Here is a 57,671-nt window from a genome sequence, read left to right on the forward strand (position 1 = left end):
GCGAAGCAGGCTATCAGCCGGAAATTGCCTATTTTGAAACATTCCACGAAATGAAGATGATTGTAGACCTCATGTACGAAGGCGGCATGGCCAAGATGCGCTATTCCATCAGTGATACGGCAGAATACGGCGATTACACGGCTGGTCCGCGGGTCATCAGCGACGCATCGAAACAGGCAATGAAAGACGTACTGCACGATATCCAGGACGGGACCTTTGCCAAAGACTGGCTCCTGGAAAACAAGGCTGCCGGCCGGGCCCATTTCCTGGCGATGCGCCGCCAGCACGCCGAACATCCTATTGAAGAAGTCGGTGCCAAACTGCGCAAGATGATGTCCTGGCTCCAGAGCAATGACCAGAATGACTAAGTAAAGTCCGTTTATCGCAGGCCGTCCGTCGTTCATCGAAAGGCGGATGGCTGCTTCGATGAACGAACTACGATGAACGATACTAAGAGGTGATGATGATGAAAATGACAGGCGCACAGGCGGTGTTAGCCTGCTTGAAGAAAGAGGGTGTCCCCGTCGTATTCGGCTATCCCGGCGGAGCTATCCTTCCCCTGTATGATGCCATGTACCAGGACGGGTTCCGCCATATCCTGACCAGTCACGAACAAGGAGCTGTTCATGCTGCCGACGGCTATGCCCGGGTGACAGGCCGGCCCGGTGTCTGCATCGCTACGTCCGGGCCGGGTATCTGCAACATGGTCACGGGTATTGCGACGGCCAATATGGATTCCATTCCGATGGTCATCATCAGCGGACAGGTATCGGCCAGTCTCATTGGCCGCGATGCCTTTCAGGAGGCCGATATATCGGGCATTACGTCACCCATTACCAAACACAATTACCTCGTCAAGGACGGCCGGCAGATTCCCCGCGTCCTGAAAGAAGCTTTTTATATAGCTTCTACAGGCCGGCCGGGTCCGGTTCTGGTCGACATTACTAAAGATGCCCTGGAGGAAGAAATCGATTTCATCTATCCTGAACGGGTGTCGCTGCCAGGGTACCGGCTGGAACCGGCCGGACAGGCTTATGACATCGACCGGGCTGTCAGCGCTATCCAGCAGAGTAAACGGCCCCTGCTGCTCATCGGCGGCGGTGTCATTTTGTCGGGGACGACCGATGCGCTGCGGCAGTTCATCGGGGAAACGCAGATACCGGTCGTGACAACCCTCATGGGAAAGGGTGCTGTGCCGGACAGCTATGACCTTCATCTCGGCATGGGCGGCATGCATGGATCGTATGCATCCAACATGGCCATCACCGGATGCGACCTGCTCATCGCCATGGGTGTGCGCTTTGATGAACGGCTGACCAGCCGGGCTGATACCTTTGCTCCGGGAGCACAAATCATCCAGTTCGACATCGACGACGTGGAAATCGGCAAAATCATCGACGTCGATCTGGCCGTAAAAGGGGATCTGCGCTGGTCTTTGCCTCTTGTGGCAGAAAAGATCAGGGAGTCGTCCTTTGATTATCAGGCCGCCTATGCTCCCTGGCGGGATCACGTCCGGTCGATGAAACAGGCTCATCCCTTTGCCGTGGCGCCGAGACCGGACTATATTTCTCCCCAGGCTATCTTTGAAACCATCCGGGCACTGACACGGCCGGAGGATACGATTGCCGTTACCGACGTGGGGCAGCATCAGATGTGGGCAGCCCAGTTTTTTAATACGGAGCAGCCCCGCCATTTCCTTTCGTCGGGCGGACTGGGTACGATGGGATACGGACTGCCGGCGGCCATGGGAGCCAAAGTCGCCTGTCCGGACAAGACGGTCCTCGTCTTTTCCGGCGATGGGAGCATCCTCATGAACTGCCAGGAACTGGCTACCTTGTCCCAGTATGGCATTGCCGTCAAAGTCATCGTGCTCCACAATGATACCCTGGGCATGATCGTCCAGCTCCAGGATTTCTTTTACGACAAGCATTATACACAGTGCACGCTGAACAGCCGCAAGAATCTGTCCATGCTGGCCGAATCGATGGGCGTCCGGGGCTATCACATCGAACGGGATGATGACCTCTTTCCCGTGCTCCGGGAGGCCCTTGCCTATGAAGGGACGGCTCTCATCGACATTGCGATATCCAAAGAGGAACGGGTCTATCCGACCGTTCCCGGCGGCAAAGCGCTCTGTGACATGATACTGGGAGGTGAAGCAGGGTGAGGACACAGCATCTTGCTATACTATGCGATAATAAACCGGGCGTCCTGACCCATATTGCCGGACTGATCAGCCGCAAGGCCATCAATATCGAATCCCTGACGGCAGGGTACACGGAAGAACGGGATGTGACCCGCTTCAATATCGTCATCAGCATCGAAGACGATAAAGAATTGAAGCAGACCATGAGCCAGCTGGCAAAACTCATCGACATCATCAAAATCGTCAACCTCGATGAGGAACCCTTTATCAGCTATGAACTGGCGATGATCAAAGTGCGCTACGATTCTCCCAAGACGAGGGAAGAACTGTCGGGACTGGCCGATTTGTTTCACGCCAAAGTCGTCGATGTCAACCTGAATTCCCTCATTCTCCGCGTGACCGGCCGGGAAGATCACGTCGATGCCCTCATCAAGGTGCTTTCGCCGTACAATGTACTGGAAATTGTGCGCACCGGGACGATTTCCCTGTCCCGGGGGCTCGTGCCGGTCAAGGAGATGTAGGGCGCAGGATATCTTCATCGCGCAGACTGGTTGCAGCGTATAGAGACAGACGGAGCTGCCACCTATGAGAGACTATTCATGGGTGGCAGCTCCGTTTATTTTTATCCTGTTTTTCCGTATCAGCGGTACATGTCGGGACGGCGCAGCTTGAGGAAGGGCCGTTCTTCCTTGGCCTTGCGGGCCAGACTCAGGTCGAGATCGCAGGCGATGAGCCGTTCCTGGTCGTCCCCTTTTGCCAGCAGATTGCCCCAGGGATCGATGATGAGGGACTGGCCGGCAAAGTCCATGTCCCCTTCTTTGCCGACGCGGTTGCACATGGCGACGAAGGTCTGGTTCTGATAGGCCTGGACGCGCATTTCCCATTCAAACATTTCCAGCGGTTCGGCTTTCGTATTGGCTGTCGGCACGATGACCAGATCGGCGCCCTGGGCGGCACAGGAGCGGATGCTTTCCGGCAGATGGCGGTCAAAGCAGATGACGATGCCGATTTTGCCGAAATCCGTCGTAAAGACCTGGAACCCTTCTTCTGACGGTGTATAATAATCACATTCATAGAACTGGGGCGCCTGGAAAATGTGGACCATCTTGGAAATGCCGGCGATGCGGCCCTGACGGTCGAGGAACAGGTTGGCATCATAGGGCTTTCCCTGTTGTTTCAAGTAGAAATTGGGCGAAATATACATGTCGTGTTCCCGGCATTTTTCCTGGATAGCCTGCACTTTCTGATCCGTATCTTCCATTAGATACCCGGTGGCATCCTGGTTTTCATACTGGGCAAAAAATGGAGAGAACTGTACTTCCGGAAAAAACAGCAGATTGCAGCCCGCCGCCTTATCGCAGAAATCCAGTGTTTTTGTGAAATTTTCTTCCATATCCTTCGACATGGACATCTGAGCCATTCCTAATCGCATGACCTTCATCCCCCTCTGATATACAATAACTGAATCTAATTCTAGTATACCATAGAACAGAAGGGAAACATATACTTTTTAAAGGGCAGGATGGTTTGCAGTTTGCAGAATATATAGTATATAATAGAAGAAAAAATAAAAGAAACATTTCAGGAGGATCAGTATTATGGCAGATAAAAAAATGTATGCATTGTTTAAGACCAACCGCGGGGAATTCACCGTAGAATTATTTCCCGACAAGGCCCCGATTACAGTCGCTAATTTCAAGAAGCTGGCCGACAGCAAGTTCTATGACGGCACCATATTCCATCGCATCATCGCCGATTTCATGATCCAGGGCGGCGATCCCCAGGGAACGGGATTTGGCGGTTCCGATGAAATGATTCCCGATGAATTCGGCCCGGGCCTCGACTTCAGCGAACCGGGTGTCCTGGCCATGGCCAATGCCGGCCCCAATACGGGCAGTTCCCAGTTCTTTGTGACCGTCGTTCCGACGCCGTGGCTCCAGAATCATCACTCCATTTTTGGCAAAGTAGTAGAAAACTACGATGTCGTAGAAGCCATCAGCAAGACGGCAACCGATTTCCGGGATAAACCCTTGGAAGACGTCGTCCTCGACACCATTGAAATCGTTGAAAAATAATCAGACAGACCGGGCCTATTATACCTATGTCGTACGCTGTGCTGACGGGTCGTACTATACAGGATGGACCTGTGACATCCAGCGCCGGATCGCCGCCCACAATAGCCGGGGCGGGGCAAAATACACCCGCAGCCGCCGGCCGGTGACCCTCGTCTGGAGCCAGGCCTTTGCATCGCAGCATGCGGCCATGCACTGGGAATGGGAAATCAAACAATGGCCACGCGCGAAGAAAATAGACCTGATTCAGACGCAGCAGAGACTGCCGGAAGAAGAATAGGGGATGGATTCGTGTGAAACGATGGAAAAAATGGATAACTACACTGGTACTGGGGACGTCACTGGTGACGCTGCCCGTTGGGATGGCGGCAGCTGCGTCTGCCGTGGAAACGGTACTCTATGGCGCCGCCGCAGCGGCCCTCATCAAGCAGCAGCTCGTCAAGATGGATACGCAGATGCAGCCGCAGATGCTGGCCCAGACCCAGGCCAAGACCGGTGTGGCAGATAATTATGAATATGAGCAGCGGCTGGACCGGATTGCCGACAACCTCGTCCGGACGGGGATGATCAAACGCAATTACGATGTCTATGCCAATCCCAGCAAGGATCTGAACGCCTTTGAAACGGTGGGCGGCGTCATTTCTGTCAATCAGGGCATGATGGATACGCTCAACGATGATGAACTGGCTTTCACCCTGTGCCATGAAATGCAGCACGGCGAACGCCATCACGCCATCAACGGCGTCATGAAGAGCATCGGCGTTTCCGTTGCCGTAGACCTTGCCTTTGGCGGCCATGCGGAAATGCTCGACGTACTCCTCGGCGGCATTGTGATCAATTACATCGACAATGAAATGGTAACCATGAATCAGGAAAAAGAAGCCGATGCCTATGGCTTTGAGGTCATGAAGAATACGCCCTACAACGTCGGCGGTGCCCCGTCGTCGATGCAGTTTGTCTATGAAAAATACGGCGACCTCTATCAGGAAGGGTTCAAACGGGTCATCAGCCCCAATAACCACCCACAGATGACGAAGCGCATTGAAAAGCTGGGCCGCCGCATGACGCGCTGGTCGGGCAATCACGTCCAGGTAGGGGGAGACATGGTCTACGTCAATGCCCAGCCCGTGGTCAGTCCCGCTCCGTACGGTGACTATTCGCGGCGCCGCCGTGCTTTCCTCGTTGCCGGGAACCTGTCACGCGTGACCCACACCATCTATGGGGAAGCGCAGGATGACAAGAAAATCCGGACGACTCCCGTTGCCTCTGGCAAGGTCAAAGGCATGGACCTGACAGGCAACGACTGGCAGATCCTCCAGAATGGCAACGAAATTTCCGTCCAGGGACAGCACATCATGGATTGTGCTCCCGGCGATGACGGCGCGGCCATTGTCCATAACCTGAATCAGGCGCTGCGGGCCAAACCGGCCATGCTTTCCGACAAAGAAATCCAGAAACTGGACAAGAAATGGAAGAGCCAGTACGGTTACAAAGCGCCGGCTAAAAAGGATAAGGCCAGGACAGAGAAAACAGAAGGACATAGCTGATTTATCCGATAGGGGTGAATTTTTTCAGGGACGCCGTATCATTGCGGCGCCTCTTTTTCTCCCTGTCCGGCCGTATGTTGTAAGATAGATAGAAATGGTATATAATAAGTAATGATTAGCGATATCATTAAAAGGAGGCGGGATGATGCGCCATAAAAGTATACTGATTTTACTATTACTCTTATCGTTTACCCTGGGCTACGGCGTCCTGGCTACGACAGCCCGGCAGAATGCGCATCACGGGCTCATCGTGTCGCCGCCTCTGGAAAAAGCACAGAAAATATACGGTTCGTCCGGAGACCGGACCGATAGGGAAAAACCGGTTCTCCTGCGCCATTATTCGGAAGGAGCGCCGGCTCCGGTCCACCCCATCCTGCGCTGGACCCGTGTAGATGGAGCTGTCATGTACGATGTGCAGGTCCTGCGGCAGATGGAACCGGATGAAAAAACGGGAGACATCGCCTACGAACCGGTCATGCCGGAACAGCGGGCCTATACCAACGGCATCGAACTGGCCCTGCCGGATGATTTCCAGGACGACTGTTTCTACTATCGCGTCTATGGGCTGGATATGGAGGGACGCCGGGTCAGTGACTATTCATCAATTGAAAAAGTTCCCCTGGACCGGATGGCTCCCTTTGTAGAAAAGCCGGAGCTGTTGTCTGCGTATAATACGGGAAAGGGGTCAGTCCTGCTTTATCCCGTCTACGACTGGTTCCCCGTACCCGGAGCCAGCCAGTATGAAGTGGAAGTACTGGATTCAGCGCCGGAAAATCCCGGAGGCGTAGAACCGTCACAGCACCGCATCGACGTGTACCGGACCGATTCGGCTCAGAAATACGATCCCCGGCCGCGCTATGGGAATCATCCCTTTTACTGGCGGGTCCGGGCCCTCGATGAGCAGGGGGGCCCCATCGGCGTCTGGTCCGATGCCCAGCCGTTTTTGACCGATCCGGATACGCCCTATACGGTGGCCGTCCTGGGCGATAGCATCAGCCACGGTGGTGGCAGCGTCTCCTATTCGCCGGCTGACTGGGATTTCAGCTATCTGTCGTACCTCGATTTTCCTGCGGTCAACCTGGCCCAGAGCGGCGATACGAGTACCATGACCAAAGACCGGTTCGACGCCGATGTCCTGCCATTCAGGCCGAAATATCTCCTGATCCTCATGGGATCGAACAGCCTGCGCAACGGCCTGGGGGCGGATGTCGTCATTTCCGATATGGAAGAGGTGCGAAAAAAATCCCTGGAACACGGTATCCGTCCGGTATTCCTGACCGTGCCGCCTGTCAATCCCGACAATATCAAACGGACTTTTGACGATGAAACGGCGCCGGACTGGCAGTGGCAGATCGGCCGCGTCAACCGTTATATCCGTTCCCAGGTCCATATCGACATTACGCCGGGCATGTACGATAGCCAGGGGATGCTCCGGACGGAACTGGCCTTCGACGGCCTCCACCTGGATCCGGCAGGAAAGAAGCTCATGGCACAGGCAATCAACGCGGCCTGGCCGGACATCGAAAATCTGCCGGACAGTGCCTGGGATGAATGACGGGAACGATTTGTGATGCTTCCCGTGCTTATGGTATAATACGGAATGTGAGCTGAAAGAGTGATTCTGACAGCAAACATGATATCTATATGTCGTTCTTCACTGTAAAGGTGTCTGCACAGCAAAGGCGGAGTACATGTATGACAAGGGACCTCTGTGCTTTCGGCATGGAGGTTTTTTTCAGGTAATGCCATGAAACGAATACTAACGAAGATATTGACAATCTGCGCTCTGCCCCTGCTTCTGATAGCCTGCTGGCAGCTGGGAAGCATGGGGCACTGGTGGGGCTCATATATCGTCCCGCCGCCGGAACGGGTCTGGTCCAGCTGGCTGCAGCTGGCCGCGTCGGGGCAGCTGGCCCGCCATATCGGGGCGAGCCTGATGCGGGTCATGACGGGCTTTGCCATCGCAGCGGCCCTGGCCCTTCCCGGCGGAATCTGGCTGGGCCTGCATCCGGCGGCCCGCCGTGTCTGCCATTCCCTCCTGGAATTTCTGCGGAACGTGCCGCCCCTGGCCCTGCTGCCCATGCTCATCCTCTGGTTCGGCATTGGCGAGGCCAGTAAAATCATCATCGTCGTCCTGGCGACCTTTTTCCCCATATTCCTCAATACCCTCGACGGCATGTCCCACCCCGATGAACAGCTGCTGGAAATGGGCCGCGTCTATGGCCTGTCTTCCCGGGCTGTTTTCTGGCATATCCGCCTGCCTCAGGCCTTGCCTGCCATGTACACGGGACTGCGCATCGGCCTGGGCTACAGCTGGCGCTCCCTCATCGGGGCGGAAATGATTGCCGCCGCGGCAGGCCTGGGATATCTCATCCTCGACGGGGAAGAAATGGCCCGGCCTGATATCGTCGTGGCCGGCATCCTGACCCTGGGCGTCCTGGGAATCGCCGCTGATGCCCTCATGAGAGCCATAGGCCAGCGCTATCTCTGGACAGAAAGGAAGGAGCATCATGAGTGATATCCGCATGGAAGACCTGTCCCGCTTCTATACCCTGCCTGACGGCAAACGGGTAGCTGCCCTGAAAGGGTGCAGCCTGTCCATCCGGGACGGCTCGTTTACGGTCATCGTCGGAAAGAGCGGCTGCGGCAAGACGACACTCCTGCGCCTTCTGGCCGGACTGGAACGGCCGGACGAAGGGACCCTCGATTTTGGCGGCTCCCGCCCGCGGACCGGTGTCATGTTCCAGACGCCGCGCCTGCTCCCCTGGCTGACCGTAGAAGACAATGTGTGCATCTGGCGGCATGGCATGGGCGGATCGGCCGAGCTGGCCGGCCAGTATCTGAAGGCCTTCGGCCTCGATTCCTTCCGCAAAGCCTACCCGGATCAACTGTCCGGCGGCATGGCCCAGCGGGCTGCCCTGGTGCGTACCCTGTCGTGTCAGCCCCGGTTGCTCCTCATGGATGAACCCTTCGCGGCCCTGGACTATTTTACCCGGGAAAAACTGCAGGACGAGCTCATGGCCCAGTATGTGCGGCAGCCCATGACCATCGTATTCATCACTCATGACCTCGATGAAGCGGTGCGGCTGGGGCAGGACATCCTGGTCATGCACAAAGGCTGCTGTGGCGGACGCGTCACCAACGAAGAACCCTATCCCCGGCCATCTGTTGCCGGACGGATGGCACTGAAAACCGATATATTGCATATTCTTGAAGAAGAAAAGGAGACCCCCCTATGAAACGAAGCGTACAACTCGTACTGGCAGGCCTGGCTATTGTCGTAGCCATGGCAGGCCTTGCCGGCTGCGGCCAGGAAAAATCGGCCAATGCGGCAAAGAAACCGGAAACAATCAACATGACCTATGTCAAATCGCCCCTCAATATCCCGTCCATCATAGAAAAGAAAGATCAGGTATTTGAAAAAGCATTCAAGGACGACGGCATTACCATTACCTATTCCGACCTCGATGCCGGCCCGAAACAGACGGAAGCCCTGGCTGCCGGCAAAATCGACGTCTGCCATGCTCTGGGCGGAACCAGTGCCATCCTGGCCAGGGCCAACGGCATCGACCTGACGGTCGTCGGCGTCTACAGCCGGGCACCGGAAGCCTTTATGATCATGACCAAAGACCCGTCCATCCAGTCGGTCAAAGACCTGAAAGGCAAAAAAATTGCCGGCCCGAAGGGTACTATCCTGCACCAGCTCCTCCTGGCGGCCCTGGCTAAAGAAGGAATGAGCGCTGATGACGTCCAGTTCGTATCCATGGGCATCCCCCAGGCAGCGGCAGCCCTCAGCGGCGGCAGTGCCGATGCAGCCCTGCTGGCAGGTCCGGCGACACTGAAAATGAAAAACGACGGCGCCCGCATCCTGACGACGGGCAAAGGCCTCCTCGATGCCACCATCGTCATTGCCATGCGCAGCGACTTTATCAAACAGTACCCCGAAGTGGCAAAGAAATTCATGCAGACCCATGAAAAAGTCGTCAAAGACTACCTGGCAGATCCGCAGAAATACTACGGCACAGCCGCCGCGGAAACGGGCCTCACGGAAGACCAGGTACAGGCTATGGCTGGCTGGTACGATTTCAACCCGGCCATCACCGATGCTGACATAGAAGACCTTACGAAGACCCAGGATTTCCTCGTCGAAACAGGCATGCTGGAAAAAGACCGCAAGATAGACATCAAAGCTCTTTGCCAGTCTGTTCAGTAAAGAAATACATACTAAAAAGGGCTGTAATAAAATGTGATATGCTCCCCCTATGAGAGATAGTAAAAAAATAAAACTGTCATCATAGGGGGAGCATATCATTATGTAGCTTTTATACCAAGGTCCTTTTTCTTATCTCCAAAAATTCCCACAACATCTTGATACTATCCCCTCCCTTTCTTCATCGTGCAGTCATTTCATTTCTATGGTATAATGCATACATAGCATGCACGTTATGAACATAATTCAGAGGGATGCGCTGAGGTGGTGCATCTGTGATGGGAGTGTATCCATGGAAAAGAAAAAGATGGCGAAATTGGCTGGCGGCGTTGTCGTAGGGGCCGCAAAGGGCAGTGTGGGTATGGTACGGAATGTCCGCGGGCTGACCTACCGGCAGCGGGATTTTGATATGCTCATCGCCAGGCTGCGCGAACAATCTCTGGAGTATCAGGATATCCAGCATCTCATGGCGAAAAGCCAGTTGAAAGGGGAAACGAAGCGGGATATGATCCTCGATTCCATTGGACTGAGTCTGCCGAATTTCTGGCAGCGCCTGCTGGGCTGGAAGATTCCCGATGACCTGCAGCAGGCCTATGAGCTGGCCTATCCCGATAAGGCTGCCGATATGGATTTCCGCAGTGCCATAGAGAGCATGGATGAAAATCAGCTTGAAGGATTTGTAAACGGTCTGAAGGGAAAATTATTTGAAATACGCTATACGGACTATTTGAACGATGGACACCTGCCGGCAGGATGCCATGCCGAAATGGCCCAGTCGGCGACACAGCCCGGCTGGGATATAGCGATTTATAATAGTGATGGCAGCATCAATGACGTACTGCAGCTCAAAGCGACGGAATCGGCCCAGTATATAGAGAATGCTTTTGAACGTTATCCTCACATCGATATTGTCTCTACGGATGAAGTCTACAGTCAGGTAACGATGGGAGATATGTCGGCCCACCTGATCGACAGCGGTATTTCCAATGAAGAGCTGTCCCAGTATGTGCTGGAACACGTCGATGCGGCAGAGGCCGTGCAGAGCGACAGCCTGTTCCCGTCAGTCATCCCGTATATCCTCATTGCCTATTCCGTATCCCGGAAAGTGGAATTATCCGACTACCGGAAAGGAAATGAATTTGGCCGTCGGTCCGTCCTTTCCTACGTGTGCCATGCCCTTGGCGTAACGGCAGCGGTCTTTACCCATACGTGGTGGCTGGCTCCCGTCACGTCGGTATCATTGCGCCTGGCCAATCATTACGGAGAAAAGCGGTCCCTGGCGTACCAGTCGCTGAAACGGGCGGTCAACACGAATGAGACAGTACTCAAAAGGTACAGGGATTACAAAAAGCGGATATTGATAGAGTGGTAATTAGGACCCACGGCCGGGGACTTGTTTCCTGACGTGCCGCGGCGTCTGGCTTATTTACTATGCATCGCCGGCGGGACCATCATCTGCGTCGTCGTCGTCAGTCAGCGTAGCCCCGCTACGCCTCCCTCCATCCTCCTTGCATCTGACGGCCCCGCCGACGATGCCTGACGTAAAACGCCAGCCGTCGTGGCACTAGAGCTGATAATTTTAGTATAAAAAGCTGGTTTGACGAACTGGTTTCTTCATCAAACATCAAACTCCAAACTCCAAACTATCCCTTTCCGTCCCCGGTCGTGGGTCCTTTGTTGCTAAGTTTATATAGAAAAGCCGGTTCGACGAACTGTGTAATATGGCGTCCCTGTGAGGGGAAGCTGTCAGCTTTGCTGACTGAAGGGTCCTTTTATCATTTGAGTTCCAGTATCTGAGTCCGAAAACTATCCCTTTCCCACTAACCACTAACCACCAGCTCTTCCCCCACATATGGAAAATGGGCTGCCCTTTGAAGTTTCCTTCCTGGGGCAGCCCATTTTCTGGGAGTAGAGTATATGAGGTGGTTTTTACTTCTGTTTGATGAAGTCCGGTGTGGTCAGGTAGCGGTCGCCGTTATCGGGCAGGAAGGCTACGACAGTCTTGCCGGCATTTTCCGGACGGTTGGCAATCTGGGTAGCTGCATAGAGGGCGGCACCGCCGGAGATACCGATGAGCAGGCCTTCTTCCTGGGAGAAGGCCTGTGCTGTATCATAAGCCTGGTCGGTCGTGACGGTGAAGACTTCGTTGTAAATCTTGGTGTCCAGTGTTTCCGGTACGAAGTTGGCGCCGATGCCCTGGAGTTTGTGCGGGCCGGCATGGCCTTCGGACAGGAGCGGGGAATCAGCCGGTTCGACGGCTACAATCTGGACGGATGGTTTCTTTTCTTTGAGGTACTGACCTACGCCGGTAAGGGTACCGCCTGTGCCGACGCCGGCGATGAAGATATCGACCTGGCCGTCTGTGTCTTCATAGATTTCCGGGCCCGTCGTTTCTTTGTGGGCTTTCGGGTTTACCGGATTGGTAAACTGGCCGGGGATAAAGGAGTTGGGGATTTCTTTTGCCAGTTCGTTGGCTTTGTCGACCGTGCCCTGCATCCCTTTTTTGCCTTCCGTGAGGACTATTTCACCGCCGTAGGCTGCAATGAGGTTGCGCCGTTCGACGGACATGGTTTCCGGCATGGTGAAGATGGCGCGGTAGCCTTTGGCGGCGGCGACGGCTGCCAGGCCGATGCCCGTGTTGCCGCTGGTCGGTTCGATGATGACCGAACCTTCTTTGAGGATGCCTTTCTGTTCGGCATCTTCAATCATAGCTTTGGCGATACGGTCTTTGGCAGATCCGGCAGGGTTGAACATGTCCAGTTTGACCAGGACTTTTCCTTTGACGCCGGCTTTTTTATTGAAACGCTGTGGTTCTAAGAGCGGTGTATGACCTACTAATTCCAAAGAGCTTTTATAAATTTTTCCCATAATGACATCCCTCCACAAATTGGATAAAAATAGTATACATTGAGCGCGCGGCTGTATATGCGGATACCGTTTCCCCCGATGATGCAAAAATCCGCCGTCTCGTTCAGAGGCGGCGGACCGTGGTTCCACTCTGGTTGCAGTATAACTGCCACTCGGTACCGGTAACGGCGGCTGCCGGAACGGGATACTCATGGTTCCCCCGTTCTGCTCGCAAAGGCATTCGCTGCAATACGTGCCGGGCAGGCTTTCAGCCTATGGCCTGCGTTCTCTGACGACCGTTGTTACAGGTACTTGTTTTGCTCATCGCTATCTCAATGTTTACGATTATAGTACACTTTCCATTTTGATTTGTCAATAGGAAAAACAGAAAAAATACTAAAAAGGTAACTTTTTCTTTATGAACAGGTTTTTTGTGTATCCGTTCAACTGTATATATAAGTTACTATAGATGTGTGGTATAATAGGACTAATACCAAGGGAGGAAATATTATATGCTTGTCCAATTTTCCGTACGGGGCTGCCTGTCTTTTTCAGACACGGTGACACTGCGCCTCGTGCCTTCCGACCATGCGCGTATCAAAGGCACCCGGTATGAACCTTGTTTTCGTGCCGTGCCAGATTATAAAATCATGCGCTCTCTGCTGGTGTTCGGTCCCAGCGGCGCCGGCAAGACGAATCTGCTCATTGCCCTGCAGTTTTTGCTCGACAGCATCCTGACGGGGTGGACGCCAGCACTTTTGCCTTCGGGAAGCGGTCCCGTGTCCTTTTCCATCGTCCTGTACGATGAAGTCCATGACTATTCTTATGAATACAGTCTGTCCTATACGGCAGATGGCATCGGGGAGGAACGCCTTTCCATCGGCGGCACCTTGCAGTATGCCTACAACAGGGGAGTCCTCGAGTGGCACGGGCCGGGAAATGCGCCCCGTGTGAGCGGCGGTGAAGATATCCTGTCCCAGACGGCGCCTTTTTTGCCGGAAAGTGAAGGCCTGCGGCAGGCCGCGGCGGCAATCCACATTGTGCGGGAGCGGGATATGACGGTCTGGCAGCAGATGCCCATGCGCCTGTCCGAAGTAGAACAGACGTACTGGCAGGCAGAAGAAGGAGCCATCCTGTCCCTGCTGCAGCTCATCGACTCGTCTATCTGCCGCATTTCCTATACGGACAGCGGAGGTCTGTGCGAAGTCCTGCTGTGGCGCCGGGGTGAATCCCGTCCCTGCCGGCTTTCCGACGAAGCGGCGGGCGTGCGCAAGATGGCGGCTCTGGCAGCCGGCCTGGCACAGATGCGGCAGGGCAGTACGGTCATCATCGACGACCTGGATTCCTACTGGATGACGCCGGTCGTACAGCACCTCATCCGTGATTTCGTCCATCAGGAAGACAACCGGGGCCAGCTGCTGGGCGTGACCCATGACCTGCTGCTCCTGGATAATGACCTGTTCCATCCGGAACAGCTGTGGATAGCCCGGCGCGGCCTTCAGGGCAGAACGCAGATCTGGCCTATCAGCGCCTATCACCTGCGCTGTGAACGGCGCAGGCTGTATGATGCATACATTAAAGGAGAATTCAATACATACCCGTTTGAGGAGGCGGTACGATGAGTATACAGATGACCTATCTGGCTCACAGCGGGTTCGCTGTAGAGACAGCGACGAAAGTACTCGTATTTGATTATTATCAGGATGAACAGCGCGTCGTGCGCCGCTATGCCGACGGTGACAAGCCGTTGTGGTTTTTTGTCAGTCACTGGCACGGCGACCATTTCAACCGCCATATCATCGACTTTTCCCATAAAGCCCAGGCCTATATCGTCAACAAGGACGTGCCGTTCCGGCAGGCCCCGCAGGACAAACTGTATTCCATGGAAGTCTATGATACGCGCCGCATCGACGATGCCATAGTGACCCAGTTCGGTTCGACCGATGAAGGCGGTTCCTTCCTGGTCCGGACAGACGGGCTGAGCCTGTTTCATGCCGGTGACCTGAACTGGTGGCACTGGAATGGCGACACCGATGAGAATAATGAAAACGCCAGACGCCTGTTTGACGCTGAAATGAAGAAATTGGACGGCCTTACGGTCGATGTGGCCTTTTTCCCCGTCGATGCCCGCCTCGAAGGAGCCCGGGAATGGGGTGTACGGGAATTTTTAAAGCATGTGACAGTCAAGCTCTGTCTGGTCCCCATGCACTATTTCGGTACACCGTGGCAGCCGTCGGAGGCATTCCGCAAGGCTTATCCGGATCAGTCCCTGTGGATTCCTGTCCATAGCGGAGATACGAAACTGCTTTGGTGACACGGCATAACTATACGACCGGCACGAGCCGGAGGAGGAACGATAATGACCCAATTTGAGACAACGACAGGGCAGACGCGGAGTCATATAGCCAATTATATACTGATTATCGCGGCACTGCTCCTGCTTTTTTCCTATCCTTTCCGGGACATGTTCTGGGGAGGACTCATCATGCACCTGTCCGGCGCGGCCCTCATCGGGGGACTGGCCGACTGGTATGCCGTGACGGCGTTGTTCCGCCGGCCCCTGGGAATTTCCTTTAAAACGGCACTGATTCCCAGCAGCAAAGAACGAATTGCCGAAACGGCCCGGCACATGATCGAAAGTGAAATCCTGACCGTCCCCAACATGTACCATGTACTGAAGCATCATCCCGTCCTGGAAGCGGGCCTTTCGTACCTCCATACGGAAAAAGGATTCCAGTCGGCAGAACGCGTCCTGGGGCACGTTCTCAATACCTTTTTGTACACCCTGGACATGAAAAAAATCGTCGATGCCTTTTCCGATATGGGGGCCGACGCCATCGAAAAAATCCGCATAGCGCCCATCATGGGCAAAGCACTCAAGACTGGCCTGGTCGGGGAAGCGGGAAATGATTTCCTCGATTTTCTCATCTGTACACTGGAATCGATGACCAGGAGTGAAACGGCCAAACGGTACATGGCCGATATTTACCGTGAATCCCTGCGCCAGTACGAACACCGCAATTTCGTCTATGCCCTCATCGTTAAGGCTGCCCTGGCCAGCGATATGTTCAGCCCCGAACGGGTAGCGGCCAATCTGCAGGAAAAATTTTTGGCCGTACTGCAGGAAGCAAAGAAACCCGATTCGGAAGAACGGAAGAAAGCCCTGCAGTTCATCTGGCAGCAGGCGGAACAGCTGGAAGTCAATCCGGTCTGGCAGGAACGGCTGGAAAGCTATAAAATGCGCCTGTTCCATCACGTCGTTTCCCGTCCGGACATGAAAGAAGCGTGGCAGCGCTACGTACAGGACCCGGACCGGCAGAACCGGATCTGCCGCGCCGCCGCGACCTACGCCATCGAACGTCTCGAAGGCTGGAAGAGCAGCGACCTGCAGGTAGAACAGATGAACCGTATGGTCCTGGCCCTGGCGGCAAAGGAACTGAAACGGCTCCAGAACTGGTTCGGCGCGACGGCAGAAAAAGAAATACTGGCCTACGACAGCCAGGAATTAGCCGACGCGCTGGAAAGCCGCGTATGGTACGACCTGCAGATGATCCGCGTCAACGGCTCACTGGTCGGCGCCGTCCTGGGCGCTTGTATCTTCCTTGCCATGTACGCATTGAAAGGAGGCTGGTAATATGACATACCGTCAGCGGGCAAATGCCATCCTGGCCTTATCTTTCCTCTGCTTTGTCCTCGTATTCTGGTGGTGGTACAGCCACGAAGTGGGCCTGTTGGGAGAGCTGCTGTTTTTCGTCATCCAGTCGGCCCTCATCGGCAGCATTGCCGACTGGTTCGCCGTGACGGCCCTCTTTGAACGGCCTCTGGGATTTCCCTATCATACGGAACTGGTCTACAGCCACCGCACGCAGATCATAGACGGCATGACCCATGTCGTGTCGGAAAAACTGCTGCAGCCGGGCATGTGGAAAGACAAATTATATGCCGTCTCCTTTGTAGACAAATTTACGAACTGGCTGACCAGCAGCGGCGGCCGGGAAAAATTCCGGACCCTGTTGTTTGAAGTCGCCCAGCAGGCCTATGAATATGGCCGGCAGAGCAAGAATCAGCAGTATATCGCGGCCCATATCCGGACCTACCTCAAGCGGCAGCCCCTGCTGAGCTTTTTGCAGGACCGCATGATCACCATGCTGGAAGACCCGGACAGCCAGATGCTCACCGATATCATCGGCCTCATCAAGGACTGCGTGCGCAGCAAGGAATTTGAAACCGTCCTCATCCGGGCCCTCGACGAATGGATGGCCGAATCCCGGACGGCTCCGCACCTCATCATGACCCTGAATAAATTTACGGGCATGGTCGACACCAAAAAAGTAGCCAAAGACGTGCAGAAGGGCATCATCGTCTGGCTGGAACGGTGGGAACACGCCGGCGGCAAAGAACGGCAGTGGCTGTGTCAGAAACTGGAACTGCAGATGTATGCTATGAATGGCCAGCTGACCTACACGGTACAGCGCTGGCAGGATCAGTTCGTCGATTCCCTGCCTGTAGAAATGTGGCTCACCTCGACGCAGCGCGCCAGCCAGGCCTATTTCACCACCGGCGTAGAAGGCAAGGACAAATTGCAGAATCTCCTGGAAGGGGAATTCATGCATTACCTCGACTACTGCAGCCAGTACCCGGAAATCAAGGACTGGATTGACGACCAGATCCGCCGGGGATGTGAAATCATCCTGGAACACGAACACTCCCTCATCGGCGTCGCCGTGCGGGAAGTGTTGTCCGGCTTTGACAAGAAGAAATTCAATGCCTTCCTGGAAAGCAAAGTCGGTGAAGACCTGGCCTGGATCCGTATCAACGGTGCCATCGTAGGCGGCACCCTGGGCCTCTTCGTCTTCGTCATCCTGAAAGTCATATACGAACCCTTCTTTGTACCCTTCATCCGCAACTTATTTATGTAATCGTAGGACCCACGGCTGGAATCTTGTTTCCTGACGTGCCGCGGCGTCTGGCTTATTTACTATGCCTCGCCGGCTGGACCATCATCTGCGGCGTCGTCGTCAGTCAGCGTAGCCCCGCTACGCCTCCCTCCATCCTCCTTGCATCTGACGGCCCCGCCGACGATGCCTGACGTAAAACGCCAGCCGTCGCGGCACTAGGATTGCTAATTTTAAATATAAAGAGCCGGTTTGACGAACCGGCTTTTTTTGCTACCTGCTGCCTGCGGCCCTTCCTGTCATAAAAAACCAGAATATTTGTATAAAAGGCTGTTCAATTTTACAAAGAGTGGTATAATATGTAATGTAGCTTCATAAAAATTCGGATTTAAAGAAGGGCAGTCTTATGAATATTCAACAGCAGGTGTTTAAAAAGTTATTTGGGCGGTTGATGCCGCTTATTATGTTTTTATATTTTATTTCCTTTGTAGACCGGGCCAATATTGGCATTGCCTCTCTGACGATGAATCAGGATCTGGGCATCGGTACGGCGGCTTATGGCTTTGGTGCCGGGCTCTTTTTTATCGGTTATTTCCTCTTTGGCCTGCCGAGTAATGTTATCCTGGCACGGCTGGGGGCACGGCGCTGGATTGCCGCTATCCTCTTTGTGTGGGGCCTCATTTCGACGAGTACCATGTTCGTCCACAACGCCGTCGAATTGTATATCGTACGCTTTGTCCTGGGCGCGGCAGAAGCGGGATTTTATCCCGGCATCATTTATTACCTCGATCACTGGTTCCCCCTCCAGGCAAAGACGCGGGCCTTCAGTTATTTTCACATGTCCCTGGCCATTTCCATGTGCATCGGCAATGTCCTGAGCGGCGTCATTCTCGGAATGGACGGTCTGGCAGGACTGGCCGGCTGGCAGTGGGTCTTCCTTTGTGAAGGGCTGCCGGCTGTTCTCTGTTCCTTTGTGGCCTACCGGGTCCTCCTCGATTCTCCGCGGGACGTATCGTGGCTGACGGATGAAGAAAAAGACTGGCTCGTTCAGAAACTGGCGGGCGAACGGGCGACGAAGCCCATGGGCAGTTCCACCTCCATGTGGAGCGTCTGCACGAAACCCCAGGTCTGGCATTTTGCTCTCATTTATACGACGCTCAATATCGGCTTTTACGGGATTTTATTCTGGCTGCCCCAGATCGTCAAGGGCATGGCTGGCACGAATAATATGATCACCAGCATCCTCAGCGCCATCCCCTGGATCACGGCCATCGTGGTCATGGGCTTTGTGGCAGGCTATGCCGACCGGTCCCACAAGAAAAAGAAATTCGTGGCCGTCCCCATTTTCCTCGGCGCCCTAGGCCTTCTGGCAGGGACGTATTTCCACAATTATCCCGTCCTGGCCCTGGCCTGCCTGTCCTTGTCAACGGCCTGCTGTGAATGCCCCGTAGGCCCATTCTGGACCTTCCCGTCGCGCATGTTCGATGGCGTCACCGGAGCGGCTGCCATTGCCATCATCAATGCCATCGGCAATCTGGGAGGATTTTTCGGGCCCTACCTGTTCGGCCTCGTATCGACGGGTAGCAACTTTACGACGGGCTTTGTCGTCCTGGCTTCGATGATGATTATTTCTTCCATCCTGGCCATACTTGTCAAGGAAAAGTAAATCAGCTATGATATAAAAGTCCGGACAGAACGGATAGCCTGTCCGGACTTTGTGTATACAGAAAGGGAGCATATGAGATGAAACCATATCAGAAAATTACCAAAGATATCATACAGAAATTAGTGGATATACTGGGAGAAAAAGGCGTTTCCACCGATCCGGACCGCCTCGTCCAGTATGAACGGGATGAAGGAGTGGAACGGGAATTTTTCCGTACGCCCGATGCCGTAGTCTACCCGACGACGGCTGAAGATGTAGCGGCGGTCTTGCAGCTGGCCAATACGGAAAATATCCCTGTCATTCCCCGGGGCGCCGGCACGGGGCTGGAATTCGGCGCCGTCGCCAATACCTATGGCGGCATCATACTCAGCACGGAAAAGATGAACCGTATCCTCGAAGTAAACGGGGAAAAAATGTACATGGTCGTCGAACCGGGCGTCCGCACGGCTGACGTACAGGCTGCTGCCAAGGCCCAAGGCCTTCTCTATGCAGGCGATCCATGCAGCGGTGATTCCTGCTTCATCGGCGGCAATGCCTCGACCAATGCCGGCGGCAACCGGGCCGTCCGCTACGGTACGACGCGGGACCAGATTTATAGCATTGAAGTCGTGACGCCCCTGGGGCAGATTACCCGTCTGGGCAGCCGCTTAAAAAAAGTATCGACAGGCTATCCTCTGGAAAAAATCGTCATCGGCTCCGAAGGTACGTTGGGCATTATCACAAAACTGGTCTTGAAACTGGTGCCCCTGCCCAAATACAGCGTCAACGTCCTGGCCATTTTCAAAACTATCGACGACGCCATGTCCATCGTCAACGCCCTGCCCAAAGCCGGCATCGAACCGACCTGCCTGGAATTTATGGACAATGATTCTGTACGGGTCACAGAAAAATTCCTCGGGGAAAAACAGCCTCATTCTGATATAGGAAATTACATGATTATCCAGGTAGACAGCAACGATGAAGACCGCATCGACGACCTGTGCGTCGCTCTCGATGAACTCTGTCACGACCACGGGGCCATCGATGTCTTCGTCGCCGACGCCGAACGGATCTGGAAAGTGCGCAAGAACTTCTCTGAAGCCTCGACGACAGACAGTCCCATCATGGTCATGGAAGATTTCGTTGTCCCGGCCGATGAACTGGCCGATCTCTTGAAAGAACTGGAAAAAATCAGTGCCGACCAAAAGACTCCGGTCCGTTCCGTAGCTCATGCCGGAGATGGCAACCTGCACCTGGACATCCTGAAAAAAGACATTCCCGACGACCAGTGGCCGGCCAAAGTAGAAGCCTTTGAAAAAGCAGCCTATGACGCCGTATACCGTCTCGGCGGCCGTATCTCCGGAGAACACGGCATCGGCGAAAAGAGAAAGAACCTCATGGCCCATTACACGGATCCGGTAGAGCTGGCCCTCATGAAAGCTGTAAAAAAAGCCTTCGATCCCAACGACATCCTCAACCCGGGAAAAATCTTTGATGTGGAGTGAGAAGAGCCGTTGGTCGTTCATCGAAAGAGAAAAAGCTGGTGGTTAGTGGCCGGTGGTCAGTGATTAGTGGGAAGGGATAGTTTGGAGTTTGACGAAGAAACCAGTTCGTCGAACCGACTTTTCTATATAAATTCAGCACTAAAGGACCCACGACCGGGGACGGTTTCCATCCTGAATCGCCTGGGATGGTGTCAGATGCAAGGCGGAAGAAGGAATCATAGCGGCGCTATGGCGACTGATGACAACGAAGCAGATGGCGCCATACCGGGTGAGACAGGGGAAATAAGTCTCCGGCCGTGGGTCCTCTTATACGCCGGTCCCGTCAAACGCCGGGATGAATCCTTCGCTGGCACTGGATTTTTCTTGTACGAATCCATCTTCGATGCCGCTGTCAAAGAGATATTGTTCGGCCTCGTCGTATTCTTCATCCGTGAGGGGTCTGTTGATTTCCGGGTATTCACTGGCCCTGCCGCAGGGGACGTACTGGCGCATGAGGCTGAACAGGACTTGTTCTGGTCCGAAGTGGTCCCGTACCCAATCGATGACGTGCTTTGTATTGTCTACGTGGCCGGGCAGGATGAGATGGCGGATGACGACGCCTTTCTGGAGTATGCCGTCGTCGTCCAGAACATAGGGGCCCGTCTGGTCGTACATAGCGAGGATGGCCCGGGCCGCTACGTCCGGATAGTTCCGGGCTCCGCTGTAGCACTCGGCCATGGCCGGGTCCATGTACTTCAGGTCGGGCAGGTAAATCTGGACTTTTCCCTCGAAGGCCCGGATCGTTTCTACCCGTTCATAGCCGCCGCAGTTGTAGACCACTGGTACGGGCAGCGGCTCTGATAGGCTTTCCAGGATGGCCCGCGTATAGGGCGTGGGGGTTACGAGATTGATATTGTGTGCCCCTTGGGCGATAAGTTCGTGGTAGATGGCCCGGAGCCGGGACACCGTGATGGGGATGCCTTTGCCATCCATGCTGATTTGGGAATTCTGGCAGAAACAGCAGCGCAGGTTGCAGCTGGAAAAAAAGACCGTGCCCGATCCGCGGCTGCCGCTGATGCACGGCTCTTCCCAAAAATGCAGGGCCGCCCGTGCCAGCACTGGCTGGAGTGGACTGTGGCAGTAGCCGGGAAGGTCCGGGCAGATGCCGTCACTGGTAAGGGGCCGGACGACATGGCATTGACGGGGACAGTCCATGCAGGGCTGTGTTGTATTCATGAAAATCACCTCGATCCTACTATATACCAAAAAAAGGACGACCGCAAATGCGATCGTCCTTTTCTATTACCAGACTAGATTAGGCCTGTTTGAAGTCTTTCGGGCAGGTCAGTTCGGCGAAGCGTTTTGCTTTCGGATCCGTAGCGACCAGTTCCTGGAGTTTCTTCAGTCCTTCTTCTTCTACCGACTTGGTAGTCGTGTAGCTGGCCGGAACCGTCTTGGACAGTTCGAAGCACTTTCTGAGAGAACTGATACTTACAATGATGACCAGGATCAGCATGATGGCAGATACGGCGAACAGGAGCATTTCGCCCTTCGGCAGATACAGACCAAACATGTTGAGGAAGTCAGCCCAGAAGATAACGACAGTCAGGAATGCCCACGGAAGACCCGTGACCCATACATAGCGGGCTTTACCCATGCTGCAGATAACAACAGAGGAAATAGCCAGGGTGATGATGGCGAGCAGCTGGTTGGATACACCGAATATCGGCCAAATCGTGGACAAGTTGCCTTGTACGAGGATATAGCCCCATGCGCCGGAGATAGCAGCCGATGCGATGATGGCGCCCGGAGTCCAATGGGGATCGCCGAATTTGGTCCATACGCGGCCAACGAGTTCCTGCAGCATGTAACGGCCAACACGTGTGCCGGCATCGATGATTGTCATGATGAACAAGGCTTCGAACATGATGCAGAAATGATACCAGTAGCTCATGAGAGAATCAAGACCAGGGATGTTGGAGAAGATGAATGCCATGCCGACAGCCAGCGATACAGCACCGCCAGGACGATGGGCAACGTTTTCACCAACCATTGCGTTCAACTGCGGCAGATCGACGACCTGCATGCCGAGAGCATTGAAATGTTCAGCTGTGGAGTTGATAGCAAAGTAATCATTCGGAACGAGGGATGTAGCTGCGATGAGGGCCATCATAGCTACGAAGGATTCGGTCAGCATAGCGCCATAACCGACAGGAACGATGGAACGTTCATTCATCAGCATCTTCGGAGTTGTACCAGTAGAAATCATGCAATGGAAACCGGAAACAGCACCGCAGGCGATGGTGATGAAGATGTACGGAAGAACAGGGCCAGTGATGACCGGGCCGCCGCCAGCGCAGAACTGGGTGAGGGCCGGCATCTGGATGGTCGGGCCGACGACGATAACGCCGATAGCCAGGGCACCGATAGTACCAATCTTCATGTACGTGGAGAGGTAATCACGCGGAGCCAGGAGCAGCCAAACCGGAAGAGCTGCGGCAACGAAACCGTAGATGATCAGGGCGATATCAATTCCGTGGCGGCTGATGGTGAAAATCGGAGCCAGTGTCGGGGAAGCCTGTACAGCAGGACCAGCGACAACAGCCAGCAATGTCAGGACGACACCGATGACCGTACCTTCCTTGATTTTGCCAGGACGAAGGAACTGCATGTAAATACCAATGAACAGAGCGATAGGAATCGTCATGCCGATGGTGAACGTGCCCCAGGGGCTGTCATGAAGGGCGTTGGAAATAACAACGGCCATACCAGCCATAGCGAGGATATTCAGGAACAATACGGCAAAGGACGTAGCCAGACCTGTCTTATCACCAATCTGGGCTTTTGCGATTTCAGCGATGGATTTACCATCGTAGCGCATGGAGCAGAAGAGGATAACACAGTCATGGACAGCACCGGCGAGAACACCACCGATGAGGATCCACAAGGCACCGGGCAGATAGCCGAACTGGGCAGCAATGACCGGGCCTACGAGCGGGCCAGCACCAGCGATAGCAGCGAAGTGATGACCAAATACGACGTACTTATTCGTCGGTACATAGTCATGACCATCTTCGAAACGGAAGGCCGGTGTGACATTGTACTGGTTGACCGTCAGGACCTTGGCACCGATGAAAGCACCGTAGAAACGGTAAGCCAGTATGAACACTAATGCAGAAATAATAACAACAAACAAACCGTTCATACAAAAAACCTCCTTCTTAAATTTTAGTAGCACCATCCTCTGCGGAAAGATAATGAATGAGAGGACCCGCAAAGGACATACCCTGTATCACGCCTTAACTATAAGTCTTTACGACAAAAAATTCAAGAGCCTTTCTTCCTTCAGTGGACAAAAGGACAAATAGGTAATCTTTAAATGATAAAGATTTATGCTATAACGGCACGACATGATTTACTTTTGCCGTGTTTTTACAACAATCTTTACATGTAATATGATATTCGGTACTGTTGTTTATTACAAATCTGTATAGAAAAGTGCCGTATGACGTTACACCTATACGTTGGAAATACAGAAAATAGCAAAATTATATAATGAAATATTTTATATATATTATAAAAAATAAAAGTATAACGTTTTATCTTATTAAAACATTTTGATAATGAGAACTTAGGATACACTGCCTCTGAAAAATTTAAAACAACGAATAGTCGTGAAAAAGGCTTTCTTTTTACGACCGCCATTCCTGTGATATACTATAGATACTACGCAAAGGAGGAAACGACATGGATGCGGAATTTCAGCAATTTATTTCAATGATAGAACCAGTGGACGGGGATTTTGCCCGTTCCTATGAAGAAAAACTGGCTGCCTCCGGTCAGGCTGATACGGTTTTGTGTCACCTGGCTGGACGGCTGGCGGCCATACGGGGCAGTGAACGCCATGACCTGTTGAAAAAGGCCGTCATCATTTTTGCGGCCGATCACGCCGTCGATGGCGGTAAAAACGAATCGCAGGGCAAAAACAGCAAGGCCGACGCCCTGGAAATCGCCAGCGGCCGCGGCCCCATCAACAAAGTCGCCCATAAAGTAGGGGCCGGCGTCCTGCTCCTCGACATGGGGCTTCAGGAAGACATACCCGAATCGCCAGGCGTCCAGGTCCTGAAAGTCATGGCCGGGAGCCACTACTATGGAAATGGCCCGGCCATGGCGGAAGACGAAATGCTCGATGCCCTGTACAGCGGCATCCAGATTGGCCAGAACCTGGCCGATGAAGGCTATACGGCCATCGGCATAGGCAGCCTGGGAGAACGGTCCATCCTGACGGCCTTTATCCTGACGGCGGCCTTTTACCGCTCCCAGATGCCGGACCTTGCCGGTTCACTGAAAGAAAAGAATCAGATGAAAATGCTCGGCGCGGTGCTGCGTACTCATGGACTGGACTGTACCCGGCCGCTCGAATTGTTGCAGAAAGCCGGCGCGCCCGATGTCGCCGCCATGGTGGGATGCATCTTGTCGGCCGCACACCGCCACGTCGCGCTGGTCTTTGACAACGCCGTCACCGGGGCGGCCGTCTTGATAGCACAGGCTCTGCAGCCAGCCGTCATGGGATACGTATTTCCTTCGGCGGCCTATGCCGAACCGGTACACCGGATGCAGATGGAATATCTGCACCTGAACCCCGTCGTCAGCGATCCCGGAAAAGACGACCAGGCCATGGGATCGGTTCTGGGCCTCTCCGTCCTCGACGCGGCCGTGGAATCGATGAAAGAAGACTAAAAAAGCCCGATGCCCCCTATGGGGATAGGCATGGAAAACATTCGTGAGTATACTACTATATATAGATATATAAAAAAAGAGGTGCTATACGTATATGAAAACATTGTATCTTGACTGCTTTTCCGGTATCAGTGGCAATATGTTCATCGGCATGCTGATTCAGGCAGGCGTTCCCTTTGAAGAATTTCAAAAAGCCATGGCCCAGCTGGGACTGGACGGCTATTCCCTGATCTGCCAGCCGGTCAACAAACTGGGAATCCAGTCTGTGTATTATAATGTCCTCCTCGACTCGGAACAGGACCATCACCACCATCATGACCATGAAGAAGGTCATCATCACGACCACGGCCACGAAGAAGGCCACGACCACGGTCACCACGACCATCACAATCACGGCCAGACCGTGAAGACGGCAGCTTCCCTCATCGATGCCACGGACCATCATCACCATCATCAGCACCGGGGACTGGCCGATATCACGGCCATCATCGAAGCCTCGCCGTTTACGGAAGAAATCAAACAAAAGAGCCTGGCCGTATTCCAGGCCCTGGCCGAAGCGGAAGCCAAAGTACACGGCGTCCCCGTCAGCGATATCCATTTCCATGAAGTCGGCGCCATCGACTGCATCCTCGATATCGTAGGGACCATCTGGGCCCTCGACTACCTGCATATCGAACAAATCGGCACATCGGCCCTCCACGTGGGGAGCGGATTCGTCCGTTGTGCCCATGGCATCATGCCCGTACCGGCACCGGCAACGGCAGAACTCCTGGCAGGACTGCCCTATTACTCGACCGATATCGATGGCGAACTCGTCACCCCGACGGGAGCTGCCCTGGTCAAGACACTGGCCTCCTATGCCGGCCCGCGTCCGGAAGAACTGATCCATGAAACCACGGCTTACGGGGCAGGCACCAAAGACCTGGCTATCCCCAACGTCCTGCGCGGCTTCATCGGCGAATGCAAGAAGTTCTGAGACTGGCAGCAAAAAAAGGAACCAGGCAGCATCGTCCGGCGTATCCCCGTGATCCGGAGACGGATTGAATAGAATACAAATCGGAAAAACCTGTTGCACCCAGAGTGCGGCAGGTTTTTTTGCATCCTGCAGGGAACTTTGAGGTAGTGGTTTTACAAATAACATAACTTGCAGATTAAAATTTTCTCACTATTTTCTAATCTGCATTTTTTTGACATATGCTGGATTTTATGCTAGGCTCAAATCAGTTCGTTTGCAGGAAGTGCAAATGCATCATGCAAAAAATTTACATCTTGAAAGGAGAATCTCTGACATGGAACTGAATGACGTATTATCTTTTGACGAGGCTATTGAAATTATGGACGAGCCGGAATATCTGGAACTGGCACCGGGTGAATACGATTTCACCGTACGGGATGTGGCCTTTTCGACCTATGAAGGCAGCAGCAAGATTCCTTCGTGCCCCATGGTAGAGGCGAGACTATCCGTCGTGACCGATGAGGGAGAAACGGAAATCATCGACCGCTTCTACTATTGCCGGAAAATGCGGTACAAACTCTCCAGCTTCGCCCGGACACTGGGACTGGCCCGGGTCGGTGACAAAATCACCATCGAATGGAAGAAACTCATAGCAAAACAAGGGCGCGCCCGCATCTCCCTCCGGGAATACAACGGGAAAAAATACAATCAGATAGACCGCTACATCGTCCCGACAGACGAACCGGCCCCGTTCTGACAGGGAAGGGTCGTAGTTAGTAGTTCGTTCATCGTTCGTCGTAGGCCGTAGGTCAGTGGTTAGTGATCAGTGGTTGGTGGTCAGAAAAGGCAGGATCTCCCTGCATGGGTATAGCCTGTTACTTAACGATTTGATATAAAAATCACAGGCAGCAGTTAGCAGTCAGCGGTTAGCAACTAGCAGCTGGTTTGACGGACTGGGAATCTTTGCCGTCCCCGTGAGGGGAAGGAGGGCCACGGAGTGGCGGAAGGGGCCTTATTTTCATCAAATCAGCATACAGGACCCACGACCTCCGGCCGTGGGTCCAAAAAGGAGGCGATCATATTTCTTATATATCAACTCATATACACGAATTACTGGATGCCATCGATCCGGCCAGTTGTACGTACAGTGAATGGTGCGAGGTCGGCATGGCCCTCAAGTATGAGCAGTTCCCCCTGTCTCTCTGGGAGAGCTGGAGCCGCCGCGATATGGCGCGCTTCCATGACGGGGAGTGTGCCTGCAAATGGGCCTCGTTCCGCAAGTCTTCCGGGGCCTGCGTGACCGGGGCGACGCTGGTCAAGATGGCCCGCGACCGGGGATATAGTGACCCCGATGAAGTCTGGACGCTGGATACGCCCATTTCCATCGTATCAGCCGACGAGGAACTTCCCCAGCGCATGGACACGGTTCCTGCCCTGTCTCGTGACGGCAGGGACAATCCCCTTACAGAGCCGCCGGATCCCTGGGACGGCCTCAGGGAGACGAAGACCTTTCTCTCCCGCCTGTTCCGGCCCGGTGAATTCGTCGGGTTTTCTATGCGTTCCTATCAGCATAAACACCGCTATATTCCCCGTGGCCGGGGCATTTATTTCCGCACGCAGGACGATATCCTGAAGGCCATCGATACCTATGGCGATGTGGAAAAAGCCCTCGGGTCTTATGACCCTCTTGCCGGTGCCTGGGTACGCATCAACCCTCTGGACGGCAAGGGTATCCGCAACGAGAACGTCAGCGAGTACCGCTATACACTGGTAGAATCGGATGAACTTTCCTTACAGCAGCAGCTCTCATGGATACGCAGCCTCAGATTGCCCACAGTTGCGCTTGTAAACAGTGCTGGAAAAAGCATCCATGCCGTCGTACGCATCGACGCCGGCAGCGACCCGGACCTCTACAGCCGGCGCGTAGACTACCTCTATCAGTATTGCCGCCGACAGGGATTTATTGTAGACATGCAAAATAAAAACCCGTCGCGCCTCATGCGCCTGCCCGGCATCTGGCGAAGCGGACACAAGCAGTACCTCATCCCCTTTATGCCGGGCACCCGGACCTTCGACGAATGGTACGAATACGCCGAGAACAGCCGCGACAACCTGCCGCCTCTGCAGCGTCTCTCTGCTGTCTGGGACGACATGCCGCCCCTGCGGCCGGTCCTCATCGAAGGGCTCCTGCGGCGCGGACACAAGATGATGGTCGCCGGACCCAGCAAGGCGGGGAAATCCTTTGCCCTCATCGAACTGTGCATTTCCATTGCCGAAGGACGGCGCTGGATGGATACGTACCAGTGCGCCCAGGGGCAGGTCCTGTACATCAATTTCGAACTGGACGAACACTCCTGTTATCACCGCTTTGCCGACATCTACAAGGCCATGGCCATCACAAATCCCCGGACGGATCAGGTCGTCCTGTGGAACCTGCGCGGCTACTCGGAATCGCTGGAGACACTGCTCCCCAAACTCCTGCGCCGGATTCGCCACGAAGACTTTGCGGCCATCGTCCTCGACCCGATTTACAAAATCACCGACGGCGACGAAAACAGCGCCCACGACATGGGCATCTTCTGCAACCAGCTGGACCGGCTATCGACGCAGAAACAGTGCGCCGTCATCTACTGCCATCACTACAGCAAAGGCAGCCAGACTGTCAAAAAAGCACAGGACCGGGCATCGGGCTCAGGAGTCTTTTCCCGTGACGCCGACGCCATCCTCGACATGCTCGACGTCAAAAGCCCTGTCGGGGCCCCGCCGGCCTTTAGGATTGAAGCCATCCTGCGCGAATTCGCCTCGCCACCGCCCTTTTACATCACCTTCGACTATCCCATCCACCATATAGACACGACGGGAGAAATCGCCGCCTGGAACGAAGACCTCGACGATTTGGACCGGGGACGGATGATGATCAATTCGGATAAAAAAACAAACAAAGAATTGCGACAAGACCTCATGAGAGAAATCTTTGATGAAATCCAGAAAGAAAAACAAGTAGTAAAAATAATAGACTTAGTAAACGCCATGCATCTGAGCCGTAACACAATCCGAAGATATATAGATGCCAGCGAACATATGGAGCGTGATGAAAATGGATTCGTTTATATAAATTATAAGAAAAAACGATGAAACCGGATAGAAAATGTTGCTGAAAAGGGGTCCAAAATAATGGGGCCTCACAGGCTTATATAGAGTTTGGACACCTGAACCCCTCAAAACAGGCAGCCAGTCCCGGACGGGAAGAGCGGGGAGTTTGAAGACTCCCCCGCTCAAACCCGGTCACGGGAACTGGCCCGCGCGGGAAGAGCCGCCGTTAGCGGCTGGTGGTTAGTGGGAAGAGATAGTTTGATGTTTGATGTTTGATGAAGCCGGTTTACGATGTAGGAAGCCGTCCCCGTGAGGGGAAGGAGGGCCACGGAGTGGCGGAAGGGTTCTTGCTTCAATCCAGAGTCCTATTATGAGTCCGATTGTCCGTTCGATGATAACGCCGGTTCGACGTAAAAAAGCCTCAGACTCAGAAATTGGGACTCAGATTTTAAAAGGCCCCTTCAGACGCCGTTGGCGCCAGCTCCCGCTTCCCAGGGGAGCCATGCTACACGGTACTTCGAACCGACTTGTTTTTTACCCAAAATCAGCATACAGGCCACACGACAGGAAACGCTTTCCATCCGGCGTCGTCGGCGGGGCCGTCAGATACAAGGAGAAAAAACGATGATACAGTTTTTGGATGAACTTATATAGTCCTGATGGAGCCATATCTCGAACTATATGTAGTATTAGAAGAAAAAGATGCCTGAACGGCCGTCTTTTCTGGTAAAAACTCAACTTTTCTGGAAAAAACAACAAAAATCTTTTTTAAGGAAAAGAAAGAAAAATCTAAAAATATAACACCATAAGAGCACTGTCTTTACTAGGCAGTGCTCTTATGTATATACGACTGCATATAGTATCCGTTGATATAAATCCATCAAAAACAGCAATGGGAAAACCTAGATTAGACGAAAATTAAAATTTAGACCATTTTCATAAAAAAGCTTGACAAACGAAGAAAAAGAACTCGATACATGCGTCAGTAAAATCTGTGATTACTGTGGAAAATAAGGCAGTAGGAACGTTGTCTCGCGTCCTTGCAGGTGTGTGGATTGAAATTAGAATGGATTGTCTATTTTGGTTTTGAACCTCTTTCTTCTCTTTTTGTCCTTTCTCCTGATGAAATGCGAGTATGTGGAAAAAGTGTTTTGATTTGCCTCAGGGTTTGTATTATAATAAAAGGCGGAATAGTGTAAGACCATCTAGTACCTATTTAAGGAGTTGTTACGAATGAGATTTACAGAAGATTTAAAAGCCCGTGTTTCCAAGGCACAGAAGAAAATCGTCCTTCCGGAAACCAATAGCCGTCGTGTACTCAAAGCTGCTGAACGTGTACTGGCTGAAGGCTATGCCCGCATCGTCCTCGTCGGCAATCTGGATCAGATCAAAAAAGATGCTGCTAAATTCCAGATCGACCTCACCGGTGTCGAAGTCATCAACCCGGCTACGTACTACCGCATGGATGAATTGTGCCAGTATTTCGCAAAACGCCGCGAAAAGAAAGGCATGACTGTAGAAAAAGCTCATGAAATCATGATGAACAACAACACTTTCTTCGCTGCCGGCCTCGTTGCTCTTGGTGAAGCTGACGGTGTTGTTTCTGGTGCTGCTACGACGTCGGCTGACGTTATCCGTGCCGGCCTGCAGGTCATCGGACCCCGTAAAGGCAACAAGACTGTATCCAGTGCCTTCATCCTCCTGACCAACACTCCGCAGTATGGTGATAATGGTATCCTCGTACTCGGCGACTGCGGCGTTATTCCGTATCCGACGGCCGAACAGCTCGCTGATATCGCATGCATCTGCGTAGAACGTGCCCGCCGCACGGTACAGATGCTCAACCCGAAAGTGGCTCTCCTGTCCTATTCGACAAAGGGTTCCGGCTCCGGCGAAACGGTTGATACGGTCCGCCAGGCTGTAGAAATCCTGAAAGAACGCAACGTAGATTTCGACTTCGATGGCGAACTCCAGGCCGATGCTGCCCTCGTTCCGGAAGTCGGCGAACACAAAGCTCCTGGTTCCAAAGTTGCAGGCCATGCCAATGTCCTCATTTTCCCGAACCTCGATGCTGCTAACATCGGTTACAAGATGGTACAGCGTTTTGCTAATGCAACGGCTCTTGGACCTTTGGTACAGGGCCTGGCAAAACCGATCCTCGACTTGTCCCGTGGCTGCTCTACCGAAGATATTGCTGACGTCGTAGCTGTATGCTGCTCCGATGCTATTTCGACAGATATCCTGGCAAAAGAATCGGCTAACGCCTAATCTGTGAAAATATAGTAAAAAAAGAGGTTGTCTTTAAGACAACCTCTTTTTTTGATGCGTCCGGCGTGGACGCTCTGGTTTTCTAACCGCTGTAAACTACAGACTGAAAACTATCCCCTTCCTATCCCTTATCCCAGGGGGGAAGACTGGCCGATGATCGTTTTGCCTTCCAGGAAGAGGACCGTCGGGCTGGGGACTTTCTTTTCGATGAGATCGACGGTCATGCGCAGGCATTCCTGGCCGATTTCGCCCATGGGGATGTCGATGCGCGACAGGGATGGTACGGTGTAGTCGTTGATTTCCGGCATGTTGATGCCGATGGTAAATACTTCTACGTCCTGGGGGATGGCAATCCCCGTTTCATAGCAGGCAAAGAGCATGCCATGGGCCAGTACGTCCGATTCGCAGAACATGGCTTTGGGCATGGTGCCTTCCGCTGCCAGGCGCTTGCAGATTTCAAAGGCGCTGGCCGACGACGTTTCACACAGGTAAATCCGGTCTTCGCCGATGGGGTGTCCTTCTTCTTTGTACGTGTCGAGGAAGCCCTGCATCCACTGGCGCATGATGGGGAACGTCGTGTCATGGGTCAGGACGCCTGCGTCGAACAGACCCTTTGCCAGGAAATGGCGGGCCACGTTCTGGCCGACTTTATAGTTGTCCATAGTGACGCTGCTGAATTTCGGCGATTCCCTGTTGAACAAGACGACCGGACAGGGCGGCACATAGGTCGTATTGAGAAATTCCATATCCGTATTGGACATGTTGGCGATGATGATGCCGTTGAAGAAATCGTTTTGTGTCGATTTCATCTGTTCTTCCAGGTGATCTACTTTATAGGGAATAACGGTCAGGCGGATGTTCTTTTTGAGATTCATGATTTCCTGCTGGATGCCCAGGGTGATGCGGGCCAGGTAGTTGATACGGAAGTCCGTGGCCCAGTAAAAAGCGACGGCGTAGCTGTCTTTCTGGGCGGCCCGTAACTTTTTGGCAGACTGGTTGGGCACGTAATTGAGCTGCTGTGCAATGGCGTAAATGCGGGATTGTGTTTCTTTGGAAATCTTTCGTTCTTTTCCCTTGCCGTTCAGTACGATCGAAACGGTAGCGATAGAAACGCCGGCTTCCTTAGCAATATCTTTGATAGTTGACAATACAAGCCCCTCCCTTTTAATCCACCTTCTATTTTGACATAAAAGAAGGGAATTTTCAAGATGTTTTACAGGCCTCGTCTGGGACGGGTGCGTTTTTTATATCGTTCTCCCGTATGGTATAATGAAATGAAAAGAAGGGAGGAATAGTATGACTGGTATTGATGCACATATTTCATCGGCCCACATGGTCCTTTCCCGGGATCTCAATCCCCACGATACGCTCTTCGCCGGGCAGGGCACGTCCTATATGATCGAGTGCGCCTTCCTGGCGGTACAGAGTTTTCTCCGTACGCCCCATATTGTCTGTCTGGGGCTGGACGGCCTGCGCTTTCTTCATCCCGTCCATAAGTGGGATACAATCCGCGTAGATAGTTCCATCGTCTATGCCGGGACGAGCGGCATCGGCGTGTATATTACTCTTTCGCTCCTGCCGGACGGACCGGTGGCGGCGTCGTGTTTCGTGTCGTTCGTCCACATCGACGAAGCGACGGGGCGGGCTGTACCCCACGGTGTGACGCTGGCGGAACTTCCACCGGAGATGGCCCGCCGGCAGAAGCAGTATCTGGCATATAAGGAGATGACGAGACGATGACATTCGGGGATGAAGTAGAGGAACGGCTGCGCAACCTGGCCAAGCCGCCGGGCAGTCTGGGCCTTCTGGAAGAGCAGGCGAAGAAGGCCTTCCTGGCCTGGGGCTGTTTCCCCGGCAAGTTTGCGCCAAAGCATATCGTTTTTGCCGCAGATAACGGCATCTGTCGTTCCGGGGCGGTAGCACAGCTGTCGGAAATCACCTATATGCAGAGCTGCCATATGGTGGAAGGTACGTCGGCCGTCACCTGTTTCTGCCGCTGCAACCAGATTCCCTGGGAAGTCGTCGATGTCGGCATCGACAGTCCCGACGCGGTCGGGCTGGATTATAAGATCGCCCGGGGGACGAAGGATTTTTCCAGGGAACCGGCCATGACGGAAGAAGAACTGCGACAGGCGTTTGCGGCCGGCCGGGAACGGGTGCTGGCGGCGAAGCGCGACGGGTATAATTTCCTGTCTTTCGGGGAAATGGGCATCGGCAATACGACGACATCGGCAGCCGTCCTCATGGCCATCGCGCCCCGCGACGCGGCCAGTCTGGTCGGCTACGGGTCATCCCGGGGCAATTTCCGCCTCCTCCTGCACAAGCGGGACCTGATCCGCGATGCCCTCGCCCGCTACGGACCGCACATTTCCGGTGCCGCCGATGCCCTGCGCTATGTGGGGGGATTTGATCTGGCCGCTCTGGCGTCGGCCATGTGTACCTGCGCCCGGGAGCGGATCCCCTTTTATATCGACGGGTTCATCACGGCGGCGGCTCTGGCAGCGGCGGTGCAGCTCATGCCCCAGGTCTTCCGGTTTGCCCTGCCGTCGCACATGAGCCGGGAAGCGGGTATGTCCGTAGCTCTGCACGCCGCCGGCATCGACGATTACGACGTGCCGCTGTGGGCCAATCTCTCCCTGGGAGAAGGAACGGGGGCCGTCCTGGCCGTGACCCTCCTGCGGTCTATGCTCTATGCGGTGGACCACATGGCGACCCTCGACGGCATCAATGCCGATGCCGAAGAACGCCATGCCGAAAGGGCAGGGAAAGGAGAATCATATCATGGAACTTCACATTGACGAAGAGGTGCGGCAGGACGCCCGGGCCGTTTTTTCCCGGCTGGGGCTTTCCGAAGAAGAGGCCGTTACCTTGTTTTATAAACGGACCATCGCCGAAGGGCGCCTGCCCTTTGGACGGGCGCAGAATGGGGCGGCCCGGGTAAAGAAGAAGCGCATGAACGAACGCTTTGCCGAGTGGGATGCCCGCTGAGACGTTGCAGGGTCCCCGTCTCTGTGCTACAATATTTTGTGCTGCCGGAAGAGACGACCGGCCTCTTCTGGGAGTGTTGTGTGCAGAAAAATGCAGTGCAAACAAAGGAAGTAGATAGTGTGTTCAATCGTGTAAAGCTTGGGGCCTTTGCTCTCGTCCTTGGAGCGGCCTGTATGATATCTTCTGTCGCGTCGGCCCAGATTTCCAACGACCGCATCGCCATCGGCGGCGTCGGCCCGGGGTGTACACCGGACTATGTCGAAAGCGTATATGGTGCGCCGACGAGCCAGGAATCGGGCAGTAACGGCGATCAGACGTATCTGGAGTACAATTACAATAACGGCTATATCATCGGCTTTGATGGCGCTGGCAGCCAGGCCGTGGCCGTCACCTGCACGACGGATAATCTGGCGACGCCTGATGGGGTCACGGTCGGGATGGAAGCCAGTGTCCTTTCCGACAAGTATGGGACAGCTGACCATATTTACAATTTCAATGATAAATCCCTCTACGTGTATGACGGCACCGATGGGGAACAGCTGGCCTTTGACGTGCAGGATTTCTTCATCGTCAGCATCAGCGCCCGGATTAATTAAAAAAGACGAAACTGCGTGTATACAGCTACCGGGCAGGGCTTTGCGTATGGTATAATAAAACAAAAGACTAATATGGGCAGGGGCAGCCCGTCAGGCTGTCCGGGCTGCCAGGAAAAGAGGAATGGAGATTGCGTAAGACCATAATGACAGCACTTTGTGCGCTGGCCCTGTCGGCAGGGAGCGCATGGGCGGCCGGCACAGACACGGCCCCGGCAGGAGAAACGGCATTGCGGACCGTCCCGACTCATTTTTCGCAGCGTACCGAAGAGAGCCTGAACGAACAGGCGCCATCCGGCGGGCGCGCTGACGGCAAGGCCGCTCCGGCGGCAGTGGTGACCGTGACACCTACGACGGGGGCAGCAGCGTCTCCGGCTTCGCCATCCCCCACGACGGCCGTATCGGTTACATCGACGGTGCCGGCAGAGGGACTGCAGGTGTCCCGGGAAAAGAAGATCATGCTCAATCTGGCCAGCCGTATCCTGACGCTCTATGAAGGGAAGACGCCTATCTGTATGTATCCCGTAGGGGTAGGCAAAGTCAGTACGCCGACGCCGACGGGGTATTATTCGGTCAGTGAAAAAATCCTGAATCCGACCTGGACCGACCCCGACTCGGGCGTGAGCATCGGCTCCGGCCCGGACTGCCCCCTGGGCTACCGCTGGCTCGGGCTTTTTGGCAATTATGGCATTCATGGGACGAACCGGCCCGATTCCATCGGTGGCTATGTCTCCAACGGCTGTGTGCGCATGCATGAAGAAGATGTAGAAGATCTCTATGACCGGGTCAGTGTCGGCACGGCTGTCGATATTTATTACGACCGCATCGTCATCGACCGCGACGCCGACCATACGATTTCCTATTATATTTATCCCGACGGATACGGCTGGCAGACTGTGTCTGTACAGGATGTCAAGAAGGCCCTGGCCGGCTATGGCGTCCAGGATTTTGCCGAACCGGCGGCTATTGCCAGCAAGATCGCCGCTTCCGACGGCAATCCGACCTACGTGGCCAAGGCCTATGATTTGTACGTCAATGGGAAGAAACAGCCCAAACGGGCCCTGGGAAAAGACGGAGTCATCTGGCTGCCGGCCTTCGCCCTCTCGACGGCGACCCATACGGAAGCCGAATGGAGCGGCGCGTCCCAGACACTGCGGACGAACCATGGCACGGGTACTGGTATTGTCCGCAGCGACGTGGTCTATCTCGATGCCACGACGGCCCAGAACCTCTACGGCCTTACGGGCGGACTGGGAGCCGACCTCGTATACCGGATGCAGTCCCGGCCGGTGGTGACACGCTACGGCGATAGTGGCCAGAAGGGTGCGGCAAAGGTGAAATAGGCCGCTTCCGGGCGGTTCTGGCGGCCTGCCATGAATGGTGACGCCGAATATTGACAACGAATCTATATCTGTGATATACTTTGAAAAGTTAGGTGTGCAGTTTCACCTAGCTTTTTTAAGTTACCACATTTTTTCTTGACTTAGCCTGCCGGGTATGGTACATTATATAAGCGGTCCTGCGCACGATGCAGGCTTTTACTATGATTTAAGAGAGGTGTAAGGAATGCGTACAGCTATCACATTGGCATGCACAGAATGCAAACAGCGTAACTATCGGACAAACAAAAATAAGAAGAACAATCCGGATCGTCTGGAACTCAAAAAATATTGCCCGTTCTGCAAAAAAGAAACATTACACAAAGAAACGAAATAAGTTTGAAATAAGATGTGCTTAGTCTTATTTGAATGTGAGAGGTTATATGGCAGCTACAGCATCAAAGAAAGCACAAAAGAATAAGAAAAAGGATGCGAACGGCAAATTCCTCCACGGCGTCAAAGTGGAGTTAAAGAAGGTCATCTGGCCGACGAAAAAAGAATTGATCAATTATACCGTCATGGTCATCGTAGCAACCATTGTCGTCATGGCTATCATCGCTGTTTCGGACGGTGTATTTGCCCAATTGTTCCGGTTACTCCGAATCGTTGTCGGATAGGAGGCCCGTGCATAGATGGAAACTGATAAGAAATGGTATGTCATCCATACGTATTCCGGTTATGAAAATAAAGTAATGCAGACGCTGGAACGGAAGGTCAAATCCATGGGACTGGAAAATGTGATTAACCGCATTCTCGTGCCGATGGAAGACGAAGTCGATATCAAGGACGGCAAGAAGCACGTGGTGAAACGCAAGATTTTCCCCGGCTATGTCCTGGTTGAAATGGAAGTCAACGACCGTTCCTGGTATGTCGTCCGCAATACACCTGGCGTAACGGGTTTTGTCGGTTCGGCCACCAAGCCGATTCCGCTGAATCCGGAGGAAGTAAAACGCATCCTCAAGTCTCAGGGCATCGACGAAAGCGAACCGAAGGTCCATATTTCTGTAGAAGTAGGGGAACAGGTCCGCATTACATCCGGTCCTTTTGAAAACTTCATTGCTACCATTACGGAAATCAATGATGAAAAAGGCACCCTCAAAGGCCTCATTGATATGTTTGGCCGTGAAACTTCAGTAGAAGTTGACTATTCTCAAATCGAGAAAAGTCTGGAATAAATACTTCTAATGCGGCATCTGCCGCGAGTGGGAGATTCTCATGAATCGTCTGACCACATCTTGTAACGTAAGGAGGTGTAACTCACCATGGCAAAAAAAGTAGCAAGAATGGTAAAACTCCAGTGTGAAGCTGGTAAAGCAACTCCGGCGCCTCCGATTGGCCCTGCATTAGGCCAGGCTGGTGTCAACATTATGGCATTCGTCAAGGAATTCAACGAACGTACAGCTAAACAGGCTGGCTTCATTATCCCTGTCGAAATCACTGTATATGAAGACCGTTCCTTCACGTTCATTACGAAAACTCCGCCGGCAGCTGTTCTCCTGAAGAAAGCCGCAGGTCTGGAAAAAGCTTCGGGCGAACCGAACAAGAAAAAAGTAGCTAAACTGGGCCGCGACAAAGTCCGCGAAATTGCAACGACTAAGATGCCGGACCTCAACGCCAACGACGTTGAAGCTGCTATGAAAATGATTGAAGGCACTGCCCGCAGCATGGGTATTGAAATCGTCGATTAATCGCCGGTTCAGTCCCGTGGAAGGGGTCAATCCCCGCTAAACCACAAAGGAGGAAAAAGTTAGATGGCAAAAGTAGGCAAGAAATATGCAGAAGCCGCCAAACTGTTTGATAAATACAAACAGTATGACGTGACGGAAGCAATCGACATCTTGAAAAAGATGGATACAGCCAAATTTGACGAAACGGTCGAACTGGCTGTCAACCTCAACGTAGATCCGAAATATGCCGATCAGCAGGTTCGTGGCGCTCTGGTTCTGCCCCATGGTATTGGCAAATCCAAGACTGTCCTCGTATTTGCTCAGGGCGACAAAGAAAAAGAAGCTCAGGCTGCCGGCGCTGACTATGTCGGTGCTGATGATCTCATCGAAAAGATCAAAGGTGGCTGGCTTGATTTTGACGTAGCTATCGCAACACCGAACATGATGGGTAAAGTCGGACGTCTTGGTAAAATCCTCGGCCCGAAAGGCCTCATGCCTAACCCGAAAGTCGGCACGGTTACGATGGACGTAACAAAAGCTGTTAGCGAAAGTAAAGCAGGTAAGGTCGAATACCGCACGGATAAAGCCGGCAATATTCATTCCCCTATCGGCAAGAAATCTTTCGATGCAGATAAATTAGTGGAAAACCTGACGACTCTCGTTGATACTCTCATCAAAGTAAAACCGTCGGGTGCAAAAGGCCAGTATATCAAATCCATCACCGTAAGCTCCACGATGGGCCCTGGCATCCACATCAACCAGTACAGCATCAAAGGTGCTGTCAAAGAAGAAAAATAATATCTCTCTTAGCTGTAGACTGAAGGTATGTATAATGGACTAAGGTCCGCCATCTGAGGCTATGAAACTAGCAGGTATTTCAATTTGACTAGTTCGGTCTCATGTCAGTCGTACATGGGACCGTTTTTATTGCTAAGACGATATAAATCCCAGTTCAAGGAGGTGTATCGAACTCATGTCTATGTATGCAAAACATCAGGTTTCTCCGGCAAAAGCCGCTGTTGTAGAAGAAATGAAAGAAAAACTGCAGTCCTCCCAGGGTGCTGTTTTCGTTGGTTTCTCCGGCCTCAGCGTAGCTGATGTCACGAAACTCCGCCGTAAGTTCCGTGAAGGTGGCGTCGAATACAAAGTTGTCAAAAACACACTGACCCGTATCGCTGCCGATGAACTCGGTTTCAACGATCTGGATGCCGTTCTCGAAGGTCCGACTGCTATTGCTTATTCTTCTGAAGATACAGTAGCACCGGCTAAAATCCTGAAAGACTTCATCAAAGAAACAAAGACAGAAGCGCTGACGGTCAAAGCCGGCATCGCCGATGGTCAGGTTATTGATGCAGCTGCTGTCGAAGCTCTGGCAAGCCTGCCGAGCCGCGAAGAACTCCTCGCCAAATTGGTTGGCAGCATGCAGGCCCCTATCTCTGGCCTGGTCAACGTACTCCAGGGCAACATCCGCAATATGGTTTATGTGCTTGATGCTGTACGTGCTAAAAAAGCAGAACAGGAATCTGCTTAATTAGCTTACATATTACAAACGAATCTAAAAACTGATACTATGGAGGTATTTTAAAATGACTAAAGAAGAAATCATGGAAGCCATTGAAGGCATGACCGTTCTCGAACTTTCCGAACTCGTAAAAGCTATGGAAGATAAATTCGGCGTATCCGCTGCTGCTCCGGTTGCTGTTGCTGCTGCTCCTGCTGCTGGCGCTGCTCCTGCTGAAGAAAAATCCGAATTCGACGTAATCCTCACCTCTGCTGGTGAAAAGAAAATCGGCGTAATCAAAGTTGTCCGCGAAGTAACCGGCCTCGGCCTGAAAGACGCTAAAGCTCTCGTTGACGGCGCTCCGAAAGCTGTTAAAGAAGGCGTTGCCAAAGCTGACGCTGAAGCTCTCAAAGCTAAACTCGAAGAAGCTGGCGCAACTGTTGAACTCAAATAATTTCCTTTGTGAAATTACAAGCTCTGCAAATCGCATGAACATGCGGTTTGCAGAGCTTTTTTCATGGGGAGCAGCAAAGACAGGAATCCAACGCCACCAGCTGCTGACTGCTATCCCTTCATCAAACATCAAACTATCTTTCCTTTCCTGCAACCTGTTTCATGAATCTCCGTTTTGTAGTATAATTTAAAGATTATTCCTGTGTATATGGATAGGAAAACTGGACAGAGGAGAAGTGGAAAATGAGGTCTATCGGACAGATGATACGAGAGAATATGGTTCTGTTTCTGGCATGGACAGCAGCGCTGGTATCGATGATTGCCGTGCCGCCGACGGCAGCCTATGCCGGGTATATCAATATGCCCGTACTTGCTGTTTTGTTCTGTCTCATGATCGTCATCGGCGGCCTGCGGGAGAGCGGCGTCTTTGCAGCGGTACTGGCGCGCCTTCTCCTCCGGCTGGAGACGATGCGCCAGCTGGCTGCCGTCCTCATTTTTGCCTGTTTCTTTGTCAGCATGTGGGTGACCAATGACGTGTCCCTCCTGACCTTTGTGCCGTTTTCCCTGATGGCCCTGCCCCGGATTTCCAGAGAGAAGCAGATGGCCCTGGTCATCGTCCTGCAGACGCTGGCGGCCAATCTGGGCAGTATGTGTACGCCTGTGGGAAATCCGCAGAATCTCTATCTCTATTTCTATTACGGCATGGATCTGGTAACCTTTTTGGAGCTTCTCCTGCCGTATACACTCGTATCTTTCGTGCTGCTGGCCCTGTCGGTCTTTCTGCTGCCGGGAACGCCCATTCCCGTGTCGGTGCGGCTGGCTGCCCGGCGCACCCGGAATATGCCCGTACTGGCGCCGCCACGGCAGCTCTGGCTTCTGGGAGGGATGTTCTTCCTTTCCCTGCTCACGGTGGCCCACGTCCTTGATTACCGCCTTACCCTGGTCATGGTCGCCGTTGTCACCTTCCTGACCCGGCCGCAGTATTTCCGCTACGTTGATTACCGGCTTTTGGGCACCTTTGTGGCTTTTTTCGTCCTCATCGGCAACATGAGTCAGCTGACGGCTTTCCGGGAGATACTGACGGGATATCTGGCCGGTCACGAGTTTCTCATCGCTCTTACCGCCAGTCAGATCATCAGCAATGTACCGGCTGCCGTCCTTCTGTCGGGCTTTACCGGCAATGCAGGGGCACTCCTGCTGGGGACCAATATAGGCGGTCTGGGAACGCTGGTGGCATCCATGGCCAGCCTCATTTCCTATGGCATGTTCGTCCGGGCCTGTCCCCGGTGGCAGGGATGGTATCTGAAATTGTTTACCCTGCTCAACCTGGCCTATCTGCTGGTACTGGTCCTGTTTGTCTGGTTCTGTCATCAGATGGGGTTATAACCAGGACGGCGTCAATAGGCGACAACGCTTATTACAGGGACGGAAATCCCCATTGTCCAGCGAGCCGGTTTGTTTTACGGCCTGTGCCCCCTTCCCTGCAATACTGGGGGACCGCTTTGTTGTCGAAAAAATCATAATCTGATACAATGAGCGTAAAGGGAGGCGGCAGTAGGAATGGAAAAAGATTTATCACTTCATGGAGAATCTAAGAATGTAGAATATAAGGAAAGGGTTCCTGAAGACAGTCAGAAATATATGAAGTCTGTTGTTGCCTTTGCCAATGGTGATGGTGGACGGATCGTATTTGGGGTTGAAGATGGAACGATGCGGGTTGTTGGGATTCCTCAGGCTGATCTCTTTCAAATGATGGATGCCATTACCAATGCCGTTACGGACAGCTGCGAACCGATGATTATTCCAGATCTTTTTGTTCGGGAAATAGAAGGAAAATCGCTTATCATTTTAGAAATTGCTCCTGGAATGCAGAGGCCGTATTATCTTAAAAAGAAAGGACCGGTAAAGGGAACTTATATCCGGACGGCTGGAACAACGCGTCTGGCGGACCGGGCGATTCTACAGGAGTTACTTTTGGAAGGAGAAAATAAGTTTTTTGATCAACAGCCTATTCCTAATCTCAAAGTTACGAAATATGATGTAACGGCATTATGCCATTCTATGAGTGAAACGGCTAAAAAAAACGCATTATCCGATATCCAGCGTCAAGGAATCAAGGAGTTAACGATTAATCAACTCATTTCGTGGGGCATTTTGATTGAAAACAAAGACCAGCTTATACCGACCTATGCCTATGCGATGTTGACACATCAGGCCGGATATCCTCCGGTGGTTCAATGTGCCGTGTTTAAGACAGACGATAGAGCTGTTTTTGTCGATAAGCGGGAAATTGATGCACCGATTCAGGAACAAGTGGAAAAAGCATATCAGTATGTACTTGAAAAGATTAATATGGGAGCCAGATTTCAGGGGGTCTATCGTCAGGATATTTATGAATTACCTCCGGACAGCATCCGGGAATTGATTGCCAATGCACTTGTTCATCGTAATTATTTGGAGCCGGAATCCGTTCAGATAGCCCTTTTTTCAGATCGATTAGAAGTTACTTCTCCAGGTAGTCTGATGCGCGGCGTAACACATGAAAAAATGAAAGAAGGGTTTTCAAAGATTCGCAACCGGGCTTTAGCAAATGCGTTTGCTTATATGAATTTAATTGAAAAATGGGGTAGTGGTTTTCCACGTATTTTCCGGGATTGCCGGGATTATGGTTTGCAGGAACCGGAAATCATTGATTTTGATGGCGATTTGCGCGTTAACTTGTACCGGATAACTGACCAAACAAGTGACCAAACTAAAAAAACTGACCAAACCCCGAAAACTGACCAAACGGGAACGAATATGCCTGTAAAACTAAATGAAAAGGAAAGAGTTATTTTGTCATATCTTCAAAAGAAACCGGATGGCACGCAACATGAAATTGCTGAAGCGACATCACTGTCTCTTAGTACGATAAAGTATTATATGAAAAAGCTCCAGGAAAAAGGCTGTCTTCAACGTATGGGGACGCACCGGAAAGGATACTGGGTCGTGAGATTCAACTGATACTATTCCGTCATGTCACCAGTCAGGGGACATGCATCCGCTTTTATCCATTCTGCTGACTAAACTAAAACAACTAACCAAATGACTGACCAAACTAAAACAACTAACTAAACTCAAAAAGAGAGAATCATATAGCGTTACAAGAAGTATCGGAACGGTCTGCGTCCATCAGAAAGGTCTATCTGCTGGTACTGGTCCTGTTTGTCTGGTTATACGATTCGTATTTGTATTGACGAAGATGACAGGATATGTTAGAATAAAGCGAATTTCATATGAACACCGCTTCTGTCACCGGACAGAAGAAATGAGGTGTCTGGGAGTTGTCGTAGGTACGGCATGGGTTGCATGCTATAAGACAATTCCTGGACACCTCTGTTTTTTTAGGAGGGAGTATCATGATTTACATACGTATGCAGCAGGGACTTTCACAGGACGCCCGGGTCATCCGGCAGGAGGTATTTGTAGAAGAACAGGGATTTTGTCATGAATTTGATGATACCGATTCCATAGCCTGGCATCTGGTATTATATGAAAATGAGCAGGCCGCTGGCTGCTGCCGCCTCTTTTCATCCGATGATCCCGATGTGTATATACTGGGCCGGCTGGCCGTGCGGAAGTCCTGCCGGGGCAGGCAGTACGGGGAGCGGCTCGTACGGGAAGCGGAAGCATGGCTGCGCGGCCGCCAGGTGAAACGGCTGGCCCTGTCGGCACAGGTACGGGTACGTCCGTTTTATGAAAAATTGGGATTTACCGCATCGGGTGACGAATATCTGGATGAATATTGTCCTCACATCCATATGGAAAAGGAGCTGATAGAATGAGTCTGATGTACTGGATTCCCCTTCTTATTGTCGTCGTGGGCAATATAGGCTATCACATGATAGCCAAGGCAACGCCGGTGACGGCTCCGCCTTTTCTGGCCCTCAGTATGACCTACCTGGTCAGTTTTCTCCTGTGTGCCGCTGCGTACGTGGTGACAGGACCTTCGCTGCGGCAGGATCTGCAGACTATAAACTGGGCGAGTGCTGCCTGGGGACTGACGCTGGTAGCCGTCGAATTTGGCTATATCCTGCTATACCGGGCTGGCTGGAAAATCAGTATAGCTTCTCTCCTGGCTAATGTCAGCGTGGCGCTCCTCTTGGCAGGCATAGGTGTCCTGCTGTATAAAGACATCCTGCTGCCCCGGCAGATCATCGGCATCATCCTGTGCCTGGCGGGCATCTTTTTCCTGCGTCCATGAAGCACGACGAACCGGCTATAACCTTGAACGGCTCTTCTCTGATAATGTCAAGATACACGTTTCAGGGGCGAAGATTGCTTTTATCTGGTATAATGGATGGGAAAGGTGGCATCATAGTGAAAGACACAAAGTATTCTTTATTCCGCAGCCATGCATGGTGTCCCTGGCTGGCATTGCTGTGTGCTATCGGCTGGCCCCTGGCTTATCCCCTGATTAAGGCTGGGTACGGCTATATCGGAATCGGGAATGACCTGGGCAGTAAAGTAGTCTTTGCAGGAATCCGCTTCTTTTTTGCCGGATTGATTCTGCTGATTGCTGGTAATGGCCGGTGTTTTCCAGGTCAACCGGCCGGAGCCGCTGCAGGTCGTATATCATAAAAAAGAAATGAGAAGATAGCATGAACCAGGTACAGGCAGAAAAAGTAATCAAGCCGCTCATGGCGGTCGTCATCGCCGGGATTTTTCTCGGGATTTATGTGATGATCCCGGCATTTTACAGCACGCTGTGGCAGCTTACGGTCAGTCGGGATATACAGGGCTTGTCGGCCTATATTGCCTCCTTTGGCAGTGCCGCCGTCCTGCTCATGATCCTGCTCATCATCCTGACCAATATGACCGGCCTGCCGTCTGTGCAGTTTGTGACCGTCAATGGCATCCTCTTCGGCATACTGCCGGGAATTGTCATTTCCTGGATTGGACAGGTGGCAGGCAATGTGCTGGCTTTTGTCATCATGCGCTACGTCTTCCGCCGCACGGCCCGCCGCCTCGTGGCGCGCAGCCGCTTCGTCGCCCGCCTCAACCGGCACATTACCGCCCGGACGGCCTTCTTCCTGCGGGCCATTCCCTATTCGCCTAATTTTGCCATTACGGCCCTGTGTGCCCTGAGCCGCATCGGCTTTACGGAGCACGGTATAGCGACCATAGCCGGAAAATTCCTGGCCATCTGCATCGAGGTCTGGATGGGATATGACCTCATCCGCTTTGACTGGCATGACCTGCGGCTGGCCGCTGGAGGCGTACTAATCATGGCACTCTTGGCAGGTTATACGTGGCATACATGGAAACATAAAAACTAAATATTTAAACTATATCAGGAAATAAGTCAATGTGATTTAAAAACGTGAATCCATTGACTTATTTCTATATGTGTGATATTCTTTATATGTAACAAATAATAATTTTCTAATTAAAATTATTATCGTAAAATATTTAACAGGATATCTCTGAAAAGAAAGGAAGTGTTTCTTATGTATACCGTACCGCACTCCTCTTATGATTTATATATTGATGGCAAATGGGTCCCTGCCAGTGATGGCGCCCGGTTTGCAGCGTACAACCCTGCCGACGGGACGAAGCTGGCCGAGTGTGCCGAAGCGACGAAAGACGATGTCAACGCGGCCGTAGCAGCGGCTCATAAAGCATTCCCCGCCTGGAAAACCGTGTCGCCCCAGAAGCGGCAGGACCTGCTCCTTGCCATTGCCGATATCATCGAAAAAAATGCCGATATGCTGGCTATGGTAGAAACGCTGGATAACGGCAAGCCTATCAGGGAAACGAAGAACATCGATATTCCTCTGGCGGTCGATCATTTCCGTTATTTTGCCGGCGTCGTCCGCAGTGAAGACGGCCGGGCAGCGGTCATCGATGACCATACGCTGAGTCTCGTCGTCCATGAACCAATTGGTGTCGTCGGCCAGATCATCCCCTGGAATTTCCCCTTCCTCATGGCAGCGTGGAAACTAGCACCGGCCCTGGCAGCAGGCTGTACCATCGTCCTCAAGCCGTCGAGCTCGACGTCCCTGAGCGTCCTCGAACTGATGCATCTCATTGGCGATGTCCTGCCACCGGGCGTGGTCAACGTCATTACTGGCAAGGGTTCCCGGGCCGGTCAGTACATCCTCGATCATCCCGACATCCAGAAATTGGCCTTTACGGGATCGACGGAAATCGGCCGCGATGTTTATGATGCGGCTATGAAGAAACTGATTCCTGCCACGCTGGAACTGGGCGGCAAATCGGCCAATATTTTCTTTGACGACTGCGACTGGGATATGGCTATGGATGGAGCCCAGCTGGGCATCCTCTTCAATCAGGGACAGGTATGCTGCGCCGGATCGCGTATTTTCGTCCAAAAAGGCATTTACGATAAGTTCGTCTCCGAACTGGCTGACCGCTTCCGCCGCATCCGCGTTGGCCTGCCCTGGGAAGAAACGACCCAGATGGGATCGCAGATCGACGAACGGCAGGTAAAGAAAATCCTCGAATATATTGAAATCGGGAAGCAGGAAGGAGCACGCCTCGTCTGCGGCGGTAAGAAAATGTCGGCTCCGGGACTGGAAAAGGGCAGTTTCGTCGAACCGACCATCTTTGCCGATGTCAGAAACGACATGCGCATTGCCCAGGAAGAAATCTTCGGGCCCGTCGTCTGCATCATCCCCTTCACGGATGAAGCGGAGGTCATCGCCATGGCCAACGACAGCGTATACGGCCTGGGCGGAGCCGTCTGGACCCGCGACATCAACCGGGCCCTGCGGGTTGCCAAAGCGGTAGAAACGGGCCGTATGTGGATCAATACGTATAATGCATTGCCGGCAGGTACGCCTTTTGGCGGTTACAAGCTTTCCGGTATCGGCCGCGAAACGGACAAGACGACCATGCGGCACTATATGCAGACCAAAAACATCTATATCAACCTCGCGGAAACACCGTCGGGATTATATGAATGATAGGAAAGGAGTATCATGGGCATACGCAATACAATCGTAGCATTGCTGTTTGTCTGCCTGGCCTGTACGGCCGTATATGGTTTTATGACTGTAGACCGTCCGGGCGTGCAGGCTGCGGCACAGGCCAGCAGCAAACCGCATAAATCGAAATAACGGCACAGCCGGAGAACCGGGGTGGCAGCGGAAGAGATGGGAAAATCCTTCTGCAGCCGCCCCGGTTTTGTCTATGCCGGGAGGCGATATGGTATAATAACTATATATCAGAGAGGAGGCTTACCTGCATGGATTATACGACGCAATACGATTCTCCCCTGGGACCGGTCCTTTTGGCCAGTGACGGGACTCATCTCATCGGACTGTGGATCTGCGGGCAGAAGTATGACAGGGCCACCCTTTCCGGGGAAGCCTGCCGGAACGATGCCCTGCCTGTTTTTACTGAGGTCAGAGACTGGCTGGACCGGTACTTTGCCGGAAAACGGCCGGTTCCGTCGGAACTGCCGCTGAAGCCGCGGGGAAGCGTGTTCCGCCAGCGCGTATGGCATCTGCTGTGCCAGGTGCCGTACGGGCAGACGACGACCTATGGGGCCCTGGCGGAAAAGCTGGGGCAGCAGACGGGGAAAACAGAAAATCCCCATGCCGTAGGGGGAGCCGTCGGGCATAACCCTATTTCCCTGATTATACCCTGCCACCGTGTCGTTGGAAAGAGCGGCAGCCTGACGGGCTATGCCGGCGGCATCGATAAGAAAATCTGGCTCCTCCGCCACGAGGGAGCCGACCTGGCCCATCTTTTCCGGCCAGGTACAGGGAAGAAAAATCGTCTGGAGAAATAGGGAAATTTTTCACTTTTCCCCTATATTTCTGAAGTGGACTCGTTGTATAATAATACCAGTACAAGGGAGGGAATGACATTGGCAAGGCGCTGGATCATGCACGTAGATATGGATGCTTTTTATGCTTCTGTCGAACAGCGGGATAATCCGGCTCTGCGCGGCCATCCCGTCATCGTCGGGGGGCTGGGCGAACGGGGTGTCGTGGCGACGGCGTCCTATGAGGCCCGGCGGTTCGGCGTCCATTCGGCCATGAGCACCCGCCAGGCCCGGCGCCTTTGTCCGTCCGGCATATTCCTTCCCGTGCGCATGGCCCATTACCGGCGCATCTCCCATCAGATCCGCCTCATTTTATCGCACTATTCGCCCTTTATCGAACCGCTGGCGCTGGACGAAGCCTTCCTGGATGTTTCTGGCATGAATCTCCAGTACCCGGACATCGTCGATATCGGCCGGGCCGTCAAGGACGATATCCTGCGCATCACCGGCCTTGTGGCGTCGGCCGGCATCGCGCCCAATAAATTCCTGGCCAAGCTGGCGTCGGATCTGAAAAAGCCCGACGGCCTGATGTGGATTCCCTACGGCAAGGAGCAGGAAATCCTGGCCCCCCTTCCCGTTTCACGCCTCTGGGGCGTCGGCCGGGTGACGGCAGGCCAGCTGGAAAAAGCCGGGTTCCATACCATCGGCGATATCATACAGGCCGGGCCCGATGCCCTGGTCCCCATTGCCGGGCGGCAGGCACACCGCTTGTATGAACTGGCCTGTGGCAGGGACAACCGTCAGCTGGAAGTGAGCCGCCGACCCCAGTCGGTCGGCAACGAGCATACGTATGAGCACGACCTGACGAGGGAAGAAGACATTGACGAACAGTTCCGTCTCCTGGCCAATGAAGTGGCCTGGCGGCTGCGTCAGAATCACCTCATGGGCCGTACGATTACGATTAAAGTGCGGTTTTCTTCCTTTGAGACGGTGACCCGGTCCCTGACGCTGGAGACAATCGGGACCTGTTCGGAGGAACAGTTGTATTTCGCCGCCAAACGGCTCTATCATAAAAAGGGAAAAAACGGCCCCATACGGCTCCTGGGACTGTCGGTCAGCCAGCTCCAGCCCTATCAGGTGCAGAGTGATTTATTTTCTGACGACGAAGAGACGCAGGCCAAAGTCACGGAAGCCATCGACAAACTGCAGCAGCGCTTTGGCCGCAAGGCGCTCATGAAAGGATTTCTCTGGGAAATGTCCCACGATAAATAGATACAGATAAGGAGATTTACGTATGGCAGTATTTACAGTAGCAGTTCATACGGGTGATAACAATAACGGTTATATCCAGTATGATGCGGAAACAAAAAAGCTTACAGTTCATCTGAATGATGCAGAAAAGGAAAAGGAAACCTATTCGTTCCTGACGACGGTCCGTTCGTGGCACCGCTATGTCACCCTGTCCCAGTACGAAACGATCACGGCGGCGGCGACGGACAGTCTGGATACGCTGAAGCTGGCCCTGGGCTATATATGGCTGGCTCTGGGCGTGCATATCGACTGGAGCCGCCCCGTCGAAGAACTGTAATGGAAAACGACATCAGACTCATCTGAAGAGACCGTACCTTCCGGTGGATATCCCCACAGAGGTACGGTCTTTTTGTGTGCATAGGCAAATAAAAGTTATCCACAAAGTATACACACGTATTGTGCATAACTTCTGTTACCCTGTGGATATAGCCGGAGAATGCCTGTTTACAGGCCCTGATGGCGGTGGATATATTTTTCCTTTTTTTAGCCAGATTGTGGATAACTCATGGGGAACATGTGTTCAAGATAAGGAAAAAAATCGCGATAAATGCGATAACTATGCGGATTTTACATATTTTACAATCTCTCCTGATTTCTGTGTACAACCTCTGTGGATTTGTGGATAACACCATATAGAAAAAGCGGGGCATTCCCCTAAAGACATGTGTACACATGCAGGGGAATACCTCGCCAGAAGAGAATAGCAAAAGGATTTATCCACAAATTTTATCACAAACCCGGTCCGGCAGGAGCGATACCGCTTCTTTGTCCACAATGACCGTTGCGTCGCGGTGCAGCTGGAGAATGCTGGCCGGGGGCACTGGGGTTGCTAATCTTTTTAGCCAGACTGGCGATGGGCGTCGTGCAGAACAGGTCGCTGTGGAGGCGGATGTATTCTATGAGGGTACGGTCGGATTTTGAGGGTTTGAAGCCGGGATAGTCCAGCTGTTCCAAGATATTCATAGGCGTTACTCCTGTGAAAGGGTCTGACGGAGATGATAGAGCGCTCCCAGCATGCCGGCCGTATTGCCCAGACGGGCAAAGGCGATGCGGGTCGGTCCGTACATGGCGGGTGGCAGCTGTTGTGATACGTACTGTTCCAGGAGCGGGCGGAATACGCCTTCCTGGGCCATGATGCCGCCGCCCAGGATGACGACCTGGGGCTGCAGTACGGTAATGACATTGCCGATGGCGATGGCTATGTCACGGGATAAGGCGTCAATGGCACCGATGGCATCGGTGTCGCCGTCGGCGGCCATGGCAAATACGGCCCGGCCATCCAGTTCGTCCGGTCTGACGCCTTTGGCTGTGGCGACATCGCGGACCAGACGGGTGGCTGATGCCAGGTCGTGGAGCCGGCCGCCGGGCACACGCATATAGGCGATTTCTCCGGCACTGCAGCCGGCGCCGTGGAGAATATGGCCGTCATAGATGGCACAGCCGCCGATACTGGTGCCGATGGTCATCATAAAGGCCGATGCACAGCCCTTTCCGGCACCGAGCCAGAGTTCGCCCAAGGCGGCACAGTTGACATCGTTTTCTACGGCACAGGGAATATGGAATTCCTCTTCCAGCATTTCTTTCCATTCCGTTCCCGTATAATCGGGGATGGAATCGGCCAGGGCATAGAAAATCCGTCCTTTCTGGGGATCGACCATGCCGGCTGTAGAAAGGGCGATGCCCGACAGTGGTCCTCTTTCCTTGTACTGGCGAATCAGCCGGCGGACCGTGCGGACGATGCCCGGTCCGCCGCCTTCATGGGCGTGGGTGGGCGTGCTCTTCGTTTCTATCAGCTGGCCGTCGGCAGAAGCCAGTCCGTATTTGATGGCCGTGCCGCCAATGTCAATGCATATATACATGGGTTTCTCCTATTCTTTCATTATGAATCCTTCATAGATGCGATTGCTGCGCACACCGGGTTTGATTTCCCCATTGAGGGAAATGATTTTATCTTTCAGGAGCACCAGCCCCTGTCCGCAGCAATAGCATTTTTTTCATCATACGATACCTCCATGGAGATGTCAAATCAGATAGGACCTTCTAATCGGTTGTCGTTCTCTCCGTTGCCGTATAGCATTTGTCTGTCAAAAATGAAATAATATTTTGCGTAAAAATATTTTAACTATGAATTTATGAAATTTATTTTCTTTAAAATAAAAAGGTAGTACAATAGAGATGACAAGTACAGGCCATATGATATACTGTAACAAGGTATGCAGATGACCCGTATCTGCCATAGTAATAGTATAGGAGTGAATGCGATGAAAGCGATTATAGATGGGATGATCGTCCTGCCCGATGCAATCGTAGGCGGACATATTTTGTTGTACGAAGGGGACACGATTGCCGATATCGTACCCCGTAAGGGATTTCACTTGGGCATGTGCACCGACCTCATTGATGCCAACGGCGGTTTTGTCGTGCCGGGGTTCATCAATGAACACATCCACGGCTGTGCCGGTGCCGATACGATGGATGAAAATGAGGAGTCGCTGGCGACGATTCAGTCAGTGCTGCCGAAAACGGGGGTGACGTCATTCCTTCCGACGACCATGACCTACGACCGGTCCCGCATCGTACGGGCCCTCGACCGTATCCGCAGGGCGAAGAAGAACCGCGGTGCCCGGATCCTGGGAGCCCATATGGAAGGACCGTTCATCAGTACGGCTTACAAAGGGGCCCAGAAGGAATCGAATATAGCCCGGGCTGATTTTTCCTGGATTGAACCGTATGAAGACGTGGTAAAAATCATCACCCTGGCACCGGAAACGCTAAAGGACAAGACGTTCCTGAAAGAGTGCGCCGATTATCATATCATCGTCTCCGTCGGCCACAGCGGCGCGACATATGAACAGGTCATGGACTGCATGGAAAAGTGCCAGTTCTACCACGTTACCCATATGTATAATGCTATGACGCCTCTCCACCACCGCCGGCCGGGCATCGTCGGGGCCGCCCTGCTGGACCCGAAAGCCCACTGCGAGCTCATCTGCGATAATCTCCACGTCCATCCGGCGGCACAGAAGCTGGTGTACCGCATGAAAGGCCGGGATGGTATTATCCTCATCACCGATTCGCTGCGGGCCTGCCTGCTTCCCGACGGAGAATCAGAACTGGGCGGCCAGAAAGTATTCGTGAAAAACGGCGAAGCCCGTCTGGAAGATGGCACCCTGGCCGGCAGTATTGCCGCTATGAATCAGGTCGTCCTGAATTTCCTGGTCAATAGTGGTGCCCCCCTTCCCGAAGCCGTGGCCATGGCGACAGTGAACCCTGCAAAGGATCTGGGCGTATACGACCGGATCGGGTCTCTGGAAAAGGGCAAACTGGCCGATATAGCGATTCTGGATAGTACGGATTTCCACGTCAAACAGACGCTGGTAGGTGGCGAACTAGTATACAATGAAGAACAAGAACAGGCACAGTAAATTCATATATAGTATCATCGTCTTACTCGTCATAGTAGTCCTAGGAGTTGCCGCATGGATTTGGCAGAGCCGTTCCCGTACGGATGGAACGGCGGCAGCGTCGGGCCGGACGGGGACTGTATCGACTCTGGATGAACAGGCAAGGGACAAGGTCCGGTCCATGAGCCCCCAGCAGCGGGTGGGACAGCTCATGATGATCGGTATCCAGGGGACGACGGTCGATCAGGATGCGGCCTACCAGATCGCCCAGTACCACATGGGAAATGTCATCCTCTTTGACCGCAATATGCAGTCGACGCAGCAGGTAAAAGACCTGAATGCGGCCCTGGCACGGCAGATACGCCGGCAGAGCCAGGATACACCTCCCTTTATTGCCGTCGATCAGGAAGGAGGTTTTGTCCTGCGTATGCGCGAGGCCTTTCCCCGCGTGCCCAGTGAACAGCAGCTGGGAGAACAGGGCGACCCCGCAGCGGCCCGGACATGGGCCCTGACGACGGGGAAAAAGCTGAAGGAACTGGGATTTAATCTGAATTTTGCCCCCGTCGTCGATCTCGGTTCTGCGTCAGAACGGTCGTACAGCAGCGATCCTGCCGTCGTCACCTCCTTTGCCCTGCAGGCCGTACAAGGCTATGAAGAGGCGAAGATCTGGTGTTCTCTCAAACACTTTCCCGGTATCGGAAAGGTCCGGACTGATCCCCATCTCGACGGAGACCAGGTCGCTGCCAGCCGGGAAGAACTGTTGGCAGCTGATATGAAGCCTTTTTCTGACCTCATCAGACAGGTACCCCACGATAAGATGTTCATCATGGTGTCCAACGTCACCTTTCCGGCCCTCGATCCACAACTTCCGGCCTGTGTATCCCAGCCGGTCATGACGGGCCTGCTGCGCCAGCAGTTCGGCTATGAAGGCCTCATCCTGTCCGATGACATGGAAATGGGAGCTATGGCCAAACACTATGCTTTCTCCGACATGGGCGTCATGGCCATCCGGGCCGGTGCCGACATCGTCCTCGTCTGCCACGACTATGGACATGAACAGGAAACCTATACCGGCCTGTTGAAAGCCTATGAAAACGACGAATCGTTCCGCAAGCTCGTCGATGAAAAAGTGACGCGCATTGTCCGCACCAAACTGGCCGGTCAGGCTGCCGGATACCTGTAATTCCCAGACTGTACAGGCTGACAGACAATACGATATATGAGAAACGGTACCATGGAGTGGCTGCCCCGGCGGCCGCTCTGTTTTTTTTGCCGCCGCGGGATAATTGACAGAAATTATACAGAAAAATGACATGACTTATAACATAGACCTCGTATAATGACCATGCGATACATAAGAAACAGTAAAGCCAGGTCATGCTGCAAGAGCGCATGAAATCAGGAGGTCATGGTATGAAAAAGACATGGTTAAAACGTGCAATTCTTTCGATGATGGTCTGCGGTTCTGCTTTCGGGATCATTCCCGGCGTGCAGGCGGCAAACGTACGCATTCTGCCCGTAGATAACGCCAAATTTCTGGCAGGGGCCAAGTTTGATTTTGATGTAGAAGTCAGTCAGGCTAAAAACCTGAAAAACGTGGACATCACCATCAACAACCAGCCGGCAGATAAATTCTTCGGAAAAGATCTGAAGGCGGCGAATCTGGACAACGGGGTTATTTCCTATCGTGTAAACAGTGTGAACTTCCCCAAAGCCGGAAACTATACGGTGCAGGCTTCGGCAACGGATGATACGGGCCGTAATGTCAGCCATGCCCGCTATACAGTCGTTCAGGAAAAAGCACAGAAACAGGCCAAGAATGTCATTCTCTTTGTCGGTGATGGTATGTCGCTGCAGGCCCGTGAAATGGCACGTATTATCTCCAAAGGCATGACCAATGGGAAATATAATGACTTGCTGGCCATGGAAAAAATGCCGCATAACTGCCTGATTACGACGAGTGGCTACGATTCCCTGACGACAGACAGTGCCAACTCGGCATCGGCCTATGCGACGGGTCATAAATCGGTTGTCAATGCCATGGGTGTCTATGAAGATTCGACAAAAGATCCCTTCGACGATCCCCGTGTGGAAAATATCAGTGAAATCGTAAAACGCAGCCGCGGCATGTCCGTCGGCATCATTACCCAGGCTGAATCGACCGATGCCACGCCGGCTGCCATGGTCGGCCATACGCGGCGCCGGGCCAACCAGGACTACCTGGCTTCAGAATATCTGGAAGATTACCATCGCCCGGACGTCATCATGGGTGGCGGTTCCAGCCGGTATATCCCACAGACGGAAAAAGGATCGAAACGTCACGATAACCAGAATGTCATCCAGGAATTCAAAGATAAGGGCTATACTTTCGTCACGACATCGAAAGAAATGATGGCAGCGCCTTCCAACAAACCGCTCCTGGGATTATTCAAGCCGGGGACGATGAATGTCTATATCGACCGGGAAATGCTTAAAAATCCTGAAGTATTAGGGAAATATACGGATCAGCCAAATCTGGTCAATATGACGAAAAAGTCTCTCGACATCCTCAGCCAGAATCCGAAAGGTTTCTTTGCCATGATTGAAGGCGCATCGATTGATAAACAGCTTCACGCTATGGACTGGCAGCGTGCTACGTACGATACAATTGAATTTGATAAGGCTATCGAATATGCCCAGAAATGGAATAAAGAACACGGCGATAATACGCTGATCATCGTCGTAGCCGACCATGCCCACGGCGCATCCATCACCGGTACCTATCATGAACGGGATGGCAAGAAAGGTCTGGCGGCCGTCCGCACCTATGCCGATTCTATCTTCCCGACATTCAAGGATGCTGATCACGATGGATTCCCGGACAATCCCGATCCCGATGTAACCCTGGCCGTCCAGTATGCCAACCATCCGGCTTATTATGAAAATTTCCACTTCCAGCAGAAACCGACGGCGCCGACGATTACGGAAAAAGTCACCAAGCAGGAAGCTCAGCAGATTGGTGACAAGACGGAATACCATCAGGTATCGACAGTCGTTGCCAAAGCTAACCCGGCCCGTCATCATGACGGTGATCCCGTCGAACTCATCCCGGCCAATATTCCCGATACCATCGGCGATGAATGCCATGCAGCCGACGATGTGCCGCTGAATGCAGAAGGCCCCGGCTCGGAATACTTTAACGGTGTCATGGATAATACGGAAGTCTTCTTCGGTATTATGCGTGCCCTGGGCATTGATGCCACAAAAAATGTGAAATAATCGTCCCCTTATATCGACAAGATAAAAACGACGGCCCCATGAAGTACGAATGGCTTCATGGGGTCGTCGTTTCTGTAGGGAGGATTTCCGGCTTTTTAGGTGAATAAACATACAAACAGCGTAAAACGATTAACCATAACCTATGAGAATAGAAAATAGAAAACATGATAAACAATCAGAATAATAATCCTTGACAGGGAGAGAAAACGCCTTATAATGTTGCCATGCAAGTCAAACAGACATGCAGACCAATACAACAACCCATATATACGATGAGCGAGAGCAAAAAGTGTGGCGTCTACTTTTTCAGAGAGTCCGTGGCTGGTGTGAACGGATAAAGCCGTCAGGCGAATATATCACTCGTGAGTACTTTTCCTGAATTAAGTAAGGGAAAGCGGATATCCCGTTATCGATACACCAAAGTATAATGCAGGGTGGTACCGCGTACAGACGCCCCTGTTTCGGCCGGAACCGGTGGAAACAGGGGGTGTTTTTTATATGGGAATAAGAAGAGGAGAGTGGAGTAATCATGAAACACACATTGTTAAAACAAATCGTTGTTGCAGGACTGGCTGTCATGACGGCCGTATCCATCGCCGGCTGTGGGGGCAGCAAAGACGGGGACAGTAACGGTAAATCAGCCAAAATCGGATTTATCACGGCCTATACCGGTCCGGGTGCTGCTTATGGACAGGCCATGAAAGAAGGGGTGGATCTGGCTGTAGAAGAAATCAATAAAGATCCTAATACGAAAGTAAAGATAGACCTTAAGACCTACGATACTAAGCTGGATAAGACAGAAGCCATCAATGCGACGAAGAAAGCAATCGAACAGGACAAGGTCCTGGCTATCGAAGGACCTATGACGACCGGTGAAATTATGGCATCCGGCCCGATTGCCCAACAGGACAAGGTCGTCTGCTTTACTACCGGTGGGACCGGACCGGATGTCACCAACATTGGCGATTATATTTTCCGCAACGCCATCCCGGGCAAACTGGCTATTCCCCAGACGGTAAAGAAAGCACAGCAGAAATTGGGCTTCAAGAAAGTGGCTCTGTTATATTCCAACAATAACGACCAGATGGTTGGTGAAAGCAAGATTTATCAGCAGGTCTTTGCCGATGACGGTATCGAAGTCGTCGATACGGAAACCTTTGCCGATAAAGATACGGATTTCTCGGCACAGCTGACAAAAATCCAGGCCGCCAATCCTGATGTCATCGCCGTGGCAGGCCTCTATCAGGAAGGCGCTCTCATTGCTAAGAAAGCCCGTGAAATGGGGATGAACCAGCCGATTATCGGCAACAACGGATTCAACAGTCCGGAATATATCAAACAGGCTGGTGCCGCTGCCGATGGTACGATGGTAGCTACGCCGTGGAACCCGGAACGGCAGAGTGAAAAAGCTCAGAATTTCCGTAAAGCCTTCGTTGCTAAA

Annotated in this window: 55 protein-coding genes, 1 pseudogene and 2 other annotated features (1 of these 58 running past the window's edge); of the genes and pseudogenes, 49 read left to right on the forward strand and 7 right to left on the reverse strand. The window is 52.9% G+C overall.

Features of this window, described 5'->3' with window-relative positions; translation table 11 throughout:
* The 3 genes and pseudogenes from B4H10_RS10665 to ilvN form a co-directional block, all read left to right on the forward strand.
* Positions 1–368: pseudogene (locus tag B4H10_RS10665) on the forward strand (ketol-acid reductoisomerase); the annotation flags it as partial.
* 98 nt (positions 369–466) lie between these two features.
* Positions 467–2,167: a biosynthetic-type acetolactate synthase large subunit gene (gene ilvB, locus B4H10_RS10670; protein ID WP_292018837.1), complete on the forward strand. Its 1,701-nt coding sequence runs from the start codon at positions 467–469 to the stop codon at positions 2,165–2,167.
* Positions 2,164–2,667, forward strand: coding sequence for an acetolactate synthase small subunit (gene ilvN / locus B4H10_RS10675; protein ID WP_059076454.1), 504 nt, complete (start codon positions 2,164–2,166; stop codon positions 2,665–2,667). The genes ilvB and ilvN overlap by 4 nt, the downstream gene beginning before the upstream one ends.
* A 119-nt stretch (positions 2,668–2,786) precedes the next feature.
* Here the strand turns inward: ilvN and B4H10_RS10680 are convergent, their stop codons facing one another.
* Positions 2,787–3,578 carry a carbon-nitrogen hydrolase family protein gene (locus tag B4H10_RS10680; RefSeq protein ID WP_075581648.1) on the reverse strand — a complete coding sequence of 264 codons (792 nt, stop codon included), beginning with the start codon at positions 3,576–3,578 and terminating at the stop codon, positions 2,787–2,789.
* Between the two features lie 166 nt (positions 3,579–3,744).
* Between B4H10_RS10680 and B4H10_RS10685 the strand changes: the two genes are divergently transcribed.
* The 8 genes from B4H10_RS10685 (at position 3,745) to B4H10_RS10720 (ending at position 11,347) form a co-directional block, all read left to right on the forward strand.
* Positions 3,745–4,221: a peptidylprolyl isomerase gene (locus tag B4H10_RS10685; RefSeq protein ID WP_059076456.1), complete on the forward strand. Its 477-nt coding sequence runs from the start codon at positions 3,745–3,747 to the stop codon at positions 4,219–4,221.
* On the forward strand, positions 4,202–4,498 hold the full coding sequence (locus tag B4H10_RS10690; protein WP_292018820.1) for a GIY-YIG nuclease family protein: 297 nt from the start codon (positions 4,202–4,204) through the stop codon (positions 4,496–4,498). Before B4H10_RS10685 ends, B4H10_RS10690 begins: the two co-directional genes overlap by 20 nt.
* Positions 4,499–4,511: 13 nt before the next feature.
* Positions 4,512–5,765 carry a M48 family metallopeptidase gene (locus tag B4H10_RS10695; protein WP_075581647.1) on the forward strand — a complete coding sequence of 418 codons (1,254 nt, stop codon included), beginning with the start codon at positions 4,512–4,514 and terminating at the stop codon, positions 5,763–5,765.
* 142 nt (positions 5,766–5,907) lie between these two features.
* On the forward strand, positions 5,908–7,320 hold the full coding sequence (locus B4H10_RS10700) for an SGNH/GDSL hydrolase family protein (RefSeq protein WP_292018821.1): 1,413 nt from the start codon (positions 5,908–5,910) through the stop codon (positions 7,318–7,320).
* A 192-nt stretch (positions 7,321–7,512) separates the two neighbouring features.
* Positions 7,513–8,283: an ABC transporter permease gene (locus B4H10_RS10705; protein ID WP_292018822.1), complete on the forward strand. Its 771-nt coding sequence runs from the start codon at positions 7,513–7,515 to the stop codon at positions 8,281–8,283.
* Positions 8,276–9,004: an ABC transporter ATP-binding protein gene (locus B4H10_RS10710; RefSeq protein ID WP_113856437.1), complete on the forward strand. Its 729-nt coding sequence runs from the start codon at positions 8,276–8,278 to the stop codon at positions 9,002–9,004. Before B4H10_RS10705 ends, B4H10_RS10710 begins: the two co-directional genes overlap by 8 nt.
* Positions 9,001–9,978, forward strand: coding sequence for an ABC transporter substrate-binding protein (locus tag B4H10_RS10715; RefSeq protein ID WP_059076460.1), 978 nt, complete (start codon positions 9,001–9,003; stop codon positions 9,976–9,978). Before B4H10_RS10710 ends, B4H10_RS10715 begins: the two co-directional genes overlap by 4 nt.
* Positions 9,979–10,267: 289 nt before the next feature.
* Positions 10,268–11,347, forward strand: a complete 1,080-nt coding sequence (locus B4H10_RS10720) for a hypothetical protein (protein ID WP_075581643.1) — start codon at positions 10,268–10,270, stop codon at positions 11,345–11,347.
* A gap of 557 nt (positions 11,348–11,904) precedes the next feature.
* On the opposite strand, the gene cysK is transcribed toward B4H10_RS10720, so the two are convergent.
* On the reverse strand, positions 11,905–12,843 hold the full coding sequence (gene cysK, locus B4H10_RS10725; protein WP_059076462.1) for a cysteine synthase A: 939 nt from the start codon (positions 12,841–12,843) through the stop codon (positions 11,905–11,907).
* Positions 12,844–12,945: 102 nt separating this feature from the next.
* Positions 12,946–13,156 (reverse strand) — a binding site (T-box leader).
* Positions 13,157–13,334: 178 nt separating this feature from the next.
* Between cysK and B4H10_RS10730 the strand changes: the two genes are divergently transcribed.
* The 6 genes from B4H10_RS10730 (at position 13,335) to B4H10_RS10755 (ending at position 20,867) form a co-directional block, all read left to right on the forward strand.
* Positions 13,335–14,444 carry an AAA family ATPase gene (locus B4H10_RS10730; protein ID WP_292018823.1) on the forward strand — a complete coding sequence of 370 codons (1,110 nt, stop codon included), beginning with the start codon at positions 13,335–13,337 and terminating at the stop codon, positions 14,442–14,444.
* Entirely contained in the window at positions 14,441–15,136 is a 696-nt protein-coding gene (locus B4H10_RS10735; RefSeq protein WP_059076464.1) for an MBL fold metallo-hydrolase, read from the forward strand. The genes B4H10_RS10730 and B4H10_RS10735 overlap by 4 nt, the downstream gene beginning before the upstream one ends.
* A gap of 45 nt (positions 15,137–15,181) precedes the next feature.
* On the forward strand, positions 15,182–16,456 hold the full coding sequence (locus B4H10_RS10740; RefSeq protein ID WP_292018824.1) for a DUF445 domain-containing protein: 1,275 nt from the start codon (positions 15,182–15,184) through the stop codon (positions 16,454–16,456).
* Position 16,457: 1 nt separating this feature from the next.
* Positions 16,458–17,741, forward strand: coding sequence for a DUF445 domain-containing protein (locus B4H10_RS10745; RefSeq protein ID WP_292018825.1), 1,284 nt, complete (start codon positions 16,458–16,460; stop codon positions 17,739–17,741).
* Positions 17,742–18,123: 382 nt separating this feature from the next.
* Positions 18,124–19,383, forward strand: coding sequence for an MFS transporter (locus tag B4H10_RS10750; protein ID WP_059076467.1), 1,260 nt, complete (start codon positions 18,124–18,126; stop codon positions 19,381–19,383).
* Between the two features lie 77 nt (positions 19,384–19,460).
* Positions 19,461–20,867: an FAD-binding oxidoreductase gene (locus B4H10_RS10755; RefSeq protein WP_059076468.1), complete on the forward strand. Its 1,407-nt coding sequence runs from the start codon at positions 19,461–19,463 to the stop codon at positions 20,865–20,867.
* Positions 20,868–21,173: 306 nt separating this feature from the next.
* On the opposite strand, the gene B4H10_RS10760 is transcribed toward B4H10_RS10755, so the two are convergent.
* On the reverse strand, positions 21,174–22,082 hold the full coding sequence (locus B4H10_RS10760) for a hypothetical protein (RefSeq protein WP_059076469.1): 909 nt from the start codon (positions 22,080–22,082) through the stop codon (positions 21,174–21,176).
* Positions 22,083–22,161: 79 nt separating this feature from the next.
* Entirely contained in the window at positions 22,162–24,051 is a 1,890-nt protein-coding gene (locus B4H10_RS10765) for a carbon starvation CstA family protein (RefSeq protein WP_059076470.1), read from the reverse strand.
* A gap of 542 nt (positions 24,052–24,593) precedes the next feature.
* On the opposite strand from B4H10_RS10765, the gene B4H10_RS10770 reads away from it, so the two are divergent.
* The 5 genes from B4H10_RS10770 to pta all read left to right on the forward strand — a co-directional run bounded on the left by B4H10_RS10770 (position 24,594) and on the right by pta (position 31,902).
* The gene (locus B4H10_RS10770) at positions 24,594–25,586 is read left to right on the forward strand and encodes a nicotinate-nucleotide--dimethylbenzimidazole phosphoribosyltransferase (RefSeq protein ID WP_059076471.1); all 993 of its coding nucleotides are present in this window, start codon (positions 24,594–24,596) and stop codon (positions 25,584–25,586) included.
* Between the two features lie 94 nt (positions 25,587–25,680).
* Positions 25,681–26,562 (forward strand): LarC family nickel insertion protein, encoded by an 882-nt coding sequence (locus B4H10_RS10775; protein ID WP_292018826.1) that lies wholly within the window; start codon positions 25,681–25,683, stop codon positions 26,560–26,562.
* Positions 26,563–26,875: 313 nt separating this feature from the next.
* Positions 26,876–27,298 carry a hypothetical protein gene (locus B4H10_RS10780; protein ID WP_059076473.1) on the forward strand — a complete coding sequence of 141 codons (423 nt, stop codon included), beginning with the start codon at positions 26,876–26,878 and terminating at the stop codon, positions 27,296–27,298.
* Positions 27,299–27,654: 356 nt separating this feature from the next.
* Entirely contained in the window at positions 27,655–29,676 is a 2,022-nt protein-coding gene (locus tag B4H10_RS10785) for an AAA family ATPase (RefSeq protein ID WP_292018838.1), read from the forward strand.
* 1,191 nt (positions 29,677–30,867) lie between these two features.
* Positions 30,868–31,902, forward strand: coding sequence for a phosphate acetyltransferase (gene pta, locus B4H10_RS10790; protein ID WP_059076475.1), 1,035 nt, complete (start codon positions 30,868–30,870; stop codon positions 31,900–31,902).
* Positions 31,903–32,030: 128 nt separating this feature from the next.
* On the opposite strand, the gene B4H10_RS10795 is transcribed toward pta, so the two are convergent.
* The gene (locus B4H10_RS10795) at positions 32,031–33,050 is read right to left on the reverse strand and encodes a LacI family DNA-binding transcriptional regulator (RefSeq protein WP_059076476.1); all 1,020 of its coding nucleotides are present in this window, start codon (positions 33,048–33,050) and stop codon (positions 32,031–32,033) included.
* Between the two features lie 148 nt (positions 33,051–33,198).
* Between B4H10_RS10795 and B4H10_RS10800 the strand changes: the two genes are divergently transcribed.
* From B4H10_RS10800 to B4H10_RS10910, 23 genes are all read left to right on the forward strand, one after another.
* Positions 33,199–33,642: an acyl-CoA thioesterase gene (locus B4H10_RS10800; protein WP_059076477.1), complete on the forward strand. Its 444-nt coding sequence runs from the start codon at positions 33,199–33,201 to the stop codon at positions 33,640–33,642.
* Positions 33,639–34,700, forward strand: a complete 1,062-nt coding sequence (locus B4H10_RS10805) for a nicotinate-nucleotide--dimethylbenzimidazole phosphoribosyltransferase (RefSeq protein ID WP_059076478.1) — start codon at positions 33,639–33,641, stop codon at positions 34,698–34,700. Before B4H10_RS10800 ends, B4H10_RS10805 begins: the two co-directional genes overlap by 4 nt.
* Positions 34,684–34,890 carry a type II toxin-antitoxin system RelB/DinJ family antitoxin gene (locus B4H10_RS10810; RefSeq protein ID WP_072235727.1) on the forward strand — a complete coding sequence of 69 codons (207 nt, stop codon included), beginning with the start codon at positions 34,684–34,686 and terminating at the stop codon, positions 34,888–34,890. Before B4H10_RS10805 ends, B4H10_RS10810 begins: the two co-directional genes overlap by 17 nt.
* 119 nt (positions 34,891–35,009) lie before the next feature.
* Positions 35,010–35,486 (forward strand): hypothetical protein, encoded by a 477-nt coding sequence (locus B4H10_RS10815; RefSeq protein ID WP_059076479.1) that lies wholly within the window; start codon positions 35,010–35,012, stop codon positions 35,484–35,486.
* Between the two features lie 128 nt (positions 35,487–35,614).
* Positions 35,615–36,826 (forward strand): L,D-transpeptidase, encoded by a 1,212-nt coding sequence (locus tag B4H10_RS10820; protein WP_292018827.1) that lies wholly within the window; start codon positions 35,615–35,617, stop codon positions 36,824–36,826.
* A gap of 223 nt (positions 36,827–37,049) precedes the next feature.
* Positions 37,050–37,199, forward strand: coding sequence for a 50S ribosomal protein L33 (gene rpmG, locus B4H10_RS10825; RefSeq protein ID WP_014015374.1), 150 nt, complete (start codon positions 37,050–37,052; stop codon positions 37,197–37,199).
* Between the two features lie 46 nt (positions 37,200–37,245).
* Entirely contained in the window at positions 37,246–37,479 is a 234-nt protein-coding gene (gene secE, locus B4H10_RS10830; protein ID WP_059076481.1) for a preprotein translocase subunit SecE, read from the forward strand.
* Between the two features lie 15 nt (positions 37,480–37,494).
* Positions 37,495–38,037 (forward strand): transcription termination/antitermination protein NusG, encoded by a 543-nt coding sequence (gene nusG, locus B4H10_RS10835; protein WP_059076482.1) that lies wholly within the window; start codon positions 37,495–37,497, stop codon positions 38,035–38,037.
* Positions 38,038–38,124: 87 nt separating this feature from the next.
* On the forward strand, positions 38,125–38,550 hold the full coding sequence (rplK, locus tag B4H10_RS10840; RefSeq protein ID WP_059076483.1) for a 50S ribosomal protein L11: 426 nt from the start codon (positions 38,125–38,127) through the stop codon (positions 38,548–38,550).
* 63 nt (positions 38,551–38,613) lie between these two features.
* A complete protein-coding gene (gene rplA, locus B4H10_RS10845; RefSeq protein ID WP_059076484.1) occupies positions 38,614–39,327 on the forward strand; it encodes a 50S ribosomal protein L1 in 714 nt (237 codons plus the stop codon).
* Positions 39,328–39,502: 175 nt separating this feature from the next.
* Positions 39,503–40,060: a 50S ribosomal protein L10 gene (gene rplJ / locus B4H10_RS10850; RefSeq protein WP_075581635.1), complete on the forward strand. Its 558-nt coding sequence runs from the start codon at positions 39,503–39,505 to the stop codon at positions 40,058–40,060.
* Positions 40,061–40,115: 55 nt separating this feature from the next.
* A complete protein-coding gene (rplL, locus tag B4H10_RS10855; RefSeq protein ID WP_075581634.1) occupies positions 40,116–40,484 on the forward strand; it encodes a 50S ribosomal protein L7/L12 in 369 nt (122 codons plus the stop codon).
* Positions 40,485–40,726: 242 nt separating this feature from the next.
* Positions 40,727–41,869 (forward strand): SLC13 family permease, encoded by a 1,143-nt coding sequence (locus tag B4H10_RS10860; RefSeq protein ID WP_292018828.1) that lies wholly within the window; start codon positions 40,727–40,729, stop codon positions 41,867–41,869.
* A 174-nt stretch (positions 41,870–42,043) separates the two neighbouring features.
* Positions 42,044–43,486: an ATP-binding protein gene (locus tag B4H10_RS10865; protein ID WP_292018829.1), complete on the forward strand. Its 1,443-nt coding sequence runs from the start codon at positions 42,044–42,046 to the stop codon at positions 43,484–43,486.
* A 395-nt stretch (positions 43,487–43,881) separates the two neighbouring features.
* Positions 43,882–44,307 carry a GNAT family N-acetyltransferase gene (locus tag B4H10_RS10870; RefSeq protein ID WP_059076487.1) on the forward strand — a complete coding sequence of 142 codons (426 nt, stop codon included), beginning with the start codon at positions 43,882–43,884 and terminating at the stop codon, positions 44,305–44,307.
* Complete coding sequence (locus B4H10_RS10875) at positions 44,304–44,726, forward strand: hypothetical protein (protein ID WP_059076488.1); 423 nt, start codon at positions 44,304–44,306, stop codon at positions 44,724–44,726. Before B4H10_RS10870 ends, B4H10_RS10875 begins: the two co-directional genes overlap by 4 nt.
* A 116-nt stretch (positions 44,727–44,842) precedes the next feature.
* The gene (locus B4H10_RS10880) at positions 44,843–45,103 is read left to right on the forward strand and encodes a hypothetical protein (RefSeq protein WP_059076489.1); all 261 of its coding nucleotides are present in this window, start codon (positions 44,843–44,845) and stop codon (positions 45,101–45,103) included.
* Between the two features lie 20 nt (positions 45,104–45,123).
* Entirely contained in the window at positions 45,124–45,801 is a 678-nt protein-coding gene (locus B4H10_RS10885; protein WP_059076490.1) for a TVP38/TMEM64 family protein, read from the forward strand.
* A gap of 171 nt (positions 45,802–45,972) precedes the next feature.
* Positions 45,973–47,451, forward strand: a complete 1,479-nt coding sequence (locus tag B4H10_RS10890; protein ID WP_059076491.1) for an aldehyde dehydrogenase family protein — start codon at positions 45,973–45,975, stop codon at positions 47,449–47,451.
* A 15-nt stretch (positions 47,452–47,466) separates the two neighbouring features.
* Positions 47,467–47,604: a hypothetical protein gene (locus B4H10_RS10895; protein ID WP_154662686.1), complete on the forward strand. Its 138-nt coding sequence runs from the start codon at positions 47,467–47,469 to the stop codon at positions 47,602–47,604.
* 128 nt (positions 47,605–47,732) lie between these two features.
* Positions 47,733–48,281: a methylated-DNA--[protein]-cysteine S-methyltransferase gene (locus B4H10_RS10900; protein ID WP_075581630.1), complete on the forward strand. Its 549-nt coding sequence runs from the start codon at positions 47,733–47,735 to the stop codon at positions 48,279–48,281.
* A 78-nt stretch (positions 48,282–48,359) separates the two neighbouring features.
* On the forward strand, positions 48,360–49,529 hold the full coding sequence (locus B4H10_RS10905; protein ID WP_075581629.1) for a DNA polymerase IV: 1,170 nt from the start codon (positions 48,360–48,362) through the stop codon (positions 49,527–49,529).
* Between the two features lie 22 nt (positions 49,530–49,551).
* Positions 49,552–49,845, forward strand: a complete 294-nt coding sequence (locus tag B4H10_RS10910) for a hypothetical protein (protein WP_113856415.1) — start codon at positions 49,552–49,554, stop codon at positions 49,843–49,845.
* Positions 49,846–50,297: 452 nt separating this feature from the next.
* Here the strand turns inward: B4H10_RS10910 and B4H10_RS10915 are convergent, their stop codons facing one another.
* Positions 50,298–50,531: a hypothetical protein gene (locus tag B4H10_RS10915; protein WP_292018830.1), complete on the reverse strand. Its 234-nt coding sequence runs from the start codon at positions 50,529–50,531 to the stop codon at positions 50,298–50,300.
* 5 nt (positions 50,532–50,536) lie between these two features.
* Complete coding sequence (locus B4H10_RS10920; protein WP_292018831.1) at positions 50,537–51,427, reverse strand: ROK family protein; 891 nt, start codon at positions 51,425–51,427, stop codon at positions 50,537–50,539.
* A 402-nt stretch (positions 51,428–51,829) separates the two neighbouring features.
* On the opposite strand from B4H10_RS10920, the gene nagA reads away from it, so the two are divergent.
* From nagA to B4H10_RS10940, 4 genes are all read left to right on the forward strand, one after another.
* Complete coding sequence (gene nagA, locus B4H10_RS10925; protein ID WP_292018832.1) at positions 51,830–52,993, forward strand: N-acetylglucosamine-6-phosphate deacetylase; 1,164 nt, start codon at positions 51,830–51,832, stop codon at positions 52,991–52,993.
* The gene (locus B4H10_RS10930; RefSeq protein ID WP_292018833.1) at positions 52,968–54,155 is read left to right on the forward strand and encodes a glycoside hydrolase family 3 N-terminal domain-containing protein; all 1,188 of its coding nucleotides are present in this window, start codon (positions 52,968–52,970) and stop codon (positions 54,153–54,155) included. Before nagA ends, B4H10_RS10930 begins: the two co-directional genes overlap by 26 nt.
* 230 nt (positions 54,156–54,385) lie before the next feature.
* Positions 54,386–56,230, forward strand: coding sequence for an alkaline phosphatase (locus tag B4H10_RS10935; RefSeq protein ID WP_292018834.1), 1,845 nt, complete (start codon positions 54,386–54,388; stop codon positions 56,228–56,230).
* A gap of 263 nt (positions 56,231–56,493) precedes the next feature.
* Positions 56,494–56,691, forward strand: a binding site (T-box leader).
* Between the two features lie 68 nt (positions 56,692–56,759).
* Positions 56,760–57,671: the 5' portion of an ABC transporter substrate-binding protein gene (locus B4H10_RS10940; RefSeq protein WP_113856411.1), read on the forward strand. 237 nt of this gene lie beyond the right edge of the window; 912 of the gene's 1,149 nt are visible here — the first part of the coding sequence; the start codon lies at positions 56,760–56,762; the stop codon falls past the right edge of the window.

The sequence above is a fragment of the Megasphaera sp. UBA4382 genome (assembly GCF_002391155.1).
Lineage (GTDB): Bacteria > Bacillota > Negativicutes > Veillonellales > Megasphaeraceae > Megasphaera > Megasphaera hexanoica.

Coding starts and splice junctions, on each gene's coding strand:
- ilvB (WP_292018837.1), top strand. CDS start 467: ATGAAAATGACAGGCGCACAGGCGGTGTTAGCCTGCTTGAAGAAAGAG.
- B4H10_RS10680 (WP_075581648.1), bottom strand. CDS start 3,578: ATGCGATTAGGAATGGCTCAGATGTCCATGTCGAAGGATATGGAAGAA.
- B4H10_RS10685 (WP_059076456.1), top strand. CDS start 3,745: ATGGCAGATAAAAAAATGTATGCATTGTTTAAGACCAACCGCGGGGAA.
- B4H10_RS10700 (WP_292018821.1), top strand. CDS start 5,908: ATGATGCGCCATAAAAGTATACTGATTTTACTATTACTCTTATCGTTT.
- B4H10_RS10705 (WP_292018822.1), top strand. CDS start 7,513: ATGAAACGAATACTAACGAAGATATTGACAATCTGCGCTCTGCCCCTG.
- B4H10_RS10710 (WP_113856437.1), top strand. CDS start 8,276: ATGAGTGATATCCGCATGGAAGACCTGTCCCGCTTCTATACCCTGCCT.
- B4H10_RS10715 (WP_059076460.1), top strand. CDS start 9,001: ATGAAACGAAGCGTACAACTCGTACTGGCAGGCCTGGCTATTGTCGTA.
- B4H10_RS10720 (WP_075581643.1), top strand. CDS start 10,268: ATGGAAAAGAAAAAGATGGCGAAATTGGCTGGCGGCGTTGTCGTAGGG.
- cysK (WP_059076462.1), bottom strand. CDS start 12,843: ATGGGAAAAATTTATAAAAGCTCTTTGGAATTAGTAGGTCATACACCG.
- B4H10_RS10730 (WP_292018823.1), top strand. CDS start 13,335: ATGCTTGTCCAATTTTCCGTACGGGGCTGCCTGTCTTTTTCAGACACG.
- B4H10_RS10735 (WP_059076464.1), top strand. CDS start 14,441: ATGAGTATACAGATGACCTATCTGGCTCACAGCGGGTTCGCTGTAGAG.
- B4H10_RS10740 (WP_292018824.1), top strand. CDS start 15,182: ATGACCCAATTTGAGACAACGACAGGGCAGACGCGGAGTCATATAGCC.
- B4H10_RS10745 (WP_292018825.1), top strand. CDS start 16,458: ATGACATACCGTCAGCGGGCAAATGCCATCCTGGCCTTATCTTTCCTC.
- B4H10_RS10750 (WP_059076467.1), top strand. CDS start 18,124: ATGAATATTCAACAGCAGGTGTTTAAAAAGTTATTTGGGCGGTTGATG.
- B4H10_RS10755 (WP_059076468.1), top strand. CDS start 19,461: ATGAAACCATATCAGAAAATTACCAAAGATATCATACAGAAATTAGTG.
- B4H10_RS10760 (WP_059076469.1), bottom strand. CDS start 22,082: ATGAATACAACACAGCCCTGCATGGACTGTCCCCGTCAATGCCATGTC.
- B4H10_RS10765 (WP_059076470.1), bottom strand. CDS start 24,051: ATGAACGGTTTGTTTGTTGTTATTATTTCTGCATTAGTGTTCATACTG.
- B4H10_RS10770 (WP_059076471.1), top strand. CDS start 24,594: ATGGATGCGGAATTTCAGCAATTTATTTCAATGATAGAACCAGTGGAC.
- B4H10_RS10775 (WP_292018826.1), top strand. CDS start 25,681: ATGAAAACATTGTATCTTGACTGCTTTTCCGGTATCAGTGGCAATATG.
- B4H10_RS10780 (WP_059076473.1), top strand. CDS start 26,876: ATGGAACTGAATGACGTATTATCTTTTGACGAGGCTATTGAAATTATG.
- pta (WP_059076475.1), top strand. CDS start 30,868: ATGAGATTTACAGAAGATTTAAAAGCCCGTGTTTCCAAGGCACAGAAG.
- B4H10_RS10800 (WP_059076477.1), top strand. CDS start 33,199: ATGACTGGTATTGATGCACATATTTCATCGGCCCACATGGTCCTTTCC.
- B4H10_RS10805 (WP_059076478.1), top strand. CDS start 33,639: ATGACATTCGGGGATGAAGTAGAGGAACGGCTGCGCAACCTGGCCAAG.
- B4H10_RS10810 (WP_072235727.1), top strand. CDS start 34,684: ATGGAACTTCACATTGACGAAGAGGTGCGGCAGGACGCCCGGGCCGTT.
- rpmG (WP_014015374.1), top strand. CDS start 37,050: ATGCGTACAGCTATCACATTGGCATGCACAGAATGCAAACAGCGTAAC.
- secE (WP_059076481.1), top strand. CDS start 37,246: ATGGCAGCTACAGCATCAAAGAAAGCACAAAAGAATAAGAAAAAGGAT.
- nusG (WP_059076482.1), top strand. CDS start 37,495: ATGGAAACTGATAAGAAATGGTATGTCATCCATACGTATTCCGGTTAT.
- rplK (WP_059076483.1), top strand. CDS start 38,125: ATGGCAAAAAAAGTAGCAAGAATGGTAAAACTCCAGTGTGAAGCTGGT.
- rplA (WP_059076484.1), top strand. CDS start 38,614: ATGGCAAAAGTAGGCAAGAAATATGCAGAAGCCGCCAAACTGTTTGAT.
- rplJ (WP_075581635.1), top strand. CDS start 39,503: ATGTCTATGTATGCAAAACATCAGGTTTCTCCGGCAAAAGCCGCTGTT.
- rplL (WP_075581634.1), top strand. CDS start 40,116: ATGACTAAAGAAGAAATCATGGAAGCCATTGAAGGCATGACCGTTCTC.
- B4H10_RS10860 (WP_292018828.1), top strand. CDS start 40,727: ATGAGGTCTATCGGACAGATGATACGAGAGAATATGGTTCTGTTTCTG.
- B4H10_RS10865 (WP_292018829.1), top strand. CDS start 42,044: ATGGAAAAAGATTTATCACTTCATGGAGAATCTAAGAATGTAGAATAT.
- B4H10_RS10870 (WP_059076487.1), top strand. CDS start 43,882: ATGATTTACATACGTATGCAGCAGGGACTTTCACAGGACGCCCGGGTC.
- B4H10_RS10875 (WP_059076488.1), top strand. CDS start 44,304: ATGAGTCTGATGTACTGGATTCCCCTTCTTATTGTCGTCGTGGGCAAT.
- B4H10_RS10885 (WP_059076490.1), top strand. CDS start 45,124: ATGAACCAGGTACAGGCAGAAAAAGTAATCAAGCCGCTCATGGCGGTC.
- B4H10_RS10890 (WP_059076491.1), top strand. CDS start 45,973: ATGTATACCGTACCGCACTCCTCTTATGATTTATATATTGATGGCAAA.
- B4H10_RS10895 (WP_154662686.1), top strand. CDS start 47,467: ATGGGCATACGCAATACAATCGTAGCATTGCTGTTTGTCTGCCTGGCC.
- B4H10_RS10900 (WP_075581630.1), top strand. CDS start 47,733: ATGGATTATACGACGCAATACGATTCTCCCCTGGGACCGGTCCTTTTG.
- B4H10_RS10910 (WP_113856415.1), top strand. CDS start 49,552: ATGGCAGTATTTACAGTAGCAGTTCATACGGGTGATAACAATAACGGT.
- B4H10_RS10915 (WP_292018830.1), bottom strand. CDS start 50,531: ATGAATATCTTGGAACAGCTGGACTATCCCGGCTTCAAACCCTCAAAA.
- B4H10_RS10920 (WP_292018831.1), bottom strand. CDS start 51,427: ATGTATATATGCATTGACATTGGCGGCACGGCCATCAAATACGGACTG.
- nagA (WP_292018832.1), top strand. CDS start 51,830: ATGAAAGCGATTATAGATGGGATGATCGTCCTGCCCGATGCAATCGTA.
- B4H10_RS10930 (WP_292018833.1), top strand. CDS start 52,968: ATGAAGAACAAGAACAGGCACAGTAAATTCATATATAGTATCATCGTC.
- B4H10_RS10935 (WP_292018834.1), top strand. CDS start 54,386: ATGAAAAAGACATGGTTAAAACGTGCAATTCTTTCGATGATGGTCTGC.